Below are 57,288 nucleotides of genomic sequence, written 5' to 3' on the forward strand. Positions count from 1 at the left end.
GGGATCCGGCCACATCCACACCATCACGGGGTCGTCGAAGAACGCGTCGGCCAGGACGCGCGACAGTTCGGGGATGTCGGATCCGGTCGCAGCTCGCACGCTCACACCCATGTCCAGAGGGTACGGGCTCACCGCGGCGGCGCGCCGGAACGACTGGCCGTCGCGCCGGGTTCGGGGCCACTATGGACTCATGACCCGCCCCTCGTCCGCATGCAGTCCGCTCGAATCCGGCGCCAGGTGATGGGGCGCGTCACCGCGCGGCGCCCGGTCGTCCGCATCACCGAGCACGGAACGACACGCAGACCGGATTCGCTGGCCGTCGAAGAACCCCTCGAGATCCGGGTCGGCGGCCGTTCGCTGTCGGTAACGATGCGTACGCCGGGCGACGACATCGATCTGGTGCACGGGTTCCTGCTGACCGAGGGCGTCATCGAGAGCCGCGACGACGTGTCCGTCGTCCGCTACTGCGACGGCGTCGACGAGAGCGGAGCCAACACGTACAACGTGCTCGATGTGGTTCTGGCCGAGGGCGTCCCGGCGCCGGGTGGACCGGAACGCCGATTCGTCACCTCGTCGGCCTGCGGGGTGTGCGGCAAGGCGTCGCTGGACCAGGTCCGCACGCGGTCACGATTTCCGTTGTCCGGCAACGACTTGTCGGTGACGGCGGCCACGTTGTCGTCGATGCCGGCCACCCTGCGGTCGGGTCAGCGCATCTTCGAGTCGACGGGCGGACTGCACGCCGCGGGCCTGTTCACACCCGACGGCGCTCTCGTCGCGTTGCGGGAGGACGTCGGCAGGCACAACGCCGTCGACAAGGTGCTGGGGTGGGCGCTCACACAGGATCGGGTGCCGCTGTCGGGCAGCGTTCTGCTCGTCAGCGGGCGCGCGTCCTTCGAATTGGTGCAGAAGTCCGTGATGGCGGGGGTACCGATGCTCGGCGCGGTGTCGGCGCCGTCCTCGCTGGCCGTCGACCTGGCACTGGAATCCGGCACGACGCTCGTTGGCTTCCTCCGCGGGGAGTCGATGAACGTCTATGCCGGAGCCCAGCGCGTGAAGACCGGGGCCTGAGCGGGCCGTTCTAGACGGTGGCGTCGACGAGGAGCTTCGCGCCGGTGGCCGCCTGGACGTCCTCGACGCTGTGGCCGGGAGCGGTCTCGACGAGCCGCAGACCGTCGGGGGTGACGTCGATGACGGCGAGATCGGTGACGATCTTCTGCACGCAGCGCTTGCCGGTGTACGGCAGCGTGCACTCCTCGAGGATCTTGTGCTCACCCTTCTTGGTGACGTGATCCATCATCACGATGACCTTGCCCGCGCCGTGGACGAGATCCATCGCGCCGCCCATGCCCTTGACCATCGCGCCCGGGACCATCCAGTTGGACAGGTCGCCGTGGCTGCTGACCTGCATGGCGCCGAGAACGGCCACGTCGACGCTGCCGCCGCGGATCATCGAGAAGGAATCGGAGGAAGAGAAGAACGCGCCGCCGGGGACCACGGTGATGGTCTCCTTGCCCGCGTTGATCAGCTCGGGATCGACCTCGTCGTCGGTCGGGTACGGCCCGACCCCGAGGATGCCGTTCTCCGAGTGCAGGATGACGTCCTTGCCGGCCGGGATGTGACCGGGGATCAGGGTCGGCATGCCGATGCCGAGGTTGACGTACTGTCCGTCCTCGAGCTCGGCTGCGACCCGGGCCGCCATTTCGTCACGCGTCCAGCTCATGCCCGCACCGTCCTGTTCTCGATTCCCGTTTCCTGCTTGCCGACCTCGACCACACGCTGGACGAAGATGCCGGGGGTGTGCACCTCGGCGGGGTCGATCTCGCCGGGCTCGACGAGGTACTCGACCTGCGCGATGGTGATGCGACCGGCGCCGGCGGCGTCCGGGTTGAAGTTGCGGGCCGTCTCCCGGTACACGAGGTTGCCGAGGCGGTCGCCCTTCCACGCGTGGACCAGCGCGAAGTCGGTTCGGATGGCGCGTTCGAGGACGAAGGCCTCCCCGTCGAACTCGCGGGTCTCCTTGGGCTTGCTCGCCACCGCGATGCCGCCCTGGCCGTCGTAGCGGATCGGCAGACCGCCGTCGGCGACCTGCGTCCCGACACCGGCGGGGGTGTAGAACGCGGGGATGCCCGCTCCCCCGGCGCGCATGCGCTCGGCCAGCGTGCCCTGCGGAGTGAGCTCGACCTCGAGCTCTCCGCTGAGGTACTGCCGCGCGAATTCCTTGTTGGCGCCGACGTACGAGCTGATCGTGCGCCGGATCCGGTGCTGCTCGAGGAGCAGACCCAGACCGAAACCGTCGGTGCCGCAGTTGTTGCTGACCGTCTCGAGGTCGGTCGCACCCTGTGCGAGGAGGGCGTCGATGAGGACCGAGGGGATACCGACGAGGCCGAAGCCGCCCACCGCGAGGGACGCTCCGTCGGGGACATCGGCAACGGCCTCGGCCGCCGTTGCGAAGACTTTGTTGACCATGTGACCCAGGCTACCGCAAAATGTTCGAGTAGTGAACACGCATCCACATTGCGAACAAGTTGCGCCCCGCCTGTTGGCCCCATCACAGAACGCGACTACTATGTGCGAATAGCGGCCGACTGTTCACATCGAGAACGTGAGGATCTTTTTCCATGCTGCATCTGCCAGCCCACCACCACGCCGGGCACGAAGCGAATGCCCCGCTGCTGTTCCCCGAGTACAAGACGACTCGGCTGCGCAGCCCCAAGAACGACCTGATCCTGGTCCCGCAGCGACTCGGCGAGATCACCGGTCCGGTCTTCGGCGACGCCGACATCGCCAAGGGTGAGAACGACATGACCCACGCCAACGGCGGCGAGGCCCAGGGACAGCGCATCATCGTCCACGGCCGCGTCCTCGACAGTGCGGGCAAACCCATCCCCGACACCCTCATCGAGGTGTGGCAGGCCAACGCCGGAGGCCGCTACCGCCACAAGATGGACTCCTGGCCGGCCCCGCTCGACCCCCACTTCAACGGTGTCGCCCGCTGCCTGACCGACAAGCAGGGCCACTACGAGTTCACGACCATCAAGCCCGGCGCCTACCCGTGGGGCAACCACCACAACGCGTGGCGGCCCGCGCACATCCACTTCTCCCTGTTCGGTCAGGCGTTCACCCAGCGGTTGGTCACGCAGATGTACTTCCCGGACGATCCGTTCTTCTTCCAGGACCCGATCTACAACTCCGTGCCCGAAGCCGCCCGCGAGCGGATGATCAGCACGTTCGACTACGACCACACCCACGACAACTGGGCCGTCGGATTCAAGTTCGACATCGTCCTGCGCGGTCAGGACGCCACCCCGTTCGAGGACACGCCGTTCAACAAGACCGAGGGCCACTGATGATCGACACCCAGAACCCCGACGCCCCCCGCTACCCGGTCTTCGCCAAGAGCCAGGACGAGGTGCCGTTCGGCGTCACCCCGTCCCAGACCGTCGGCCCGTATGTCCACATCGGCCTGTACCCCACCTGGGAGAACAGCGGTAACACCGTCCCCGAGGACGCGCCGGGCCGAATCACCGTGTCCTTCAATGTCATCGACGGCGCCGGTCAGCCCATCGGCGACGCGATGATCGAAACCTGGCAGGCGGATGCAGCCGGCCGGTTCGACAGCCCGACCGATCCCCGCGGTGCCGCCGAGGCGACCCCCGCCGGATTCCGCAGCCTGGCACGCGTGTTCGCCGACGAGAGCGGCACGATCGTGGTGCACACCGTGAAGCCGGGCGCACTACCCGCCGAGGACGGTGCCGTCGAGGCCCCGCACATCAACGTCGGACTGTTCGCCCGCGGCATGCTCGAGCGGCTGTACACGCGGCTCTACTTCCCCGAGGACACGGACGCGCACGCATCGGACCCCGTGCTCTCCGCCGTCCCGGAAGCAGATCGCCCCAAGCTGATCGCGGAGAAGACGGATCGCGGATACCACCTGACGATCCACGTGCAGAACACAGAAGGACGGGAAACCCCGTTCTTCGCGCTGTAATCGGTCACAACCCAGAAAGGTGTCGCGCGTGAACTCTCCGGAACCTTCCCGGGGTGCCCTGTTCGATCCGACGTTCGGTGCCGGCGAGTTGTCGGCACTGCTCTCGGACCGGGCGTGGGTCACCGCGATGGTCGAGGTCGAGGCCGCACTGGCCCGGGCGGAGGCGAAATGCGACGTCATCCCCGCCGCGTCCGCCGACGCCGTCTCGTCGGTGTTCGCGCGCGTCGTCGCCGGGGGCTCCATGAATGTGGGTGCCCTCGGCGAGGCGGCCGCGGCGGGGGGTAATCCGGTGATCCCGCTGGTGAAACTGCTCCGCGGCGAGGTCGCGGCCGCCGACCTCGGAGTGCCCGGAAGCCACGTGCACAAGGGCGCCACGAGTCAGGACATTCTCGACACCGCCCTGATGCTGCTCTGCCGCCGGTCGGGTGCGCACATCCTGGCGTCCCTCGACGAGGCGGTGCTCTGCGCCGAGGCGCTCGCACGGGCCCAGCGCGACACCCCGATCGCCGGCCGCACACTCGGCCAGCAGGCCCTCCCCACCACGTTCGGCGTGCTCGCCGCCGGGTGGATGACGGCGTTGCACAGGGCTTCTCGCGCGCTGTTCGACGCACTGGACGGCCTGCCCGTGCAACTGGGAGGTGCGGCCGGCACGTCCGCTGCGCTCTACCCGCACGGCCTCGACGTCGCCGACGTGCTCGCCGACGAGCTCGGGCTCGCACGTCAGGACGTGCCCTGGCACACCGATCGCACCCGCATCGCACTGCTCGCGTCGGCGCTCGGAACGGCCGCGGGCGCGGTGTCCAAGATCGCCACCGACATCGTGTTCCTGTCGTCCACCGAGGTCGGCGAGGTCAGCGAAGGGTCACCCGGCGGTTCGTCGGCCATGCCGCACAAGCGCAATCCGGTCGCCGCGATCGCGGCCCGCGCCGCGGCACGCCGCACCCCGGGACTCGTCGCGACGATCCTCGGCTCGATGGATCACGAGCAGCAGCGCGCCGCGGGTGCCTGGCACGCCGAGTGGGAAACGCTCACTGACCTGCTGCGCCTCACCGGCGGAGCCGTCGCGCGCATCGCCGACTCGCTCGGCGGACTGAACGTTCACCCCGATGCGATGGCCCGCAACCTCGACATCACCGGCGGCCTGCTCCTCACGGAACGAGTCACCGGCGCCCTGTCCGCCCGCACCGACAACGCGCGCGACCTCGTCACCGCCGCGTGCGAGACCGGACACCCTCTCGACGAGGATCCGGGGCTCCTCGAATACCTGCAGGCGGACGAGATCCGCGCCCTGCTCGACCCCGCCGGATACCTCGGCCACGCCCACGACATCGTCGACCGCGCACTGGAGACAGTGGCCCGCGGCCGGGAAGGAACGCGATGACAGTCGCACTCGCACACGAAATCTCCGGACCCCGAAACGGCGCGGCGGACGCCCCCGTCGTGGTCCTGCTCGGATCGCTCGGTTCCAACCGGTCCATGTGGGACCCGCAGATCGCGGCTCTGTCCGACGAATGCCGGGTCGTCGCCGTCGATCAGCGCGGCCACGGCGAGTCGCCGGCCCCGGACGGCCCGTACTCCGTTCGCGACCTGTCCGAGGACGTCCTCGCCCTGCTCGACTCGCTCGGAGTCGACGCCGCCCACTTCGTCGGTCTGTCCATGGGCGGGGCGATCGCCCAATGGCTCGGCGCGCACACTCCGCGCCGGGTGCTGTCGCTGTCGCTGCTGTGCACCGCCGCGAAATTCGGTGAACCGCAGGCTTGGATCGAGCGCGCCGCGGCATCGCGCACCGACGGTCCGGAGTCGCTTGCGGATGCCGTTGTCGCCCGGTGGTTCAGCGAAGGGCTCGCCAAGCGCGATCCGGAATTCGTCCGGCACTACCGCGAAATGATCGCGTCGACGTCCCCCGAGGGATACGCCGCGTGCTGCGACGCCCTCGCGGACTGGGATTCCACCGCCGACCTGTCCCGCATCAGCGCACCGACGCTGGTGATCGCGGGCGAGGAGGATCCGTCCACCCCGCCGTCGGTCATGCAGATCCTCGCGGACGGCATCACCGGTGCCCGGTTCGAGGTGCTCTCCCCCGCCGCCCACGTCGCGAACCTCGAGCAGGCAGGCGCCGTCACGGCGCTGCTGCGCGAACACATCGCCGGCGGCGGGTACGCGCGCGGACGTCGCGCCGCGCACGCGCAGGGAATGTCGGTGCGCCGCTCGGTTCTCGGCGACGCGCACGTGGACCGCTCCGTGGCGGGAACCACCGACTTCACGGCACCGTTCCAGGACTTCATCACCCGCACCGCGTGGGGCGACATCTGGTCGCGCCCCGGGCTGGACCACGAGTTGCGGCGGCTGCTCACGATCGCAGTCCTCACCGCGGTCGGCAACGAGCACGAACTAGACATGCACATCCGCGCCGCCCTCCGCGCGGGTGTCGACGCCGACACCATCGGCGAGGTGCTCCTCCACACCTCCGTCTACGCCGGAGTGCCCAACAGCAATCTCGGGTTCGCACTCGGTAAACAGGCCCTCGCCGACCTGTCCTCCACCGACACCGGGGCCACGGAGGAGAATTCGCAGACATGACCGCTACCGAACCGACGGAAAAGATCCTCCCGTCCCCCGACTACGTGCAGTCGCTGGCCCGGGGCCTCGCCGTGATCCGCTGCTTCGACAACCGGAATCAGCGGCGCACGCTCAGTGACGTCGCCCGCGCCACCGACCTGACCCGCGCCACCGCACGCCGATTTCTGCTCACCCTCGTCGAGCTCGGCTACGTGGCCACGGACGGTTCCGCGTTCTGGCTCACCCCGCGGGTGCTCGAACTCGGATACAGCTACCTGTCGAGCCTGTCGCTGCCGGAGGTCGCGCAGCCGCACCTCGAGAGGCTGAGCCACAAGGTCCACGAGTCGTCGTCGGTGTCGATCCTCGACGGTGCCGACATCGTCTACGTCGCCCGTGTGCCCGTCAGCCGGATCATGACGGTGGGCATCACCATCGGCACCCGCCTCCCCGCGTACGCCACCTCGATGGGCCGGGTCCTGCTGGCGGGACTGCCCGACGACGAACTCGACGCGTACCTCGAAAAGCTCGACATCGAGCGGCTCACCGAACGCACGATCACGGCCCGCGACGACCTGAAGGCTGCGATTCTCGCGGTCCGCGCGGACGGAATCTGCGTTCTCGACCAGGAACTCGAGGCAGGCCTGCGGTCGATGGCCGCCCCGATCCGCAACGCCTCCGGGCTGACCGTCGCCGCGGTGAACATCTCCACTCCCGCCGCGCGCTACAGCCTCGAGGATCTGCATTCCGATCTCATCCCGTCGTTGCGGGTCACCGCAACCGACATCGAACAGGACCTCGCCACCGTCAATCGCTGACGCAGTGCCCGAGGAATCTTCATGAAAGGTCTTTCCATGCGTGACGTCGTAATCTGCGAGCCCCTGCGAACGCCGGTCGGGCGCTTCGGCGGAGTGTTCAAGGACATCACCCCTCAGAGCCTCGCGGCCACCGTCATCACGGCGCTCGTCGAACGCACCGGCATCGAGGGCGGCCAGATCGACGACGTCATCCTGGGCCAGGCGTCCCCGGGCGGGGAAGCCCCGGCCATCGGCCGGATCGCGGCCCTCGACGCCGGACTCGGCATCGACGTCCCCGGCATGCAGGTGGATCGCCGCTGCGGATCCGGTCTGCAAGCCGTCATCACCGCCGTGCTGCAGGTGGCGTCCGGCGGCAACGACCTCGTCCTCGCCGGCGGCGCCGAATCCATGAGCCAGGCCGAGTTCTACACCAACCCGAACATCCGCTGGGGCGTCAAGGGCGAAGGGGTGCAACTCGCGGACCGGCTCGCCCGCGCCCGCGTCACCGCCGGCGGCGCGAACTTCCCCGTGCCCGGCGGCATGATCGAGACCGCCGAGAACCTGCGCGCCGAGTTCGACATCAGCCGGGAGGACCAGGACGCGCTCGCCGTGCAGTCGCACCAGCGTGCCGTCGCCGCACAGGAATCGGGACGCTTCGCCGAGGAGATCGTCGGAGTGACGGTGCCGCAACGCAAGTCGGACCCGCTCGTCGTCGACAAGGACGAACACCCGCGCGCCGACACCACGGTGGAGTCGCTGTCGAAGCTCCGCGCCATCCGCTCCAAGATCGACTCCGCCTCCACCGTCACCGCCGGCAACGCCAGTGGGCAGAACGACGGCGCCGCCGTGTGCATCGTGACGACCGCCGAGAAGGCGAAGGAACTCGGGCTGAAGCCTCTCGCCCGCATGGCGTCCTGGGCCGTGGCCGGCGTCCCGCCGCGCACCATGGGCATCGGCCCGGTGCCCGCCACGGAGAAGGCCCTCGGTCAGCTCGGACTGTCGATGTCCGACATGGGAGTCATCGAACTGAACGAGGCCTTCGCCGCACAGACCCTCGCCGTCCTCCGCAGCTGGGACCTCGACCCCACCGACGAACGCCTCAACCCCAACGGATCCGGCATCTCCCTCGGACACCCCGTCGGTGCCACCGGCGGACGCATTCTCGCCACCCTCCTGCGGGAGATGGACCGTCGCGAATCCCGATACGGGCTCGAGACCATGTGCATCGGCGGCGGTCAGGGACTGGCTGCGGTGTTCGAGCGGGTCTGATCCAGAAACGCGGGTCTGACGCAGAAACGCGGATTGTCGTCAGGCCAGCGCACCCACGACACCCTCAGCGGTCTCGACCAGCGCGCCGGAGGCCGCGAGGGTGACCGCGGCCTCGATCTCCGGCGCGAGGTGACGATCTGTCCCCGGTCCGGGAACATGCTCACGGATCGTGTCCCGCACCGCACCCGTCGCGGGCGACGGCGCCAGCGGGGCACGCAGGTCCAGCGCACGAGCAGCCGTCAACGCCTCGATCGCCAGGACCCGGGTCAGTCCGTCGACCGCCCGGCGCAGCTTCCGGGCCGCCGACCACCCCATCGACACGTGATCCTCCTGCATCGCCGACGACGGAATCGAATCCACACTCGCCGGCGCCGCCAGCCGCTTCAGCTCCGAGACGATCGCCGCCTGGGTGTACTGGGCGATCATGTGGCCGCTGTCCACCCCCGGATCGTCGGCCAGGAACGGCGGCAGCCCGTGATTGCGGGCGACGTCGAGGAAGCGGTCGGTGCGGCGCTCGCTCATGCTCGCCACGTCCGCGACGACGATCGCCAGGAAGTCCAGCACGTACCCGACCGGCGCCCCGTGAAAATTACCGTTCGACTCCACCCGCCCGTCCAGCGTGACCACCGGATTGTCGATGGCGCTCGCCAGTTCCCACGACGCCACCCGCTCGGCGTGCGCGAGCGTGTCCCGCGCCGCCCCGGCCACCTGCGGTGCGCACCGCAACGAGTAGGCGTCCTGCACCACCGTGCAGCTGGGATCGGCGTGGCTCTGCACGATCTCCGAGCCGGTGAGCAACCGGACCATGTTCGCGGCGGCGCGGGCCTGTCCGGGGTGCGGCCGCAGCGCCTGCAGGTCCGGGGCGAACACCTTGTCGGTGCCGAGCAGCCCCTCCACGCTCATCGCCGCCGTCACGTCTGCGAGCGACAGCAGCCGACGTAGGTCGTGGCACGCCAGCACCAGCATGCCGAGCATGCCGTCGGTGCCGTTGATCAGGGCCAGCCCCTCCTTCTCCTCGAGGACGACCGGTGCGAGACCGGCGGCGGACAGCGCCTTCGCGGCCGGCATCGATTCGCCGTCCGCGTCCCGCACCGTGCCCTCACCGATCACCGCGAGCGCGACGTGCGCCAGCGGCGCCAGATCGCCGGAGCACCCGAGGCTGCCGTACTCGTGGACCACCGGAGTAATCCCCGCCGACAGGAGCGACGCGTAGACCTGCGCGACCTCCGGCCGCGCGCCGGTCCTGCCGGTGGCCAGGGTCGACAGCCGCAGCAGCATCAGAGCACGCACGACCTCGCGTTCCACCTCGGGACCGTTTCCGGCGGCATGCGAGCGCACCAGACTGCGCTGCAGCTGCGTCCGCAGCGCAGAGGGTATGTGCCGGGTGGCGAGGGCCCCGAAACCCGTCGAGATCCCGTACACGGGCTTCGGATCCTCGGCCAGCGCCTCGATGCGCCGCCGTGACTCGCTCATCGCAAGGAGCGCGTCTTCGGACAGCGTCACGGCAGCGCCTCGGCGAGCAACACTGAGCACCTGCTCCGGTGTGACAGCTCCGACGCCGACTACGACGGTCTCCTCGGCTCGTGCACAGTCGTCTCCATGACGCGCAACGGTATCGACGCTCATACTTTTTCTTCCCTTCGGAGGTGTGGATTCTGGACTCGGTCGAGCAGTCGTGTGCGCTGATCTCGATCGAGGGCGAGTTCCGCCCCGACCGCTGCCATCGCCATTGCCCCGTCCAGTACCGCTTCGTCGGCGGACGGGGACGTGCCGTGCAATGCGAACTCGGCCGTATGGTGTGCGGCATCACCGACGTCGTACCCGATGGTCGGGTGGATGGCGGGTAGCACGTGGGAGATGTTTCCCATATCCGTCGACGCGATGTGGTCGCCTGCCCGGGACAGGGCGGTCCGGCCGCGGGTGCCGATCGCCCGGGAGTATGCGCGGGTCATGAAATCGTCCTGCCGCAGTTCCGCGAAGTCCTCGCCGCAGGGTGTGATGCTGACGTCCGTGCCCGTTGCGAGGGCACCGGCTTCGAGACACGCTCGCACTCTCGCCTGCACCTGCCGGAGCTTGGTCGTCGATGTCGCTCGAATCTCCACTGCCACCCGAGCATTCGACGGAATCACGTTGCAGGCGTGCCCACCGTCGGTGACGATGATCGATACGACGAGGCCGGGCTCGAGTTGCTGACGCAGGAGTCCTACGGCGTTGTACGCCACTGCCACCGCGTCGAGCGCGTTGGCGCCCAGCCACGGGGCGGTCGCGGCGTGCGAGGACCTACCCACATATTCGGCCGTCCACTGGCTCATCGCCAGGGAGGATCCGCCCACCTCGTCTCGCCCGCCCGCGTGCACCATCATGGCGGCGGCGACATCATCGAATACGCCGGCTCGCAGCAGGATGGCCTTCCCGCCGCCCGCTTCCTCAGCAGGGGTTCCCACGAGCTTGACCCGGACATCCAGGGAGTCCGCCACCTCCGCCAACGCGATTGCCGCACCCACCGCGGCGGCGCAGTTGACGTTGTGCCCACACGCATGGCCGATCTCGGGAAGCGCGTCGTATTCGGCGCAGAAGCCGATGGTGAGAGCGCCGGTACCCTTGGTCGCGACGAAGGCCGTCGCCAGGCCCCCGACCCCTTTCGCCGTCTCGAACCCGGCACCCTCCGCGAGGTCGATGATCTTGGATACCGATCGATGTTCCTCGAACGCCAGTTCCGGCTCGTGATGGAGGCTGTGGCTCAGGGTGATCAGTGCGCTCGACCAGGTCTCCACAGAGGACTCGATCTTCGCCGCAACATCGGCTGGGACGAGCGTCCTTCGGTCCGTCATGAGAGGTCAGCTCCCTTGCGGTAGCACAGTCCGAGGCCGGCCCCCACGAGTGCGACCGCTGCACACACGCACCACAACCACACGTAGGACTGCAACGTGACGCCCGCGGAAGTGCTGGTCGCGGACAGGATTGCGCCGACAGTGGCCGCTCCGATCGCCGCACCCATCGAGAGCGCGAGTTCGTTGATCCCCGCCGCCATGGCGGTCTCGCGGTCGGGTACCGATTCGACGCACAGTGCGCGCGTCGAGGCCTGATAGCCGCCGAAACCGATGCCGAGTAGAGCGATTGCGGCGAGATACTGGGGCGCCGTCGAATGCCAGAGGAGCACACTGCCGAACGAGGCTGCGATCAGGACGCCCGAAAGGGCAAGTGTCTGCCGTTCGCCGAGCCTGCGAAGCATTGTCGCTGTGGAGAGCGAACTTGCGAGCGCGAATACGTTGAGCGCCAGTGCGACGAGCGCAATCGAACGCGGCCCGTAAGAAAGGCCGAATCCGCTGTCGTCGGGTGAGGACCCGAGAAAGACCGCGTTCGCACCGAAGAAGCCGATCGTCGAGAAGGCCAGACAGAAGGTGACCCCGGAGACGACAGCCACAGGCGGGTGGACGAGCATGCGGACATCCACCATCGGACACTTCGAGACCGAGTCGACGCCGATCCATGCGGCGAGACCGACGACACCCAGAGACATCGATCCGATCGTTTCTCCTGATGTCCATCCCCAGTCCGCACCGAGCGACAGCGCGGCCACCACGCCGGCGAGACCGAGCGAGAGCAGGGCGAAGGACAGGATCGGAATGCGGCCGCCCGACCGTGGAGCACCATCGGGGATGAGGAAGCCGGCGATCACCGCCAGGACCGCGACCGGTACCGCGACCCACAGCCCGAGTGTCGCCGACCGCTCGCTGAGCGAGCCCGAGACGACACCGCCGATGCCGACCGCCGCGGTGAGGACGCCGACCAATAGGCCGACTCCTGTGCGGCGACTCGCCGGCGCCTGGTGTCGCAGGATCCCGATCAGGAGCGGCATGAAGCCCACGACCGCACCCTGGAGAACGACACCGACCGAGATCGTCAGCACGCTCGGCGAGATCGCCATGATCAGTGACCCGGCAGCGACGAGGGCAATGGAGAGGCGGAGAAAACGGCGGTATCCGAACGAGTCGCCCAGTTTGGCGAGTAGCGGTGTCCAGATTGCGAACGCCAACTGAGACAGCAGATAGATCCTGGTCTGTCCGGATGCCGTGATCTGCAGGCTGTCGCCGAGTGAAGGCAGCAGTGGTGTGAGATAGCCCTGCGTGACGCCGCTGAGCAACTCGACGGTGGCCATCGAGCCCAGTAGTGCCCCTACCGGGAGCCGTCTGGCCCTCAGGTCCTCACCCACAACCGATATTGTTCGCATCATCGACCTCGACTTCGCTGTGCCTGGTTGTTCCAGGTTGCGCACCCGCGCTGCGACAACTCTCGGTGGCCCACCTCACTAATCTGGAAAGATGACCGGTTTCTCACAGAAGAGGACCTGCAGAATGCCGGATGTAACGCCAGAGGTAGCAACCGAGCTCGATCTCGCCATCACCGATGCCCTCCAGCTGAACCCGCGGGTCGATTGGGCAGAGCTGGCTCAGACCCTCGGGCACACACCGAAGACCCTCGCGAGAAGGTGGAAGCTACTGACCGAACGCGGTTCCGCGTGGGTTGCGGTGGTTCCCGGCCCGGCATTCGTTCGCCAGGGATGTGCCACATTCCTGGCCGTCCAGTGCAGACCTCAGGCGAAACGCGACGTAGTCCGGGCACTCGTCGGCGAATCTGCTGTGGCGACCGTGTCCAGCACGACCGGCGCTGCGGACTTCCTTCTCGACGTGTTCGTTCCCGGCATCGCAGATCTCGCTCGGCTTCTCGACGACCGGATCGAACGAATCGACGGAATCACCGCGGTGACATCGATGGTCGCGCTGACCACCTACCGGGAGGGTTCGCGGTGGCGGGTCCAAGCGCTGGACCTGGAACAGTCCACTCGCCTGGTGCCGCCGACCCCCTCCACCCGTCGGACACCGCTTTCCTCACTCGACGACCTGGACCGGGCTCTGCTTCAAGCCCTGGCGACGGACGGCCGGCAATCCTGGACCGATCTCGCCGCTCGGTGCGGGACGACCGGACCGACCGCGCGCCGCCGAGTCGAGAGAATGACGGACTCGGGTCGTGTCGCCCTGCGGTGCGAGGGAGCCCCCGAACTTCTCGGGCCCATCGTGCCGACGACTTTCATGATGACCGTTCCGCCCGGTGAGCTGAACACAGCGGGAAACCTGTTGGGCCGCATGCCCAGATGTCGTGTCGTCGAGGCCGTCACAGGAACGTCGACGATCGTCGCCACCATGTGGTTTCGCGCGGCTGCCGAGATCGCGCCGTTCGAGGCCGCACTGACCCGCGAACTCCCGTCGCTCGTGATCACCGACAGGTTCATCACCCTGCACACGCACAAGAGGGGCGGACACGTCCTCGACCCCCTCGGCCGGACCACCGGCACGATCCCGCTGACGGCCTACTGAAGGGCGCCCGAACAACCGTCACGTCGGGCAGGTCACAACCGGTGCAATTCGACGTCGCCGAGTTCCCCGTCGCGGGCGGTGGCGGTCATGTACGTGCAGTGCGGCTGCCGCCGTCGATCGGTCGGTGATCCAGGGTTCAGCAGTCGCAGACCGGATTCGGTCGTGGTGTCCCAGGGAATGTGGCTGTGCCCGAAGATCAGGACGTCGGTGTCCGGGTAGGCCGCCGACATCCGTTTCTCCCTGCCGGCGGAGGCCCCGGTCTCGTGCACGACGGTGATGCGCACCCCGGCCAGGGTCACGTCCGCCCGCTCGGGCATCAGGGCGCGCAGTTCGTCGCCGTCGTTGTTGCCCCAGCACGCCACGAGCCGCGCCGATCGCGCCTGCAACGCCTCGAACGTGGGGAGATCGACCCAGTCGCCGGCGTGGATCACCACGTCGGCGCGGTCGACCTCGTCCCACACCCGAGCCGGTAGGTCGCGCGCCCGTTTCGGGACATGGGTGTCGGCCAGCAGCAATAACCTCACGGTCACAGTCTGCGCGAATCCGCACCCTTTCTCTGCATCCGCACCCGTTTTCGCGTGCGAAAAGTGGTGCGGGTGCAGAAATAGGGTGCGGGTGCAGAAGTGGGTGGGAGTAAGCGCTTTACGCGCCCGCGAGCGCGGCGGCGTCCTCTGCCTGCAACAGCAGACCCATGTGCTCACGCATCCGCTGGGCGTCCGGCTCGAGGCCGGTGAAGATCCGGAAGGAGTCGACGGCCTGTCCGATGGTCATGCCGATTCCGCTGAGGGTCCGGGCGCCGATCTCGCGGGCGCGGGCGAGGAGTTCGGTTTCGGCGGGACGGTAGACGACGTCCGCGACCCACAGGTCGGGGCGCAGCAGTGCGGCGTCGAGTGCCATGCCGGGGTGGGCCGCCATGCCGATCGGCGTCGCGTGGATGAGGCCCTGGGCCGCACCGACCGCTGCGGGAACGGCGGAGAGGTCGCCGGCGGCGATCTCCCGGTCCGGGAACAGTTCGGCGAGCGAGTCGCGCAGATCCTTCGAGCGCGCGGCATCGGCGTCGATGATCGTGAAGTGACCGACACCCCGGGTCAGCGCGGCGTAGGCGACGGCCGCGCCGGCGCCACCGGCCCCGAGTTGCACGACGCGGTTCATGGGCGCCCCTTCGAGACCCTCGTCCATGTTCCGCGCGAATCCGGACCAGTCGGTGTTGTGGCCGATCAGGCGCCCGCCGTCGATGTGGACCGTGTTGACCGCGCCGAGCTTGCGGGCGTCGTCGGACAGGTCGTCGAGCAGCGGAATGACGGCCTGCTTGCAGGGGTGCGTGATGTTGAGCCCGTTGAACCCGAGGAGCTTGGCGGCCGCGAGAAGCTGCGGCAGTCCCTCGACGCCCATGCCCAGCGTGTCGAGGTCGAGGATCCGGTACACGTATCCGACGCCCTGCGCGCGACCCTCGGCCTCGTGGAGCGGCGGGGTCAGCGATTTCGAGATCCCGGTGCCGATCAGACCGCACAGGTACGACGGGCGAGCGGTGGGGGCATCGAGGTCACGAGAGGTCATGGCGGTCACTTCCGGGAGAGGGCTGGGAGCTAATTAACTATCTAGTGAGTTATGTCACGGTAGCATACCTCCATACCGCGCGGAAGACAGCACAGGCAGGAGTTACACCGATGACACGAAGCGAGACGACGGGCGCGACCTCCGAGGTGGAGACGGTCAAACGGACCCGTAACCCCGAGAAGACCCGGGAGAACATCCTGCGGGTGGCGATGACGGAATTCGCCGACAAGGGGCTGACCGGCGCCCGCATCGACGAGATCGCGGCGAAGACCGCCACCACGAAGCGGATGCTCTACTACTACTTCGGCGACAAGGAGGGGCTGTACCGGGCAGTCCTGCAGCGCGCCTACGAGGAGATCCGCTACGAGGAGTCCCAGCTCGACGTCGACCACCTCGAGCCGACCGAGGCGATCCGCGCGCTCGCCGAGCTGACCTTCGACCATCACGAGGCTCACCCGGACTTCATCCGTCTCGTCGCGATCGAGAACACGAATCGGGGCGCCAACCTCGTCCAGGCCGAGGGCCTCCCCGAGACGCAGGCTCCGGCGATTCGCACGCTCGAGCGGATCCTCCAGCGCGGACAGGACGCGGGCATCTTCCGCACCGACACGACGGCGCTCGACATCCACATGCTCATCAGCTCGTACTGCGTCTTCCGGGTGGCGAATCGGTACACGTTCAAGGCTCTGTTCGACTGGGATCTGACCGGCGCGGAGAACCGCCCCCACCTGCGCGCAATGATCGGCGACGTCGTCCTGGCCTACCTGCAGCAGCCCGGGAAAGTATGAACTAACTATTTCGACCATTATTGACTCGAGGCTGTGACCTGGGTTACCTTGCTTCTACGACCTACGAACACCTGCTCTTCCGAGCCGCCAGTGTTCACATTCCTCGCTCCCCAGGAGTATCGATGACCATCGACTACGGCACCGGCGTCTCCGGTCGAAACGGTGACGGCAAAGGCCGCTCCTCCGTCGACCCCAACGCTGATCCCACCAATGCGAAGAAGGCCGCGAAGGCCGCCTTCTTCGGCAGCCTGCTCGAGTACTACGACTTCTACATCTTCGCCTCGGCTGCTGCGCTGGTGTTCCCGCACGTGTTCTTCGAGGGATCGAAGAATCCGCTGCTGCTGTCGCTGGCCACCTTCGGCATCTCCTACGTCGCGCGTCCGATCGGCGCCGTGTTCGTCGGACACTTCGGCGACCGGGCCGGGCGCAAGAAGGTGATGATGTTCTGCCTGGTGCTCATGGGTGTCGTCACGTTCCTGATCGGCTGTCTGCCGTCGTCCGAGCAGGCCGGGATGGTCGGTCCGGTGCTGCTGGTGTTCCTGCGTATCTGCCAGGGCGTCTCCGCGGCCGGCGAACAGTCGGGTGCGGGCTCACTCACCCTCGAGCATTCCCCCGCCCACCGTCGCGGCTTCTTCTGCAGCTGGACGCTCACCGGCACTCAGGCCGGCTTCATCGTCGCGAGCCTCGCGTTCATCCCTGTCGCGGCGCTGCCCGACGAAGATCTCTACAGCTGGGGCTGGCGTGTCCCGTTCTGGTGCAGCCTCCTCGTCCTCGTCGTCGCCTACATCGTGCGTCGCAAGCTCGAAGAGCCCGAGATCTTCATCGCCAACAAGGAAGCGCTGGACGAGACGCCCGCCCCGCTGCCCGTCGTCGACCTCTTCCGCACGCACTGGCGTGACGTTCTCCGTGTGGTCTTCTGCGCCTTCATCGCCGTCGTCAGCACCGTGTTCTCCGTGTTCGGCCTCGCCTACGCCACCACCCCCGAGATCGGCATGAGCCGCACCACCATGCTGTGGGTCGCGATCGCCGCCAACGCGGTGGCCCTGGTCTCGCAGCCGCTGTTCGGCATGCTGTCCGACCGGATCGGCCGCAAGCCGGTGTTCATCGGTGGCGCCATCGGTTCGGCCGCCGGAATCTTCCTCTACTTCGCCGCGATCGGCACCGGCAACGTGGCCATGATCTTCCTCGCGGGCATCCTGCTGATGGGCGGCGTCTACGCCGGGACCAACGCCATCTGGCCCGCGTTCTACGCCGAGATGTTCTCGTCGCGGGTTCGCTACTCCGGAATGGCGATCGGCACGCAGCTCGGTTTCGCCCTCGCCGGATTCGCTCCGACCATCGCCCAGGCACTGCGCGGCGCCGACCCCAAGAACTGGGTGCCGGTGGCGATCTTCACCGCCGTCTGCGCACTGATCGCCGCGGCCTCCGCCTCCACGGCCAAGGAGAACTCCCGCACTCCGCTGCTCGACCTCGACAAGGAGGACGTCGCGCTCACGAAGGCGAAGGCGAACGCAAAGGTCTGATCCACTCGGAAACGAACGATGCGCCCGGCACGTGTGCCGGGCGCATCGTCGTGTCGGTGCCTAACGCCGCAGTTCGTGGGTGAGTGCTTCGAGTTCGTCGCCGCCGGCCATTTGCTGGGTGAGTTCTTCGAGGCTGATCTCGTCGAAGGTGCAGTCCAGTTTCTGCCGGCCGCGGTTGAGGAGCACGAAGTGGTCGCCGACCATGTAGGCGTGGTGCGGGTTGTGGGTGATGAACACGACCCCGAACCCTTGTTCCTTGGCGGCGGAGATGTAGCGCAGCACCATCCCGGACTGCTTGACGCCGAGGGCGGCGGTGGGCTCGTCGAGGATCAGGACGCGGGCGCCGAAGAAGATCGCCCGGGCGATCGCCACGCACTGGCGTTGCCCGCCGGACAGCGAACCGATCGGGGCGTCGACGTCGGGCAACTCGATGCCCATCTTCGACAACTCGGACATCGTGGTGGCCCGCATCCCGTTCGCATCCAGTGTCTTGAGCGGTCCCTTCCGCAGTTCCTGGCCGAGGAAGAAGTTCCGCCACACCGGCATCAGCGACACCACCGCCAGGTCCTGGTAGACGGTGGCGATGCCCTTGGACAGGGCCTCCTTCGGTGAGCCGAACGTGAGGGCCTCGCCGTCGACGAGCAACTCACCCTCACTCTGCTGGTGCAGGCCGGCGATGATCTTGATCAGGGTGGACTTGCCGGCCCCGTTGTCGCCGAGGACACCGGTGACCTCCCCGGCCCGCACCCGCAGGTTGATGTCCTGCAGGGCGATGATGTTGCCGTACTGCTTGCCGACGTGCTTGAGCTCGATCAGCGGGATCTTGTCGCCACCACCGGGTTCGGTATCGACGGGCATCTGTTCGATGGTACTCATACCGGTCACCTCTTGGCGGCGTAGTTACGGAAGGCATTGTTGGCGATGACCGCGAACAGCAGCATCGCGCCGAGGAAGAATTTGAACCAGTCCGGGTTCCAGCCGGCGTAGACGATGCCCTGGTTCGTCATGCCGAAGATGAACGCGCCGATCGCGGCGCCGATCGCGGTGCCGTACCCGCCGGTGAGCAGGCAGCCGCCGATGACCGCGGCGATGATGTAGAGGAACTCGTTGCCGATGCCCTGCCCGGACTGGACGGTGTTGAACGAGAACAGCAGGTGCATCCCGACGAACCAGGCGGCGAACCCGACGGTCATGAACAACCCGATCTTGACCTTGGTGACCGGGACGCCGATGGCGCGGGCGGAGTCCTGGTTGCCGCCGACGGCGAAGATCCAGTTCCCGATCCGGGTCTTGAACAGCACCCAGGTGGCGATCGCGGTGAACAGCAACCACCACAGCACGGTGATCCGCACCGACACCCCACCGACGACGAACGAGGACGCGAACACCTTCTTCGCCGAGTCGAACCCCTGCATGTCGGAGACGCTTTGGGTGGCGACCTGCCCGGTGATCAGTTTGGTGACCGCCAGGTTGATGCCGGTGAGCATCAGGAACGAGCTCAGCGTGATCAGGAAGCTGGGGATCTTCGTCTTCATCACCAGGTACCCGTTGAAGAACCCGACCGCCAGCGAAACGACCAGGGCCAGGGCGGCGCCGGCCCACAGGTTCAGGTGCAGGTTGTAGGCGATCATCGACGCCGCGAGGGAGCTGGTGGTGACGGCGACGCCGGCGGAGAGGTCGAATTCCCCGCCGATCATCAGCAGTGCGACCGCGCATGCCATGATCCCGATCGTCGAGGAGGCGTAGAGCACCGTGGCCAACGCTTCGGGGCTGCGGAACGGGGGTGCGACGATCATGAAGAAGACGAAGATGGCGATCGCACCGAACAGGGAACCGACCTCGGGGCGGATCAGCAGACGCTGCAGGCGTTTCTGCTCCTTCACCCGTTCGTCGTGGACGACCTTGTGACTGGCAAGGTCCAGATCTTGCTGTGTGGACATGATTTCCTCTCCGCGCCGGTGGATCTCAGCGTTGTGCGGTGCCGGCCGGTCGTGCGGCCGGGTCGATGGTGACGGTGACGGTGTGTGCATGAGATGGACCCACCGGGGTCCGGATCGTGTGCCCTGACATGTGATCGACCGCCGATCAGCGGGTGCCGGCCTTGGCGTACTCGGCGACCTTCTCGATGTTGGACTTGTCGATGAACGACGGCCCGGTCAGCGTGGGCCCGCCGCCGCCGATGACGTTGCCGTTGTTCAGGTAGAGCCACAGCGAATCGATGGCCAGGTAGCCCTGCAGGTACGGCTGCTGGTCGATGGCCCATTGCACGCTGCCGTCGGTTATGGCGTCGACAAGTGCCGCGTTGGTGTCGAACGTGTAGACCTTGGCCGGGCTGCCCGCGTTACCGACCGATTGCACGGCAGTGAGGGCGATCGGTGCGCCGAGCGCGAGCACACCGTCGATGGACGGGTCCTGCTGGAGCTTGGCGGCGATCGTCGAGTTCACCGACGGCATGTCCTCACCGTTCACGTTGAGTGTCTCGAACGTGCCGCGGAAGGTCTGCTTGGCACCGGCGCAACGGGATTCGAGCTGGATCTGGCCCTGCTGCTGGATGACGCAGATGACGTGCTTGGCGCCGTCCTCGTTCAGCCGGTTCCCCGCGGCCTGGCCGGCGATGGTCTCGTCCTGCCCGAAGTACTGGGTGACCCCCATGTCCTTCCAGGCTCCGTATCCGGCGTTGAACGCGGAGATCGGGATGCCCGCGTCCTGCGCGCTCTTGACGGCGGGCGCCATCGCCTCGGGGGTGGCGAGGGTGAGCGCGAGCCCGTCGACCTTCGAGTCGATGGCCGTCTGCACGAGGTTGGCCTGATTGGGGGCCTGCGGATCGGACGAGTACTTCAGTTCGACGTTGTCCTTGTCTGCGGCGTCCTGCGCGCCCGTTCGGATCAGGTCCCAGAAGGTGTCGCCCGGTGCCGCGTGCGTGACCATTGCGATCGTGATGCGCGGGGTGTCGGCGGTGCCCGCGCCGATCCCGGACCCGCTGCTGTCCGGTTTGCCTCCGGTGCTCGAGCACGCCGCGAGGCTCATCACCAAGGCGCTCGCGCAGGCCAGTACCGCCACGCGACGCCGGTTGGGGAAGTTCATCTGCTTTTCCTCTCGGGGGGACGAACGGCCCGGTGACGTCTTGGCCGTGTGCCTTAGATGTAATACGCGTCACACCCGAAAGTCAATAGTTTGTCTGGACATTAGGACCACATATCAAATGATCGGACATGAGTGTCCCGCAGACGGCCCGGAAATCGAGCAGATGCGTGGGCGGGTGCGGGCGCGCTCAGCGCGTGACCGCTGCCCCCGCGTCGCGCGGCAGACGCAGGGTGTCGACCACCGTGCACAGCATCAGCAGGCCCAAAAGGACGAAGGTCCAGGAATATTCGGACCCGAACCCGTGCTCGGACGACGTCGCCAACGGCGTGAACGCAGTGAGGGCGAGCGCTGCGACCGCGATCCCGAGACCGGCCGCCAGTTCCTGCACGGCGGCGTTGAGGGTGTTCGCGTGCGTGAGGTCGGCACGATCGACGTCGGAGAACGCGAGACTGTTGTACGCGGTGAATCCGACCGAGCGCAGGGCTCCGCTCACGAAGAGGACCCCCGCGATGACCGGCATCGGGGTCGACGAGCTCAGGGCGGCGAGCAGCCCGAAGCAGCCGACGGACAGCAGGGCGTTGACCAGCAGGATCGGCCTGATCCCGAAGCGCCGCATCAGCGGCGTCGTACAGGGCTTGATGGCAATGTTGCCGGCGAACAGCGCCGCGACGAGCAGACCCGCGAGGAACGGCGTCCAGCCGAAGCCGAGTTGGAACTGCAGTGGCAGCAGGAACGGCACTGCCGTGACGATGAGGCGGTAGAGCGACCCCCCGGTGACGGTGGTCCGCAGCGTCCGGACGCGCAGCACGCGGAAGTCGACGAGCGGATGGGGAGTGCGGGCGAGATGGCGCACCGAGGCCGCCAGCAGAACGACCGCGACCACTCCCCCGATCGCGACCCGCCGCCAGTCCGTGCCCGTCACGCGGATGCTCTCCAGCGCGATCAGGGCTGCCGCGATCCCCGTTCCGACCCCGAGGAGGCCCCGCCAGTCCAGCCTGCTCGTCGACCGCGAACCCGCCCCGTGAACCAGCTTCAGGGACAGCAGGATTCCGAGGACGCCGATGGGAATGTTGATGACGAAGATCCATCGCCACGAGCCGACGGTGGCGATCGCACCGCCGAGCAGGGGCGCGATGACGGGCGCTGCGAGCGCGGGCCACGTGAGCAGGGCTATCGCGCGGACGAGGTCACTCTTCGTGCTCGACCGCAGCACCGCGAGGCGCCCGACCGGCACCATCATGGCGCCGCCGACTCCCTGCAGCACCCGCATCGCGACGAGCATCGGCAACGACACGCTCGCCGCGCACCCGATGGACGCCAGCGTGAACACGGCAATGGCGGCCACGAACACGCGGCGGGTCCCGAACCGGTCGGCCACCCACCCGCTCGCGGGGATGAGAACGGCGACCGTCACCAGGTAGGCGGAGATCGCGATGTTGACGTCGACTGCGTCGACACCGAAGGACTCGGCGATCAGCGGGACGGCAGGCGCGATGATGGTGGCGTCGAGAATCTCCATGAAGAGGGCACCTGCCACCAGCAGGGCCATTCCGCGGGGGAACGACGTCGCGCGCGCGGTTCTAGCGATCGACAACGGTCGTGTCGAAGTAGTACCGCGACGCGCGGTAGCAGTGGCTGCCGAACTCGACGGCGCTTCCCGAGTCGTCGAACGCGGTCCGGCTCATCGTCAGCAGCGGTGCCCCGGTCTTCTCGTCGAGCAGCGACGCCTCCGCCTTGCTCGCCGCTTTCGCGCCGATGCGCTGCCGGGCGAGACGGATGTGCACGCCGCGAGCCCGGAGTGCGTGGTAGAGGCCGTGCGCCTCCAGCTCCTCAGGGTCCGGCGCGAGGTCCACCGGGATGTGGTTGGTCATCAGCGCCAGCGGTTCGCCGTTGGTGCTGCGGAGCCGCCGGATGGACGCGACCTCGGCGCCGGGCTGCAGGTTCAGTTCGGCGGCGACGTCTTCGGCCGGCACGGATACCTGGTAATCGAGGAGCTTGGTGGTCGGGCTCTGCCCCGCCCGCGCGAGGTCGTCGAAGAGGCTGGTGAGTTCGACCGGCCGGTGCACGGCGCTCTGCACCACCTGCGTTCCGACACCGCGTTTGCGGACGAGCAGCCCCTTGTCGACGAGCTCCTGGATGGCGCGGCGGGTGGTGGGACGGGACAGGTTGAGCCGCTTGGCGAGCGCCAGTTCGTTCTCGAAGCGGTCACCGGGAGCGAGTTCCCCGCCGATGATCGCGTTCTCGATCGTCTGCGCGAGCTGGAAATACAGCGGAACCGGGCTCGATCGGTCGAGCTCGACTGCGAGTGGTGCACCCACTGACAACTCCGATCCTCGTGCGCGGGGCGACGTCGCCGTCGCCGATCTTTCCGGCAGTGTATGCGAACACTAACACCAGATTGACTTCAAGTAATAATGTCAGGACAAAGTCTTGACAGGAGCCGGTGATGTGGAGCACAGTTTCCATCAGACCTCGGCGCCCTGCGCAGACCACCCACAACGACCTATTCGGGAGTCAGCCTTGACCACCATCCAGACGCACACCAACCGGAACGGATTGGACGTCCTCGCCATCGGGCGCTGCGGTGTGGACATCTACCCGTTGCAGACCGGAGTCGGCCTCGAACACGTCGAGACGTTCGGCAAGTTCCTCGGCGGAAGCGCGGCCAACGTCACCGTCGCCGCCGCCCGCCTCGGCTGCCGCAGCGCGCTCATCTCGGGCGTCGGCAACGACCCGTTCGGACGCTTCGTCCGCACGGCACTCACCGACCTCGGCGTCGACAACCGCTACGTCGGGATCGACACCGAGCACCCGACGCCCGTCACGTTCTGTGAGATCTTCCCGCCGGACGACTTTCCGCTGTACTTCTACCGCAAACCTGTCGCCCCGGACCTGCAGGTGACGCCGGCGGACATCGATCTCGACGCGGTCCGCGACGCGAAGCTGTACTGGTCGACGGTCACCGGGCTGTCCGAAGAGCCCAGCCGCAGCGCGCATTTCGCAGCCTGGGAGGCCCGCGGACGTCGCACCCACACCGTCCTCGATCTCGACTACCGCCCGATGTTCTGGTCCTCCCCCGCCGACGCCACCGCTCAGGTGCAGCGGGCCCTCCAGCACGTCACCGTCGCGGTCGGCAACCGTGAGGAATGCGAGATCGCGGTCGGCGAGTCCAACGCACACAAGGCCGCGGACGCCCTGCTCGATCTCGGCGTCGAACTGGCCATCGTCAAACAGGGCCCCAAAGGGGTCCTCGGGAAGACACGCACCCAGAGCATCACGGTGCCCCCGAACGACGTCCAGGTTGTCAACGGGCTCGGTGCCGGCGACAGCTTCGGCGGCACGCTGTGCCACGGCCTGCTCGCCGGGTGGCCGCTCGAGAAGATCCTGCGCTACGCCAACGCCGCGGGGGCGATCGTCGCCTCCCGGCTCGAATGCTCCACCGCGATGCCGACGGCCGACGAGGTCCGGGCGCTCGCCGATTCCACCACTTCGGAGGCTGTCAATGTCTGAAACTCTCGCTCACCGCGCAGTCTGCACGTCCTACGCCGACGTCACCGAGGTACGCGCGAACGACCCGGCCGCCATCGACCGCGCTTGGGCGACCCGGATCGCCCGGCCCACGGTCCGCGGTAACGGCCGGCTCATGATCGTCGCCGCCGACCACCCCGCCCGCGGTGCACTCTCGGTCGGCGACCGTCCGACCGCGATGAACAGTCGCACCGACCTCCTCGACCGCCTCCGCACCGCCCTGCGCAACCCCGGCGTGGACGGCGTGCTCGCCACCGCCGACATCCTCGACGATCTGGTGCTGCTCGGCGCGCTCGACGACAAGGTGGTCATCTCGTCGATGAACCGCGGCGGCCTGGCCGGCGCCAGTTTCGAACTCGACGACCGGATGACCGGCTACACCGCGGCCGGCACCGCGAAGGCCGGCATGAACGGCGGAAAGATGCTGTGCCGCATCGATCTCGACGATCCCGGCACGCTCTCCACCCTCACCGCGTGCGCCCAGGCGGTCGATGCGCTGGCCGAGGCCGGACTGATGGCCATGGTGGAACCGTTCCTGTCGCGACGGGTCGACGGCAAGGTCAAGAACGATCTCAGCGCCGACGCCGTGATCAAGTCGATCCACATCAGCCAGGGTCTGGGCTCCACGTCCGCCTACACCTGGATGAAGCTTCCGGTGGTCGACGAGATGGAACGCGTCATGGACGCGACGACGCTTCCGACGCTGCTGCTCGGCGGAGACCCGCAGACAGCCCCCGAGGAAACGTTCGCGAGCTGGGCCAAGGCCCTCGCGCTGCCGTCGGTCCGCGGCCTGATCGTCGGACGCACCCTGCTGTACCCGCGGGACGAGGACGTCGCCGCCGCGGTCGACACCGCCGTATCCCTCGTTCACTGACGCACGCCGGAGAGGCCCACGATGAACAGCAAGTACTACGTGCCGGTCGGTTCCGCGGCCACCGGACCGTTCGACCTCGAGGTCACCCCCGAATCGGCGGGCTGGACCGAATCGAGCCTTCGGGTGCTCACCCTGGCCCCCGGCGGCTCGGCCGAACTCGCGTCCGGTGACGACGAGATCATCGTCGTGCCACTGGCCGGGTCCGCGGCGGTGTCGAGCGAGGGCACCGAGTTCGCCCTCACCGGACGGCGCTCCGTGTTCGACGGACCGAGCGACTTCGCCTACGTGGGGCGGGATTCGGCCTACACGGTGACGAGCGCGACCGGTGGACGATTCGCCCTGTGCGGGGCCCGCGCGCAGCAGAAGTTCCCGTTCCGGTACGTCCCGGCAGCCGACATCTCCGTCGAACTGCGCGGCGCGGGCAACTGCAGCCGCCAGGTGCACAACTTCGGCACCGCCGATCGCTTCGAGGCCGATTCGATCATCGCGTGCGAGGTCATCACTCCCGGTGGCAACTGGTCGTCGTACCCGAGCCACAAACACGACGAGAACAGCGACGTCGAGTCGCAGCTCGAGGAGATCTACTACTTCGAGATCGCCGAAGCCAATGCCACCACAGTGGATTTCGGCGGAGCCGGATTCGGATACCATCGCGTGTACGGCACTCCCGAGCGGCCCATCGAGGTACTCGAGGAAGTGCGCTCCGGCGACGTGGTCCTCGTGCCGCACGGGTACCACGGACCGTCGATCGCCGCCCCCGGACATCACATGTACTACCTGAACGTCATGGCCGGGCCGGGCGAAGGCCGCGTCTGGAACATCTGCGACGACCCGGCCCACACCTGGCTGCGCGGCAGCTGGGAACACCAGACCGTCGATCCCCGCCTCCCCCTCCACGCACCGTCCGAAGGAGCATGACCGTGGTGTCCACCGCGCCGATGTCGGCGAGTAAGAACCCCAACGCCGAGGGCACCGTCCACCTCACGGTGGCTCAGGCGACCATCCGATTCCTCGCCAACCAGTATGTCGAGCGGGACGGCGAACGCACCAAGTTCTTCGCCGGCTGCTTCGGCATCTTCGGCCACGGCAACGTCGCCGGACTCGGCCAGGCACTGCTGCAGGCCGAGATCGACGCCGTCGAATCCGGTACCGAATCCGAACTGCCGTACGTCCTCGGGCGCAACGAGCAGGCGATGGTGCACAGCGCAGTCGCGTACGCACGCCAGAAGGATCGCCTGCAGACGTGGGTGGTGTCGGCCAGCGTCGGCCCCGGCTCGACCAACATGTTGACCGGCGCGGCGCTCGCGACCATCAACCGGCTGCCCGTCCTGCTCCTGCCTGCCGACACGTTCGCCACCCGCGCGAGCGCACCGGTGTTGCAGGAACTCGAACTGCCGTCGAGCGGTGACGTCACCGTCAACGACGCGTTCAAACCGCTGTCGCGCTACTTCGACCGCGTGTGGCGGCCGGAGCAGTTGCCTTCGGCACTGCTCGGCGCGATGCGCGTGCTGACCGACCCCGTCGAGACGGGTGCGGCCACCGTCGCCATCCCGCAGGACGTGCAGGCGGAAGCGTTCGACTGGCCGGAGTCACTGTTCGCCGAGCGCACGTGGCACCTGGCCCGGCCGCTCCCCGAGAAGTCGGTGATCGCGCGGGCCGCGGACGTGATCCGGTCGGCGAAGAAGCCGCTGATCGTCGCAGGCGGCGGCCTGATCTACTCCGGCGCCACCGAGGCACTGGCCTCGTTCGCCGAGACGACCGGCATTCCGGTCGGCCAGAGTCAGGCCGGCAAGGGCTCACTGCCCTACGACCACCCGCAGTCGGTCGGCGCGATCGGCTCGACCGGCACCACGGCGGCCAACGCTCTCGCCACCGAGGCCGACGTGATCATCGGCATCGGCACCCGCTACAGCGACTTCACCACGGCCTCGCGCACCGCGTTCAACAACCCCGACGTGCGGTTCGTCAACATCAACGTCGCGTCGATCGACTCGGTGAAGCAGGGCGGCGTCAGCGTCGTCGCAGACGCCCGCGAGGCACTGGAGGCGCTCACCGCGGCACTGGGCGACTACCATGTTTCCGACCAGTATCGCTCGCGCACAGCCGAACTCGCAGCACACTGGGAGTCCACGGTCGACTCGGTCTACAAGATCGACGACGACTCGCTCGGACTGAACCAGAATCAGGTCATCGGACTCGCCAACACCCTGTCCGATCCGCGCGACGTCGTCGTGTGCGCCGCCGGTTCCATGCCCGGCGACCTGCACAAACTGTGGCGCACCCGCGACTCCAAGGGCTATCACGTCGAATACGGCTTCTCGTGCATGGGCTACGAGATCGCCGGCGGCATCGGCGCCAAGATGGCCTGCCCCGACCGCGACGTGTTCATCATGGTCGGCGACGGCTCGTACCTGATGATGGCCACCGAACTCGTCACGGCCGTGCAGGAGAACGTCAAGGTCATCGTGGTCCTCGTGCAGAATCACGGCTTCGCGTCCATCGGATCGCTGTCGGAGTCGCTCGGCTCCCAGCGGTTCGGCACCGATTACCGCTACCGGGGCGACTCCGGCCGGCTCGACGGCGACATCCTGCCCGTCGACCTGGCGGCCAACGCCGCGAGCCTCGGCGCCGACGTGATCCGCGCGAACACGGCCGCCGAGTTCACCGACGCCGTCAAGGTGGCGAAGGCCAGCGACAACACCACCGTCATCCACGTCGAGACGGACCCGCGAATCGCGGCCCCGGACAGCGAATCCTGGTGGGACGTCCCGGTCAGCGAGACCAGCACCGTCGACTCCACCCGGACCGCCTACGAGACGTACGCGCAGTGGAAGAAGATCCAGCGCCCGTTCCTGCGCCCGTCCGGCAACTGACACCCCCCGACACACTTTCTCGAAAGGATTTCCCGATGAGCGTCATTCGCGTCGGATCCGCCCCCGACTCCTGGGGCGTCTGGTTCCCGGAAGACCCGCAGCAGACCCCGTACGGACGGTTCCTCGACGAGGTCTCGGCATCCGGTTACGAGTGGATCGAGCTGGGGCCGTACGGCTACCTGCCGACCGATCCGCAGCAGCTCCGTGACGAACTCGCGGCCCACAATCTGAAACTGTCGGCCGGCACCGTGTTCGAGCACCTCCACCAGGACGACTCCTGGGATGCCGTGTGGACCCAGATCGAGGACGTCGCGAAGCTGACCGCCGCCGTCGGCGGCAAGCACGTGGTCGTGATCCCGGAGATGTGGCGCGACCCGAGCAGCGGCGAGGTGCTCGAGGACCGCAATCTCACCGCGGAGCAGTGGAAGAAGAAGACCGGCGGCATGAACGAGCTGGGCAAGAAGATGTTCGAGAAGTACGGAGTGAAAGCGCAGTACCACCCGCACGCGGACAGCCACGTCGACACCGAGGAGAACGTGTACCGCTTCCTCGACGGCACCGACAGCGAGTACGTGAACCTGTGCCTCGACACCGGCCACATCAGCTACTGCGGCGGCGACAACCTCGCGATCATCGAGCGCGCTCCCGAGCGAATCGGCTACCTGCACCTCAAGCAGGTCGATCCCGAGGTCCGCGCCAAGGTCGAGGCCGAAGACCTGCCGTTCGGCGAGGCCGTCAAGCTCGGCGCGATGATCGAGCCGCCGCTCGGCATCCCCGACCTGCCGCCGCTGCTCGCCGCGATCGAGAAGCTCGACATCGACGTGTTCGCGATCGTCGAGCAGGATCTCTACCCCTGCGCCGTGGACGTTCCGCTGCCGATCGCCCAGCGCACCCGTAAGTACCTGGGGTCCTGCGGGATCCCGTCCGTCAAGTTCGTCTAACCGACCACGTCAGGAGCTAGTCAGCTATGTCCGGAAGCAACGACCTGCGCATCGCCGTCCTGGGTGTCGGAATGATGGGCGCCGACCACGTCGCACGCATCACCGAGCGCATCAAGGGCGCGACCGTCGCCGTCGTCAACGACTACTTCGTCGAGAAGGCCGAGCAGATCGCGGCCGGGATCCCCGGCTGCCGGGTGATCGGCGACCCGCTCGACGCGATCGCCGACCCGGGTGTCGACGCCGTCGTCCTGGCCACCCCCGGCCCGACCCACGAGAAGCAGCTCCTCGCCTGCCTCGAGCACGGCAAGCCGGTGATGTGCGAGAAGCCGCTGACCACCGACGTCGCCACGTCCCTCGAGATCGTCAAGCGCGAAGCCGAGCTCGGTAAGAAGCTGATCCAGGTCGGCTTCATGCGACGTTTCGACCACGAGTACGAGCAGCTGAAGTCGCTCATCGACGACGGCACGTTCGGGCAGGTGCTCCTCGCCCACTGCGTGCACCGCAACCCCGCCGTGCCGCCGAGCTTCGACAGCTCGATGATCGTCAAGGACTCGCTGGTCCACGAGGTGGACGTGACCCGATTCCTGTTCGACGAGGAGATCACCTCGGTACAGATTCTCCGGCCCGCCGCGAACCCCGGTGCGCCCGAGGGACTTCAGGATCCTCAGATCGCGTTCTTCACCACCGAGTCCGGTCGCCACGTGGACGTCGAGGTCTTCGTGACCACCGGTGTCGCCTACGAGGTGCGAACCGAGATCGTCGCCGAGAAAGGTTCGGCGTTCATCGGGCTCGATGTCGGGCTCGTCCGCAAGTACGGCACCGGCGCGGGCGACGGCCGCTCGGGCGCCGGAGCGTGGGGCGGGGAGATCACCCCGTCGTTCAAGGAACGCTTCGGCCAGGCCTACGACGTCGAGATCCAGCGCTGGGTGAACGCCGCCCGCACGGGTGCGGAGACCGGCCGCTACGTCGACGGACCCGGTGCGTGGGACGGCTATGCCGCCGCCGCCGTGTGCGCCGCCGGCGTGCAGTCGCTCGAGACCGGCGAGCGCGTGGCCGTCGACATGGTCGACCGTTCCTCCATTCCGGGAGCCTGATCACGATGAAGATTGCACTCGATCCCACCCCGTTCCACCACGACTACTCGCTCCTCGAACTGCCGGCCGTGGTTGCCGAGCTCGGCTTCGAACACCTGCAGCTCACCCCGCATCGCGACATGATCCCGTTCTTCAACCACCCGAAGGCCGACGACGAGCTGGTCCGGCAGTTCCGCAAGTCCTGCAGCGACGCGGGCGTCGGAATCGCCTCCGTGTTGCCGGTCCTGCGGTGGTCCGGCCCGGACGAGGACGCCCGCGAGGCGGCGGTGCGGTACTGGAAGCGCGCCATTCAGATCACCGTCGACCTCGGTGTGAACGTGATGAACACCGAGTTCAGCGGTCGCCCGGAGAAGGCCGAGGAATCGGAGCGCGCCTTCTACCGGTCGATGGAGGAACTCGTCCCCATCATCGAGCGTGAAGGCATCGACGTTCGCATCGACCCGCACCCCGACGATTTCGTGGAGAACGGTCTGGACGCCGTCCGGATGATCCGCGGCATCAACTCGAAGAACTTCGGACTGGTGTACGTCGCGTGCCACTCGTACCACATGGGCGCCGGCATGCTCGAGATCATGCGCGCGGCCGGCGACATGCTGCGGCTCGTCCACGTCGCGGACACGATGGATCACCACCGCTCCCACGGACTGCGGTACATCACCAACCCGCCCGGAAACCCGGTGCGTGTGCACCAGCACCTCAAGATCGGCGACGGCGACCTCGACTGGGACGAGTTCTTCGGCGGGCTCGGCGAACTCGGCTTCTACGACAAACCCGACACGGTGATGGTGTCCAGCGTTTTCGCCGAAGACGAGAACGCTCACGACGTCTCCCGCTACCAACTGAAGACCATGAAGGATTACATCGCGCGCACGCGGTGAAAGGACAACACATGAGCACCAACATCACTCGCGAGATCGCACACTGGTCCGACGGCAAGCCGTTTGCCGGTACCAGCGGCAACACCGCCCCGGTCACCAACCCGGCGACCGGTGCCGTCACCGGTCAGGTGGCCCTGGCCGGCGTCGAGGACGCCCGCGCCGTCATCGACGCCGCCGCCGCCGCGTTCCCCGCCTGGCGCGACACCTCCCTCGCCAAGCGCACCCAGGTGATCTTCACATTCCGGGAACTGCTCAACGCCCGCAAGGGCGAGTTGGCGGAGATCATCACCGCCGAACACGGCAAGGTCGTCTCCGACGCATTGGGTGAGGTCTCCCGCGGCCAGGAGGTCGTCGAATTCGCCTGCGGCATCGCGCACCTGCTCAAGGGCGGCATGACCGAAAACGCCTCCACCAACATCGACGTCTCCTCCCTCCGCCAGCCCGTCGGCCCGGTCGGCATCATCTCCCCGTTCAACTTCCCCGCCATGGTCCCGATGTGGTTCTTCCCCATCGCCATCGCCGCCGGCAACACCGTCGTCCTCAAGCCGTCCGAGAAGGACCCGACCGCCGCGATCTGGATGGCCGAACTCTGGGCCGAAGCCGGACTCCCCGCCGGCGTGTTCAACGTCCTCCAGGGCGACAAGACCGCCGTCGACGAACTGCTCACCCACCCCGCCATCAAGGCCATCAGCTTCGTCGGCTCCACCCCCATCGCCCAGTACGTCTACGCCACCGGCACCGCCCACGGCAAACGCGTCCAAGCCCTGGGTGGGGCGAAGAACCACGCCATCGTCCTGCCCGACGCCGACCTCGACCTCGCCGCCGACGCCATGGTCAACGCCGGCTTCGGCTCCGCCGGCGAACGCTGCATGGCCATCTCCGCCCTGGTCGCGGTCGGCGACATCGCCGACGAACTCGTGACCAAGATCAAAGAGCGCACCGACACGTTGAAGATCGGCGACGGCACCCGCGACTCCGACATGGGACCGCTGGTGACCAAGGTGCACCGCGACAAGGTCGCCTCCTACATCGACGCCGGCGAAAACGACGGGGCCACCATCGTCGTCGACGGGCGCACCGTGCAGGCAAATGGCGGTGCGGACGGGTTCTGGCTCGGCCCGACCCTGATCGACCACGTCACCACCGACATGAGTGTGTACACCGACGAAATCTTCGGACCCGTCCTCTCCGTCATCCGCGTCGACTCCTACGACGACGCCCTGGAACTGGTGAACTCCAGCCAATTCGGCAACGGCACCGCCATCTTCACCAACGACGGCGGCGCCGCCCGACGGTTCCAGAACGAGGTCGAGGTCGGCATGGTCGGCATCAACGTCCCCATCCCCGTCCCCATGGCCTACTACAGCTTCGGCGGCTGGAAGAACTCCCTCTTCGGCGACACCCACGCCCACGGCACCGAAGGCGTCCACTTCTTCACCCGCGGCAAGGTCGTCACCACCCGCTGGCTCGACCCCAGCCACGGCGGCCTCAACCTCGGATTCCCCCAGAACGCATAGGTACTGGTTCTCCGCGCCGGACCGTCCGCGGTCCGGCGCGGAGTCCGTTCGATCGAAAGGAACTTCATGAGCGACACCGCTCTCGCCCGCCGTCATCGGGTCGTGGTCATCGGATCGGGATTCGGCGGTCTCTTCGCCACCAAGGCCCTGAAACGGACGGACGTCGATGTCACTCTGATCGATCGGACGACGCACCACCTGTTCCAGCCGTTGCTGTACCAGGTGGCGACGGGAATCCTGTCCGAGGGTGAGATCGCGCCCGCGACCCGGCTCGTCCTCGAGGACCAGCAGAACGCGTCCGTCCTGATCGGCGGAGTCGAGACGATCGACGTCGCCGACCGGACCGTCACCTCCACACATCGCGGCCGCACGACGGTCACGGAGTACGACAGCCTCGTCGTCTCGGCGGGCGCCCGCCAATCCTATTTCGGCAACGACCATTTCGCCGAGCACGCACCCGGAATGAAGACGATCGACGACGCCCTCGAGCTGCGCGGCCGCATCCTGGGCGCCTTCGAAAGCGCCGAGGTGAGCACCGATCCCGCCGAGCGGGCGCGACTCCTGACGTTCGTCGTGGTCGGCGCCGGACCCACCGGAGTCGAGATGGCCGGCGAGATCGCCCAGCTCGCGCACCGCACTCTCGCCGGCGCCTACCGCACCATCGATCCCCGGGACGCACGCATCATCCTGCTCGACGCGGCCCCCACGGTGCTCCCGCCCTTCGACGAGAAACTGCGTCGTGCTGCCGCCGGCACGCTGGAGGATCTCGGAGTCGAGATCCAGCTAGGCGCGATGGTGACCGACGTCGACGACGACGGACTCACTGTCCGCGACCAGGACGGGGAGCGGCGGATCGAGGCCGCCTGCAAGATCTGGTCCGCCGGTGTCGCAGCCAGTCCGCTGGGCCGGCAACTGGCCGACCAGACCGGCGCCGCGACCGATCGTGCGGGCCGCGTCCTCGTCGAACCCGACCTCACCCTGCCCGGCCACAGTAACGTCTTCGTCGTCGGGGACATGATGAACCGCGACGGACTTCCCGGCGTCGCGCAGGTCGCGATCCAGGGCGGCCGCTACGCCGCGCAGCTGATCGCCGCGGAGGTGCGGGCCCACGGGAAAGGTCGCGACAAGCCCGAACGCGCCCCGTTCCGATACACGGACAAGGGCAGCATGGCCATGATCTCCCGCTTCCACGCGGTCGCGAAGGTCGGTCGCCTCCAATTGACCGGGCTGCTCGCCTGGCTGCTCTGGCTCCTGATCCACCTGGTCTACATCGTCGGTTTCAAGAGCCGACTCGCGACCGCTATGTCCTGGACCTGGTCGTTCCTGGGCAGGACCCGGGGTCACCTGGCGGTCACGGAGCAGCAGGTGGTCGCGAGGACGGCCATCAACCGGCTCGATGCCTGGGAGGATTCCCGGGCGGTACCCGAGGCGGCGACGGCCTCGGCACGGTGAGTACCGTCGCCTCCGTGCCTGCATCCGCTCTCACCGTCGGCATCGACGTCGGTGGTACCAGTATCCGGGCCTGCGTAGTCGACGACACCGGCGAGGTACTCGACTCCGTCCAGGCACCCACACCGCAGTCGGCGAAAGCCCTCGAGGACGCGCTCGACCGTGCCGTCCGCGAGCTCGCGTCCCGTCATCGGATCGCCGCCGTCGGTCTCGCCGTGGCCGGATTCATCAGCTCCGACCTCACCACGGTGCGATTCGCCCCGCACCTGCCGTGGAAGAACGTGCCGGTCGCGAACGATCTGAGTGACCGGCTCGGACTGCCGGTGGTCCTCGAACACGACGCGAACGCGGCGGCGTGGGCGGAGCACCGGTTCGGTGCCGCCGCCGGTGGTCGCAATGTCGTGATGGTCGCGATCGGCACCGGCATCGGTGCGGCGCTGCTCATCGACGGCACGCTCTACCGGGGCAGTTTCGGCGTCGCTCCCGAGCTGGGCCACCTCCAGGTGGTGCCGGGCGGGAGACCGTGCGCCTGCGGCAAGCGCGGGTGCTGGGAACGGTATTGCAGCGGAACCGCCCTCGTCGACACGGCCATCGAGCTCCTCGCCGCCGACCCGACGAGTTCGACGGTCCTCGCACGCGAGGTGGCGAGCGACCCGGGATCGCTCACCGGCCGCCGCATCGCGAGCGCCGCGCGGGACGGCGACCCGCTCGCCGTGCGCACCATGGAGGAGTTCGCACGGTGGCTGGGCGTCGGACTCGCCATCGTCGGTGACGTCTACGACCCCGATCTCGTCGTCGTCTCCGGTGGTGTCAGCGGTTCGGCTCCGCTGTTCCTCGACCACGCGCGGGACGTCTACGCCTCTCTCGCAACCGGTTCCGGGCACCGCCCCCTCGCCCGGATCCGCGAAACACAACTCGGCGAATCGGCCCAGCGGATCGGGGCCGCGACGATGGCAAGGGACGCGCTGCTGAACGGAGCTCCGCTCCCCGTGCGCGGTTGAGGAGTCTCTGGACTCCTCGAGCACGCACGAGCGGCGGAGCCGTCCGCAAGATTCTCCGATGTATCTGAACGAACTGCACGGGAGACGGGCCGCACAGCGCAACACACCGGCACCACCACCCGAAGGCGGCGGCGCCGGTGCCTGAGAGCCTGCGATCAATGGGTGGCGACGGTGGCGGCGCTTCCCGCAGCCGACGCGTCGGGCCTGCCTGCGCCTAGGCGGTCCTCCAACTCTTCGAGGCTGCGCCCCTTGGTTTCCGGGACGAAGCGGTAAACGAAGTACACCGAAATGATGTTGACGAGGACGAACAAGCCGAATGTTCCGGTGGATCCGAGGACGGAGTTCAGGATCGGGAAGACGAACGAGATCAGGGCGTTCGTCGTCCAGAGCACGAAGACCGCGATGCCCATGGCGAACCCGCGGATGGCCATCGGGAAGATCTCCGAGAGCAGCAACCACACGCAGGTTCCGATGAAGCACTGCACGAAGGCGACGAACACCATCATCGCGGCGAGGATGATGTAGCTGCGGCCAGTGGACGAGGGCAGCAGGAACACCAGGGACAACGCGGCCTGCGAGGATGCCACGCCGATGAAGCCGGTCAGCAGCATCGTGCGACGATTCACGAAGCCCAGCAGGATGATGCCGAGAATCGTCATGATCACCGAGGTGACACCGACCGCGATGGTGGCAACCAGGGACGCGCTGACACCCAACCCGCTCTGTTCCAGGATCGTCGGGGCGTAGTAGTTGACCGTGTTGATGCCCGTTGCCTGCTGGACGATGGCCAGACCGCAGCCGATCCAGAGGATCCGGCGCATCCAGGGATAGTCGCGCAGATAGTGGACGGCGCCACTGACCTTCGAGTTCCGGTCGCGGGCGGCGTGGAGGCTGATGCCGGCGTACTCGACTGCGGCCTCCGACTCGCTGCGGCTCAATTCGAGCGTGCTGCGGGTTTCGGCGAGCCGGCCCTTCGACGCGTACCACCGCGGCGAATCCGGGAGCGCGAGCATGCCGAGCAGCAGGAGAACCGCGGGCACCGAGGCGATGGCCAGCATGTACCGCCACACCGTCGGATCCTCGATGAGGTGATCGAGTAGCGCGTTGATCGAGAAGGCGAGCATCTGACCGGTGACGATCATCAGTTCGTTGATGGTGACCATCCGACCGCGGCGCTCGACCGGCGCCATCTCGGCCAGGTAGAGCGGGCAGGTGACGGCGGCGGCGCCCACACCGAGTCCGAGGATGATCCTGGCCAGCACCATGATCTCCACGTTGGGGGCCATCGCACACCCGAGGGCGCCGACGAGGAACAGACCCGCGCAGACGAGCAGCGTGCGCTTGCGACCGAGGGCGTCGGACAACCGGCCTCCCAGCAGTGCACCGACGGCGGCACCCGGGAAAAGCAGCGAGCTCACGACAGTGGCTTCGCCGACGGCGCTGAGGTTCAGCTCGTCCTTCATGTAGAGCAGCGCACCGGAGATCACACCGGTGTCGTAGCCGAACAGCAGACCCCCGAGCGTGGATATGACGGTGAGCTTGGTCAGGAAGCGTTTGTGACTGCGCTCGTTACGCGCAGCGCCGCCGCTTCCGCGGGCGCTGGCAGCCGAGTGGGTTGTCGACATCAGGTGTATGGCCTTTCTGGGGAATGCTCACGCATCGCGACACGGAAGATCGGTTCACGTGTGTCGATATCGCCCGAGTGCGCTCGGCTCGATGCAGCAGAGGGGCGTTCTCTCCTGGACTGAAGCGCTTCACTAACGCGCTTCAGTTACCTACTATGATGTGAATCACAGAGGGTGTCAAGGGCAGATGAGGCGATGCGTGAGAATGTCCCTGACGACGCGACCGAGGGAGATCGAGATGCTCGACGATCGAGCCACCGCGCACGACGGTGCGGAACGGCTACCCGCCGGCCTGCACCGACGCCCCACGATGGCCGATGTCGCGACGCGGGCCGGGGTGTCGCGCACCCTCGTGTCACTGATCTTCAGCAACAAACCCGGCGCCTCCGACGAGACCCGGGACCGCGTCCTCCAGGCCGCCGACGAACTCGGCTACCGACTCGACCGGGCCGCCCGCATGCTCGCCCGTGGGCGTAGCCGCACCCTCGGTGTGCTGATCGACGTCCACCAGACCTTCCAGGCCGACCTGATCGGAACCATCTACGCGGAGGCCGAGGCCGCCGGATACGAGGTCCTGCTCTCCGCGAGCGCACCCGCCCGGGACGAACACAAGGCGATCGAAGCACTCCTCAGCCACCGGTGCGAGGGCCTGATCCTGCTCGGTCCGCTGTCCGAGGCCGACTATCTACGGACACTCGCGGACCGTGCCGTCGTTGCCGTCATCGGCCGCGCACTCCCCCACACCGCCGTCGACACCGTGCGGACCGCGGACGCCAAGGGCATCCGGCAGTCCGTCGACCACCTCGTCGAACTGGGACATCGCGAGATCGTGCACGTCGACGGCGGCGCGGACCCGGGGTCACCCGAGCGTCGTCGCGCCTACCTCGCGGCGATGCGCAAGCACGACCTCTCCGACCACATTCGCGTCATTCCCGGTCAGCACACCGAGGAGGCAGGCATCGCCGCCGCGAACACCCTACTGGCCGAGGACCACCTGCCGACCGCCGTGCTCGCCGGCAACGACCGCTGCGCCATCGGCCTCATGGACGTGTTCACCCGCGCCCACGTCGACGTGCCCGGCGACATCTCGATCGTCGGGTACGACGACAGCCACCTGGCACAGTTGTCGCGGATCGACCTCACCACCGTGCGGCAGGACACGGAGGGTCTGGCGCGGCACGCCGTGCAGTTCGCCATCGGGCGACTCGAGGACGACGGCCTCGTCCCGCAGGATTTCGTGATCGACCCCCACCTGGTGGTGCGCGGCACGACCGGGCCGGCCCGGTCGTAGCCGCCTACGCGCCGGCACCCCGGTTCAGCGCAGAGGCGGCCTCACTTCGTGATGCTCCTCAGGTATTCGACGCTCCGGACGACGTCGCGCACGGGGCCTTCGTCCTCCGGTTCCGTCGCGAGGATGGTGTCCTGTTCGAGGACGTACCAGCCGTCGTAACCCTGATTCTGCAGCTGCTCGACCACCCCGGCGATATCCACGTCTCCGGTGCCCAGTGGCGTGTACATCCCCTGCGCGACGGCCTCGGTGTAGGTGAGCTCGCCCGCCCGGACCCGTCCGAGTAGCGCCGCATCGACGTCCTTCAGGTGCGCGTGGGCGATCCGCTCGGGGGCCGTCGTGACGAGGTCGAGGGGGTCGGTGCCGCCGATCAGCAGGTGTCCGGTGTCCAGGCACAGCGGGATCGACGAGCCGTCCAGGATGCGGTCCACCTCGACGCGGTTCTCGATCATCGTCCCCACGTGGGGGTGGATCACCGCCCGGAGCCCGCGGTCGGCAGCGGCCGATGACAGGCGGTCGAGGTTGCGCAACAACGTCTTCCATCCCGAGTCGTCGAGTTCCGGTCGGGAATCGTAACCGACGGCTCCCGTCACCGCCGCCAGGACCATCACCTCCGACCCCGACGCGACGAGTGAGTCGACCGCCCCGCCGACAGCAGCGACCGCGTCGTGATCCGGATCGTGGAGCAGCACCGGGACGAATCCCCCGACCGCAGTCAGGTCGTACCGGGCGAGGGTGTCCGTCAGTTCGTGCGGATCCGAGGGAAGGAATCCGTCCGGACCGAGTTCGGTGGCTGCGAGGCCGGCGTCACGCATCTCGGTGAGGACCCGGTCGGGGTCGAGCTGGTGGCCCCACCCCTCCACCTCACACACTCCCCACGAAATCGGTGCTCCTGCAAGTCGAATCGTCATCGACGTGTTTCATCCAATCGCACCGGTCGGTGCTGTTGTAGTGACAGTGTGGCCGTTTCGGCAATCCCGCTCACGGCCGCCGCCGGGTGGTCTGCGCGGCCAGACGCTCGGCGAGCACCGCCGGATCTGCGTTTTCCCGCAACGCTTCCCACACCGTGTCCACCTGAGTGGCCGGCGCGAGACTGTGCACCGGCTGATCGTGGTCGAGGTTGGTGGGGAACGGGTAGCACTCGGCCGTCGCGACGACGGCATTGCGGAGGGTGCGCTCGCTCGCCCCGGCACTCTGCCGTGCCAGCAGTGCCGGATACACGGCGTTCGCCATGGCCTCCCGGTCCAGCACCTCCATCGCCCGGCCGAACGGCGACGAGATCTGCAGCAGATTGGCCATCCGCCGGATCGCGTCCGAACGGTTGCAGCCTGCGCCGTGGTAGAGCGCCGGGTTGAAGAACACCGCGTCACCCTTCCGCAGCGGCAGCTGAACATGACTGTCGCGGAAGAACTCGACGAACTCCGGCCGGGAGAACGCCAGGTAGCCCGCCTCGAACAGTTGCGAGTACGGCAGATACAGGGTCGGTCCGCTCTCGACGGGCATGTCGCAGTGCGCCACCGCCCCCTGCAGCGTCAAGGCGGCCGACATCCGGTGCAGGTGCGCCGGATACTCGGTCAGCTCCTCCCGGGGAACGATACCCAGGTGGTAGTCCCGATGCGGCACCTGCGCGGCACCACCGGGATTGACCACGTTGACCTGCGACGTCACCTGATACAGCGGTCCCAGCCAGCTCTGACAGATCAGCGCGAGAATGTCGTTGGCGTAGTACTCGGCGAACACCTCCGGGGCGCCGAGAGCCAGCTTCTGCGCGGCATTCCAGATGCGGTCGTTGGCGCCCGCCTTGCCGAAGTGGTCACCCACCACACCACCCGACGCGTGCTGCTGCGCGATGAGGAGGTCGAATTGTTCCGTGGCGCGATCCAGCACGGCGAGGTCGCTGAAGGCGTTCTGGAACACCACGATTCCGGGGCCGTCGGTGAGCGCGCGCACGAGTTCGGTCTGCACGGCGCGGCGGGACTGCGCGTCGTCGAGGTGGGGAATCAGCGAGTCACTGCGGTACAGCAGGACGTTCTGTTCCACGGAGTGAGCGAACGGATAGTCGGCGAGGTCCGTCGAGCGGTCCACCGAGGCGCGAAACGCGTCGAGGTCGCAGTCGGAGTCGCGGATCCACTCACGCCGGCCGGTCGGCGGAGGAGTCGTGATGGTCATGGGAATAGTCTTGCTGTGATGTGAGCGGCAAACAACAGCAGAAACCCATCATTTTCACCTCAGGAGGCGGCAGTGAAGCACCGCTACAAGGTTCGTGAGACCAGCAGTCGGGATTGAGCGAGGCGACCGTCGACCGCGTCCTCCACGAACGTCCCGGAGTACGGGAATCGACGAGAGCGGAAGTGCAGCAGGCAATCCGCGATCTCGACAAACATCGCACTCAGCTCGAGCTGAGTGGGCGCAAGTTCCTCGTCGACGTCGTCATGCAGTCACCCGAGCGCTTCACCACCGCGTTCCGCGTGGCCGTCGAGGCGGAACTGCCAGCCCTCGCTCCTGCCGTCGTGCGCTCACGGTTCCAGTTCCGGGTAGCCGGCTCCACACCCGCGATGGTCGAGACGCTCGATCGGATCGGAGCCCGCGGCACAGGGCGTGATCGTCAAGGCCTCCGACTCCATCGAGGTCGTCGAGGCCATCGACCGGCTCACCGCGGCGGGGATACCGGTGGTCACCTATGCCACCGACGTGCCGGGCAGCTCACGGGCCGGCTACATCGGGATCGACAACCGGGCCGCGGGGGCGACCGCCGCCCACCTTGCCGACCAGTGGCTCGGCAACGCGTCGTCCATCGTCCTGATCACGCTGAGCAGCAATGCCTTCCGCGGCGAGGAGAAACGGGAGATGGGGTTCCGCGCCGCACTGCGGAGTTTCGGCACCGGCCACGCGGGCCGACGCCCATCTGCGTGCCGCATGCCGCTGCAGGCCCGGGCGCGCTCGGCGGCGTCGCCACCGCTGCGTCACCCATCCGGGTGGTCACCCCGTACAACCAGCCGTGACGGCGTGGATCGGCGACTCACCCGCGCCTAGCCCTGCCCCTGGGGGACGGGGACGCCGCGCGATTGGAACCAGCCCGCCGGATCGATCTTGGTTCCGTTGACCGCCCACACCTCGTAGTGCAGGTGCGGTCCGGTCGACTGACCCCGGTTGCCCATGGTGGCGATCTGGTCGCCGGCCCGGACCTGCTGCCCGACCGACACCAGCGACGTGTCGATGTGGCCGTACACGCCGGTGGTGCCGTCGTCCTGCTGGATGCGGACCCACAACCCGAATCCCGACGCCGGACCGCTCTCGATCACGGTGCCGTTGGTGACAGCCTTGATCGGGGTGCCGATGGAGTTCGCGATGTCGATGCCGTTGTGGTTCGTACCCCAACGCGCACCGAAGCCCGAGGTGAAGGTGCCGACTGCCGGGACCAGCACAGCGGGTCGGCGTGCCGCTTCCTCGGCCGCCGCCTGGCGCGCAGCCTGTTCGGCGGCCTCGCGAGCCAGGCGCTCGACCTCGGCTTTCTCGAACGCCAGCCGCTCGACCTCACGCTGGGCGGCGCGCTGGAGTTGTTCGGCGTAGTCGACGGGTACCGGGCGCGTGACCTGCAGGAACTGGGGCGGCGTCGAGAGAGACACGCCCGTCTCGGTCGACGCCTGCGCCACCTCACCGGTGGCCGCGGAGGCGATACCCCCGGATGCGAGCAGTGCAGCGGCCGCCAGCGAGGTCGCGACCAGCCGTCTGCGGGAGGTCTTCGTCGAACCGAGGCGCCGGGTGCGCCGGGCTTGCGGGACGGTGTTCGGGTGTAGAGCCAAAACCACATTCCTCTGTCGAGTTCGTGTTCGATAACGAAACGGTCACGGTTTCGACACAGGTTAGTACGGATCAGGCTGAATCCCGCGCGTCGCATTGACGCGCTCGAACGGGGTCAAGGTCTCGAACTGGATTTCTCGACCTCATCAGTCACATGCACCCCGTGAGCGCACATCGACGACAGAGGTCACGCGCCAGAAGTGTCCGAAGTCACGGAGCCCGCGGTCGTGACCGCGGGCTCCGTGACCTTCGAATCGACCGCTCAGCCGGCCGCCCGCAACTGGGCCGCCAGACGCATCGCGGAGTTCGCGTCCCCGTATCCCTCGTAACCGCCGACGCGTTGCACCACCTCGAAGAACAGGTCGGCGCCCACCGTCTGGGTGAACAGATGGAAGAACTCGCCGTGGGCATCGCGGTCGTACATGATGCCCGACCCGCTCATCCGGTCCAGGAGCTCGCGGGAGAGCCCGAAGCGGGCCTCGAGGTCGTCGTAGTAGTTCGGCGAAATCACGAGGGGCTCGAACCCGTTGGACTGCATGGTCGCGGCGGCGGTGAAAATGTCCGTGCACGAGAACGCGACGTGGCTGATGCCGCCGCGCCGAGCCGCGGCGATGTGGGAGTTGCCCGACACCGCGCCCGGAACCATGTTCAGGGAGATGCGCAGCGGACGGTCGACACCGTCGGCACCCGTCTGATCCATCGTCAGTGCCTGACTGCGCATCATTCCGACCGCGTCGGTGACGTCGAGGCCCTCGTGCGGCGCCATCGCGAACACCGAACGGAGCAGCAGCATGATGCCGTCCCAGTTGTCGGACGGCACGGCGAGCGCCACGTGATCGACCCCGGTGAAGACGGGCACCTCGTCCTGCCAGCGCGACTCCGTCGGATACAGATCGAACGCCGACTGCCACGACGCGGCGCTGCCCGGGCCGCGCAGATCCAGCGACGTCGCGTCGGTGATCTTGAGACGCACCACATCCGATTCGGGTGCGGTGTCGACACCGGGCAACAGGACCTCGTGCACCGGGACCTCGAGCGCCGCGGCGCGCTCACCCCACGCGTCGGGATCGCTCGACCGGATACCGATCTGGGTGAGCACCGGCAGGTGCGCCGGCAACCCCGGAGCGGTCCACACGGTGCCCGCGGTCGCATCGACCACGATGGTCATCCGGCCGTGCCGCCACAACTGGAGGTCGTGACTGCGGTGCCGGCCCACCAGACGGAATCCGATGTGCTGCAGTGCCTGCCGAAGGTCGGAATCCTTGCCGGGACCGGCAGCGAGCCGGAGCGACACGATGCCTTCGAGGGGTGCGCGCGGCGGCGGCTCGAACAGCGCCAGACCGCGACCGGTGTCCTCACCGTGCTCGGCCTGCACGCGTGCGACCTCCTCCTGGAGGTACAGCAGCGAGCGGTGCGCGTCGGCGGCCGTGCGCCCCGTGGACGACTGCCGGAACGTGTCGTTGAAGATCTCGAGCGACCACGGTCCGGTGTATCCGGCGGCCTGGACGTGCGCGCCGAACGTCGCGAGATCGAAGTTGCCCTGCCCCGGAAAGTTCCGGTGGTGCCGGCTCCACTGCAGGATGTCCATCGACATGCGGGGCGCGTCGGCGAGCTGGAGGAAGAAGATCTTCTCCCCCGGGATGTCGCGGATGCCGGACGGGTCGTCGCCACGGGAGAGGATGTGGAAGCTGTCGAGGCAGGTGCCGAGGGCAGGATGGTCGGCGTCCTGCACGATCTTCCACGCATGCCGGTACGTGTTGACGTGCGTGCCCCAGGCCAGCGCCTCGTACGCGATGCGGAGTCCCCGGCTGTGTGCGCGCTCGGCGAGAGTGTGGAGTTGCTCGGTCAGGCGGGCGTCGTCCCGCACCGCCTGGGGCAACGGCGAGGAGCACACCAGCAGGGTGTCGCAGCCGAGCTGCTCCATGATGTCGAACTTGCGCTCGGCTCGGATCAGGTTGCGCGCGAACGTCGTGTCGTCCACGGAATCCAGATCGCGGAACGGCTGATACAGATCGAGGGTGAGTCCGAGATCTGCTGCGCGGGAAGCCAGCTCACGCGGCGACCACGGCGAGCTCACGAAATCGGGTTCGAACACCTCGAATCCGTCGAACCCGGCTGCCGCGATCGCGGTGACCTTCTCCTCCAGCGATCCGCTCAGGGATACCGTGGCAACGCTCGTACGAACCTGTCGTCCCATGGTGCCGTCAGCCCTTGTTGCAGATGAAGTCGACGGCCAGCGCATAGCCGAGAATGCCGAGTCCGGCGATCACTCCGGTCGCGACTCCGGACACGTACGAGTGGTGCCGGAATTCCTCACGGGCGTGCACGTTGCTGATGTGCACCTCGACGAGCGGCACCTCGAGCGTCACCAGGGCGTCGCGCAGCGCCACCGACGTATGCGTGAAACCGCCGGGGTTGATCACGACGCCCGACGCCGTGGTCCGGGCCTCGTGCACCCAGTCGATCAGGTGGCCCTCGTGATTGGACTGCCGCGCGACGATCTCACGTCCGGCCTTCGCGGCAGCCGTGCGGCACAACTCCACGACGTCGTCGAGCGTCTCCCGCCCGTACACCTCGGGCTGCCGTTGCCCCAGCAGGTTCAGGTTGGGGCCGTTGAGAACAAAGATCGGTCCGGGAGCGGTCATCGCGCGCATTACCTCCATTTGTACGAACTAGTGAGTTAGTTCGCACCCAGGATACAGCGCGCTCCCGCCTAGGCGGACTTGTCTCGGCGTTCTCCCCGCTCCGGCTTACGCGGAACGATGGTCGGAAGCACGTTGTCGTTGACCGTCTCGGCGCTGACCACGACCTTCTCGACGTCGTCACGGCTCGGGATGTCGTACATGACCGGCAGGAGGACTTCCTCCATGATCGCGCGCAGTCCACGAGCACCGGTGCCGCGGAGGATCGCCTGGTCGGCGATGGCCTCGAGCGCGTCCGTGGTGAACTCCAACTCCACGCCGTCCATGTCGAACAACCGGTTGTACTGCTTGACCAGCGCGTTCTTCGGCTCGGAGAGGATCTGGACGAGCGATTCCTTGTCGAGGTTCGTCACCGACGCGACAACGGGCAGACGGCCGATGAACTCGGGGATCAGCCCGAACTTGATCAGGTCTTCCGGCATGACCTCCGCGAAGTGGTCCTGCGTGTCGATCTCCGCCTTGGACCGCACCTCGGCACCGAAACCGATGCCGCGCTTGCCCACGCGATCGGACACGATCCGCTCGAGGCCGGCGAACGCGCCCGCCACGATGAACAGGACGTTCGTCGTGTCGATCTGGATGAACTCCTGATGCGGGTGCTTGCGACCGCCCTGCGGCGGCACGCTGGCCTGCGTGCCCTCGAGAATCTTCAGCAAAGCCTGCTGCACACCCTCACCGGACACGTCCCGCGTGATCGACGGGTTCTCGCTCTTGCGGGCGATCTTGTCGACCTCGTCGATGTAGATGATGCCGGTCTCGGCGCGCTTGACGTCGTAGTCGGCGGCCTGGATCAGCTTGAGGAGGATGTTCTCGACATCCTCACCGACGTAGCCGGCTTCGGTGAGCGCCGTCGCATCGGCGATCGCGAAGGGGACGTTGAGCATCTTCGCCAGCGTCTGAGCCAGATACGTCTTGCCGCAGCCCGTGGGACCGAGCATGAGAATGTTCGACTTCGCCAGCTCGACCGTCTCGCCGCGCGCGTCACGACCCTTGTCGCCGGCCTGGATGCGCTTGTAGTGGTTGTAGACCGCAACGGCGAGAGTCCGCTTGGCGGCATCCTGGCCGATCACGTAGTTCTCGAGGAAATCCCGGATCTCGGCCGGCTTCGGCAGCTCGTCGAGCTTCACCTCGCTGGACTCGGCCAGCTCCTCTTCGATGATCTCGTTGCACAGGTCGATGCACTCGTCGCAGATGTACACCCCAGGCCCAGCAATGAGCTTCTTGACCTGCTTCTGGCTCTTACCGCAGAAAGAGCACTTGAGCAGATCCCCGCCGTCACCGATGCGTGCCATCTCGTCAGGTCCCTACTTCCTTCGTCTACGTGCAACCATCGAACCGATCCCACGCCGTGCGCGCACCGACCGAAAACGAAAGCCCGTTATGTGACCGTACCCGCAGATCGCGAGCGAGGTCGACTGGTTGTCGGTGATTCGCGCACCGATCTTCCGGGAAAGCCAGCCTTGCCGATCCCGCACCCGGCTCGCGGCAACCGCGCCGTAACGGCGTGTCGCCCGAGCCGGGGCGGCAGGAAATCACTTCTGGGCGCTGAGTTTGCGGTACTCGAGCACGTCGTCGATGATTCCGTATTCCTTGGCCTCGGCGGCCGTGAGGATCTTGTCGCGATCGGTGTCCTTGCGGATCACGTCGGCATCCTTGCCGGTGTGCTTCGCGAGGGTGGTCTCCATCAGGCGACGCATCCGCTCGATCTCGGCAGCCTGGATCTCGAGGTCGGAGACCTGACCCTGGATGCCGCCGGTGGCGGGCTGATGGATGAGGACACGAGCATTCGGCAGGGCGAGACGCTTGCCGGGGCTACCGGCCGCCAGCAGGACCGCGGCAGCCGAGGCCGCCTGGCCGAGGCACACCGTCGTGATGTCGGCGCGCACGTACTGCATGGTGTCGTAGATCGCCATCAGCGAGGTGAACGAGCCACCCGGCGAGTTGATGTACATGGTGATGTCGCGATCGGGGTCCAGCGACTCGAGAACGAGCAGCTGAGCCATCACGTCGTTGGCCGACGCGTCGTCCACCTGCACGCCGAGGAAGATGATGCGCTCCTCGAACAGCTTGTTGTACGGGTTGGACTCCTTGACGCCGTAGCTCGAGTGCTCGATGAACGACGGCAGGATGTAACGCGACTCGGGGCCTGCGGGCGCCTGGCCTCCCAGGCTGCGGGGATCGAACAGGTTGGTCATCAGTTCTCCAAAGGATGTGTGGGAGCGGTCAGTGAGGAAGCCGGGCCGCTACAGCCCGGTCCCGCCCGCCTGCGCCGCGCGGGAGACGACGTGGTCGACGAAACCGTATTCGAGAGCCTGCTTCGCGGTGAACCAGCGGTCACGATCCGAATCGGCGGTGATCTGCTCGACCGTCTGACCGGTGTGCTCGGCGATCAGCTCGGCCATTTCGCGCTTGGTGTGCGCGAACTGCTCGGCCATGATCGCGATGTCACTGGCGGTACCACCGATTCCGGCGGACGGCTGGTGCATCATGATCCGCGCGTGCGGGAGCGCGTACCGCTTGCCCTTGGCCCCGGCGGAGAGCAGGAACTGGCCCATCGACGCGGCCAGACCCATGCCGAACGTCGCGACGTCGCACTCGGCGAACTGCATCGTGTCGAAGATCGCCATCCCGGCGCTGACCGAACCGCCGGGCGAGTTGATGTAGAGGGAGATGTCCCGGCTGGGATCCTCTGCCGACAGCAGCAGGATCTGAGCGCACAGCTTGTTCGCGATGTCGTCGTCGACCTGGGTACCGAGGAAGATGATGCGCTCGCGCAGCAGGCGTTCGTACACCGAGTCGCTGAGGTTCAACCCAGCGGTGGCTGAAGTCATGGCGGGACTCTGCAAAGTCTCCAGGTGATTGGAAGTCACGGTACCTGCCTTCTCCGTAAATCGTTGATTGCTGACACAGACACTAACGAAGGAGGGCGGCACCGGAGTCCCGGTGCCGCCCTACTTCGCTCAAAGCGGAAAACAACTCACAGCCGAACGCGAGAGAAACATCCCGCGACCAGCATTATTTCTGGTCTTCGCCCTCGGCGGAATCCGACGCAGCCTCGTCCGTGGACGCAGTCTCCTCGGTGTCGGCCTCACCGTTGCCGAACAGTTCGGCGGTGTCGACAGCGGCACCCGAGGTGTCGGTGACGGTGGCCTGCTCGACGACACCGGCGAGAGCCTTGCCGCGACGCACGTCCGCGAAGACGGCGCCGAGCTGACCGGCCTGCTGGATCTGCTGGATGAACTGCTCGGGCGCCATGCCGTAGCGCTGCGCCTGGAACAGGATGCGCTCGGTGAGCTCGTCCTGGCCGACGGTGACGTCGGAGGCGTCGGCGATGGCGTCCAGCAGCAGCTGGGTCTTCACCGAGCGCTCGGCGCTCTCCTTGGCGTCCTTGTCGAACTCTTCGCGGCTCGTGCCCTGCTCCTCGAGGAGCTTGTTCAGCGCTTCCTCGTCGTGGTCGAGGCCGTGCACCGCATCGTGCAGTGCAGCGTCGACCTCGGCCTTGACGACGGCCTCGGGCAGCGGGACCTCGACGGTCTCGAGCAGGGTCTCGAGGACCTTGTCGCGGATCTGACCGGCCTGCTCCACCTTGCGGACGCGTCCGACGCGCTCACGCAGGTCGGCCTTCAGCTCGTCGAGGGTGTCGAACTCACTTGCCAGCTGAGCGAACTCGTCGTCCTCGGCAGGCAGCTCGCGCTCCTTGACGGTGCCGACGGTGACGGTGACGACAGCTTCCTTGCCCGCGTGGTCACCGGCGACGAGCGTCGAGGTGAACTCCTTGGACTCGCCGGCCTTGACGCCGACGACGGCCTCGTCGAGGCCCTCGATGAGCTGACCCGAACCGACCTCGTGCGACAGACCGCTCGCGGTGGCCTCGGGGACGGCCTCACCGTCGACGGTGGCCGCCAGGTCGATGGAGATGAAGTCTCCGTCCTCGACCGCACGCTCGACACCGGTGAGGGTGCCGAAGCGCTGACGCAGCGACAGGAGCTGCTCCTCGACGGCCTCGTCGGTGATCTCGATCGGATCGACGGTGACGCTCAGCTCGCTGTAGTCGGGCAGCGTGATCTCGGGACGGACGTCGACCTCGGCGCTGAACTCGAGGAGCTCGCCGTCCTCGATCTTCGTGATCTCGATCTCGGGCTGACCGATCGCCTTCACCGAGGCGCTGGTGACGGCCTCGGAGTAGCGGGACGGGAGTGCGTCGTTGACGACCTGCTCCAGGACTGCGCCACGACCGACACGGGCTTCGAGCAACTTGGCCGGTGCCTTGCCCGGACGGAAGCCGGGGAGACGGATCTGTTGCGCGAGGGCCTTGTAGGCCTTGTCGAAATCAGGCTTGAGCTCCTCGAAGGGCACCTCAACGTTGATACGGACTCGCGTCGGGCTGAGCTGCTCGACGGTGCTCTTCACGGACTGGCTCCTTCGTGTGGTCGTGCTTTTCTGTGCGGCAGTTACCTGCCCTGTGGTTCTGGTCGGGGTGACAGGATTTGAACCTGCGACCCTCCGCTCCCAAAGCGGATGCGCTACCAAGCTGCGCTACACCCCGGTCGAAGCCGGCTCTCGCCAACCTCGCGAGGACCCGAGGAAGAATCCTACGGCCCCCCGATTATGAAATCCAAAGCGAGGTTGGGTACAGTCACTCATCGCAGACGACATGCATGGCGATCCCAGGTAGTCGTATGCACGGGGATGTAGCTCAATGGTAGAGCCTCAGTCTTCCAAACTGATTACGCGGGTTCGATTCCCGTCATCCCCTCCACACAGGAGCGTTCCCACCCCAGGGGACGCTCCTTTTTTCACGTTCGAGGGCGGCCGCGGAGACCGCATCCACTATGACATGCGTCACATAGATGATGGACGCGGCCCCACTCGCCCTCCAGCGGACCACTCCCTCGTTCGCCGAGCGCGTAACCACGATTTCGGTCAGTACTCTGGGAGATGTCCGATTTGTCCCCTACTCGTGGATGTTGCCGCCCCGCAGCCGGCGGTCCGCGAGAACTCCGGAGGCCCACCGTGGAACTGCTACTCATTCTCGTGATCGTGGCGGCGGTCGCCTTCCTGGTGGTGAGGAGCCGCAGCAACCGCGCCGGGCAGACCGCGAATCAGCTCGAGGACGCCAAGGCGGACGCTCGCCAGGCCATCGAACGGCTCGGCGGGCAGGTGTACAGCCTCACCGGGTCCGACACCGCCTCCCAGCAGGCACTCGCCGACGCGTCCGAGCGCTACACCGCTGCCGGCTCCCAGATCGATCAGGCCACGACGCCCGTCCAGGCGCGTCTCGCCAAGCAGACGGCACTCGAGGGTCTGTACTACATCCGCGCTGCCCGGACGGCCATGGGCATGGACCCCGGCCCGGAGATTCCGTCGATCGACGGCCAGAAGTCCGCGGGCGCGGTCACCGAGGACCGCGAGGTCGAGTTCGAGGGGCGGCAGGTCGCGGCGTCGCCGAACCCGTCGTCGAAGACACCGAACTACTACCCCGGCGGCCGCGTCGCGGGACGCCCGGTACCGGCCGGCTGGTACTCGGAGCCGTGGTGGAAGCCCGCTCTCGTCGCAGGCGCGTGGGGCTTGGGCTCGATGTTCCTGTTCTCGGCGATGTTCTCCGGGATGGCCGGAGTGGGGTACGACGCGCAGGGCTTCGAGAGCGGAGCGGGCGACGCGTCCCAGGACACCGGTGACGCGGGCGCGGACGCAGGCGGGGACGGCGGTGACGCAGGCGGAGACGGCGGCGGCGACATGGGCGGGGACGCCGGTGGCGACGGCGGCGGATTCGACTTCGGCGGCGGCGGCGGAGACGGCGGCGGGTTCGACTTCGGTGGTGGGTTCGACTTCTAGCCGGCCGTCAGGAGGGCTGGCAGCGCGGACACCAGAAGAGGTTGCGGCCCTTCATGACCGAGTGGGCCACCGGGGTGCCGCAGATCCGGCACGGTGATCCCGCCCGCCGGTAGACGTACGTCCGGGGACGGTCCTTCGCGTACGCCGGATCGCCGTGATCGTCCTCGGGACGGACGACGTGCATCGTGCCGCGGCGGACCCCGACCTTCATCAGGGCGACGAGGTCGGCCCACAGCGCGTCCCACTCGTCACGGGACAGCGCGCGGCCGGGCCTGTCGGGGTCGATGCCGTGCCGGAACAGGACCTCCGCCCGGTACACGTTGCCGATGCCCGCGATCACGGCCTGATCCATCAGCAGAGCCCCGATCGGGGTCTTCGACGCCGAGATGCGTTTCCACGCCTTGTCGGGGTCGGCGTCCTTCCGCAGCGGGTCCGGGCCCAGCCGCGCCTCGATGGCGGCGACCTGTGGCGGATGGAGAACCTCGCAGGCGGTCGGACCGCGGAGGTCGGTGCCGAACTCGGCGCCGACCATCCGCATCCTGACCTGGCCGACCGGCGGTTCCATGGGGACGGCTGATTCCGTGAACGCTCCGTACAGTCCCAGGTGGACGTGCACTACGAGTCCGGACTCGTAGTGATGCCACAGGTGTTTACCCCAGGCCTCGGACGTGACCAGGACACGGCCGTCGACGAGGGCCGCGTCCTCCGCGAATCTGCCCTGCGGGCTCAGCACCCGCACCGGCGAACCGGCGAACCGGCGTTGGTGCAGCCGGGCCAGCCGGTGCAGGGTGTGACCTTCGGGCAAGGACGATCAGGCCTCGGGCAGGGCCGGGACGACGCCGGTCTTCTCGAACTCGGACAGAATGTCGATGCGGCGCTGGTGGCGCTCCTCGTTCGACCACTCGGCGGCGAGGAACGCGTCCACGATCGCGAGGGACTCCTCGAGCGAGTGCATGCGGCCGCCGAGGCCGATCAGCTGAGCGTTGTTGTGCTGGCGGGCCAGCTGCGCGGTCTCGACGCTCCACGCCAGGGCACATCGCGCACCCTTCACCTTGTTCGCGGCGATCTGCTCACCGTTGCCGCTGCCGCCCAGCACGATGCCGAGGCTGCCCTCGTCGGCTACGACACGACGGGCCGTCTCGATGCAGAAGGCGGGGTAGTCGTCGAGGGCGTCGTAGACGTGAGCGCCGCAGTCGACGGTCTCGTGGCCCGCGGCCTTCAGGTGTTCGATGATCTCGTTCTTACGTTCGAATCCGGCATGGTCGGCACCCAGGTATACGCGCATGACTGGTGATTCTGTCAGGCGTCCTCGCGAATCGTGTCAGGGGCCCGGGACGCTTATCGTGATCAGCATGTATCCCGACAACGGACAGAACTGGGGACAGCCGTATCCGGGGCATCGGCAGGCCCCCGCGCCGCACCAGTGGAGTGGCGGGACGGGATGGAATCCTCCGGTCCCGTTGCCGGGCCTCATGCCGAACGACAGGCCCGCCCGGCACTCGTGGGAGATCCCGCTGCTCGTGGCGGCGATCGTTCTCACCGTCGTCGCCTACGTCGCGGCGATCGCGGCGCTCTTCCTCGGCGTGGTGTCCACCTGGGTGCTCATCGTGCTGGTCGCGCCGATTCTCATCGCCGTCGGCCGCGGCCAACTCTACGGCTCGCAGCAGGTGAACGGGATCAAGATGACGCCCACCCAGTTCCCCGACGGGTATCGGATGGTGGCCGAAGCGGCTGCGCGGTTCGGGATGACCGAACCGCCCGACGCATACGTCGTGCTCGGGAACGGCCGGATCAACGCGTTCGCGTCCGGACACGGTTTCCGCCGCTTCGTCGTGGTGTACAGCGACCTGTTCGAGATCGGCGGCGAGGCCCGCGAGCCCGACGCGCTCGCCTTCATCATCGGCCACGAAGTCGGTCACATCGCGGCCGGTCACGCGTCCTACTGGCGGCAACTGGGACAGTTCGCCGCCAATTACATTCCCGTCGTCGGGTCGGCCCTGTTCCGATCGATGGAATACACCGCAGACAACCACGGCTACTGCGTCCGGCCCCAGGGCGCCCGCGGCGCGATGGGTGTTCTGGGCGCGGGTAAATATCTCGTGAGCATCGTCGGATTCGACGAACTCGCCGACCGGGCCACCACCGAACGCGGGTTCTTCCCGTGGTTCGTGAATCTGCTGTCGGGACATCCGGTGCTGACCTGGCGCGCCGCCGCCCTGCGGAACAGGACCCGGCACGGTCACCTGTTCGTGAAACCCGGCCAGATCTACCGCGATCCGCAGCTACTGCAGTACGCGGCCGACCCGGCCGGGCCCGTCACTCGGTGACCGTGCCCGGGACGGGGCTCAGTCGAACTGAGGGTCTTCGGTCCGGGTGCGCTTCAGCTCGAAGAAGTGCGGGTAGCCGGCCAGTGCGACCGCACCGTCCCACACCTTGCCCGCGTCCTCGCCGCGAGGAATCCGCGACAGGACCGGGCCGAAGAACGCGACACCGTTGACGTGGATGGTCGGGGTTCCCACGTCCGGTCCGACGGCGTCCATGCCTGCGGCGTGACTCTCGCGCAGTGCGGCGTCGTACTCCTCGGATTCGGCGGCCTCGGCCAGTTCGGCCGGCAGCCCGACCTCGGCGAGCGACTTGACGATCACGTCGCCGAAGTCCTTGTTGCCCTCGTTGTGGATGAGCGTGCCCATCGCCGTGTACAGCGGCAGCAGGATCTCGTCGCCGTGCTTCTGCGCGGCCGCGATCAGCACCCGCACCGGGCCCCACGCCTTGGTCATGAGTTCGCGGTATTCCTCCGGCAGATCCCGGCCCTCGTTCAGGACGGCCAGGCTCATCACGTGGAAGTTCGCGTCCAGGTCGCGCACCTGCGTGGCCTCGAGGATCCATCGCGAGGTGATCCAGCACCACGGGCACAGTGGGTCGAACCAGAAATCAGCGACGTCCCTGGCGGTCCCGGCGTTCGTCCCAGCACTCACGTGATGCTCCTTCTCGGTGATGTACACATTCCCGTCCAGTCAACACCTCCCTGCCGGGAATCCTTCCCGGAGACCCCGCTCGCGGCAGTAGGGTCGAACGTGGTCGACCGGAAGGGAGCATCCTCACATGTCCTCCACTCGCACGTTCGTCGTCGTCGGCGGCGGCCTCGCCGGAGCGAAAACGGCAGAATCATTGCGTGACAAGGATTTCGACGGATCGATCATCCTCCTGTCGGAGGAGGAGCATCTTCCCTACGAGCGACCTCCGCTGTCGAAGGAACACTTCGCAGGCAAGAAGGCTCTCGGCGACTTCACCGTCCACCACGGTGACTGGTATCGCGACCATCACGTGGACCTGCGGCTCGGCACCACCGCCACCGCCCTCGACCTCACCGCCCACACAGTGACGCTGCCGGACGGTTCCACGCTGGGCTACGACAAGCTCGCCCTGGCCACCGGTTCGCGCTCGCGCCGCCCACCGATCTCCGGGTCCGACGCCGAGGGAGTCCACTACCTCCGCACCATCGACGAATCGGACAAGCTCATCGACGCGGTCGCCGGTGGCCGACGACTCGTAGTGATCGGCGCCGGCTGGATCGGCCTCGAGGTGGGCGCCTCCGCACGGGAGAAGGGCGCCGACGTGACGGTGGTGGAAGCCGCCGAAGTTCCCCTGCTCGGCTCGCTCGGCCCCGAGATCGGCTCGGTCTTCGCCGAACTCCACCGCGAGCACGGCGTTCAACTGCACCTCGGCGCCACGGTCGAGGAGATCGTCGTCGACGACGGCAAGGCCACCGGGGTTCGGCTGGGCGACGGCACCGTCCTGCCCGCCGACGCGGTCCTCGTCGCCGTCGGCGCGGCACCCAACATCGAGATCGCGGAGCGGGCCGGACTCGACGTCGACGGCGGCGTTCTCGTCGACGCCGGGTTGCAGACCAGCGACCCCGACGTCGTCGCGGTCGGCGACATCGCCGCGCAGTGGCATCCGCAGCTCGGCACCCGAATCCGGGTCGAGCACTGGGCGAACGCGCTCAACCAGCCGGCCGTGGCCGCCGCCACCATGCTCGGGCACGAGGCCGAATACGGGAACCTGCCCTACTTCTTCACCGACCAGTTCGATCTGGGCATGGAATACGTGGGGTACGCCCCGCACGATTCGTACGACCGGGTGGTCGTGCGTGGCGATTTCGCCGCACGCGAGTTCGTGGCCTTCTGGCTCGACGCGGACAATCACGTCCTCGCCGGCATGAACGTCAACATCTGGGATGTCACCGATCAGATCAAGCAACTGGTGTCCTCGTCCGCCCCGGTCGATCCCGACCGCCTGGCCGACCCTGCAGTGCCATTGACCGACCTGTCCGGTTAACACCCCCGGCCCACTCGTGATGGGATGGCAGCATCGAGTACGAGCACCGCCGCCGATCACGAGGAGACCTCTGTGGCCCCACCGAACCTGACCCGCGAACAGGCAGCCGAACGAGCCGGACTGCTGACCGTCGACAACTACCTGATCGAACTCGACCTCACCGACGGGACAGGTCAGCCCGGAGTCGAGACGTTCTCCTCCCGCACCACCGTCACGTTCGGGGCCACCCCCGGCGCGTCCACATTCGTCGACATCGTCGCGGCCCGTGTGCATTCGGCCACGCTGAACGGCTCCCCCGTCGACGTGTCGGATTACGACGAGTCCACCGGCATCACACTCACCGATCTCGCGGAACGCAACGAACTGGTGGTCGAGGCCGACTGCGCGTACTCGCACACCGGTGAAGGGCTACACCGCTTCGTGGACCCGACCGACGACGCGGTGTACCTGTACTCGCAGTTCGAGACCGCCGACGCCAAGCGCATGTTCGCCTGCTTCGACCAGCCCGACCTGAAGGCGACGTTCGACGTGCACGTCACGTCCCCCGCCGACTGGAAGGTGATCTCCAACTCCGCGACCGTCGAGACGGTGGCGCCGGAAGCCGGCCGCCACATCTTCCGCACCACACCGAAGATGAGCACCTACCTCGTCGCGCTCATCGCCGGCCCGTACGCGGAATGGACCGACAACTACTCCGACGAGCACGGCGACATCCCCCTCGCGATCTACTGCCGCGCCTCCCTCGGGAAGCACATGGACTCCGAGCGCCTGTTCACGGAAACCAAGCAGGGCTTCGAGTTCTACCACCGCAATTTCGGCACCCCCTACGCGTTCGGGAAGTACGACCAGCTGTTCGTCCCCGAATTCAACGCGGGCGCAATGGAGAACGCCGGCGCCGTGACGTTCCTCGAGGACTACGTCTTCCGGTCCAAGGTGACGCGGGCGTCGTACGAGCGGCGGGCCGAGACCGTGCTGCACGAGATGGCGCACATGTGGTTCGGCGACCTCGTCACCATGCGCTGGTGGGACGACCTGTGGCTCAACGAGTCCTTCGCGACGTTCGCCTCCGTGCTCTGCCAGAGCGAGGCCACCGAGTACACCAACGCGTGGACCACGTTCGCCAACGTCGAGAAGTCGTGGGCGTACCGGCAGGATCAGCTGCCGTCCACCCACCCCATCGCCGCCGACATCCCCGACCTCGCCGCGGTCGAGGTGAACTTCGACGGCATCACGTACGCGAAGGGCGCCTCGGTCCTCAAGCAGCTCGTCGCATATGTCGGGCTCGACCCCTTCCTGTCCGGCCTGCGGGACTACTTCCGCGACCACGCCTTCGACAACGCCACGTTCGACGACCTCCTCGGCGCACTCGAGAAGTCCTCGGGCCGCGACCTGTCCGACTGGGGAGCCCAGTGGCTCAAGACCACCGGGCTCAACATCCTGCGCCCCGAATTCGACGTCGACGCGGACGGCAAGTTCACCCGGTTCGCCGTCCTGCAGTCCGGCGCCGCACCGGGTGCCGGCGAGCGACGAGTACACCGCATCGCCGTCGGTGTGTACGACGACCGCGACGGCAAGCTCGTGCGCACGAAGCGGGTCGAACTCGACCTCGACGCCACCGAACGCACCGACGTCACCGAACTCGTCGGTGTCGAACGCGGTCAGCTGATCCTCGTCAACGACGACGACCTCACGTATTGCTCGCTGCGGCTCGATCCCGACTCGCTCGCCACCGCCATCGACCGCATCGGCGACATCGACGAGCCCCTGCCCCGCACCCTGGTGTGGTCGGCGGCCTGGGAGATGACGCGTCAGGCCGAACTCAAGGCGCGGGACTTCGTCGCCCTCGTGCAGCGCGGCGTCGGCGCCGAAACCGAGGTCGGCGTCGTCCAGCGACTGCTGATGCAGGCCCAGACCGCGCTGCACAGCTACGCCGAACCCGAGTGGGCCAAGGAACACGGCTGGCCGGACTTCGCGAACCGGCTCCTCGAACTGGCGCGGGAAGCCGAGCCGGGTTCGGATCACCAGCTGGCGTTCGTCAACGCGCTGGCGGGGGCGCAGCTGTCGGCGTGGCACACCGAGGTTCTGCAGGAACTGCTCGACGCCGCACCCGAGACGGTCGGGCTTCCGGGGCTCGTCGTCGACACGGACCTGCGCTGGCGTCTCGTCACCGCACTCGCAGGGGCCGGTGAGATCGACTCCGAGGGCATCGAGACGCCGTTCATCGACGCCGAAGCCGAACGCGACCCCACCGCGGCAGGTGCCCGCAACGCCGCCGCGGCGGCCACCGTCCGCCCGCAGGCCGCGGTGAAGGAACAGGCGTGGAACCTGGTGGTCGGCGACGATTCCGTGCCGAACATCACCGCCCGCTCGATCATCGGCGCCTTCGCCGGTCACGGACAGTCCGAGATCCTCGCACCGTACGTGGCCCGCTACTTCGCGGACATTCCCGCGGTGTGGGAGCGGCGTTCGAGCGAGGTCGCGCAGACCGTCGTCGTGGGTCTGTATCCGTCGTGGTCGATCAGCGAGGAATCCGTGGCGGCAGCCGACGCATTCCTGGCCGGCGACCATCCGCCGGCCCTGCGCCGCCTGGTGGTCGAGGGCCGCGCC

51 protein-coding genes, 2 tRNA genes and 1 pseudogene (2 of these 54 running past the window's edge) are annotated in these 57,288 nt (G+C 67.5%); 27 read left to right on the forward strand and 27 right to left on the reverse strand.

Annotated elements, in window-relative coordinates; all coding sequences use genetic code 11:
- On the reverse strand, positions 1-111 hold the 5' portion of the coding sequence (locus CJ177_RS38300) for a GNAT family N-acetyltransferase (protein WP_095870196.1). 513 nt of this gene lie to the left of the window's left edge; 111 of the gene's 624 nt are visible here — the first part of the coding sequence; it begins with the start codon at positions 109-111; its stop codon lies beyond the left edge, outside the window.
- A gap of 129 nt (positions 112-240) precedes the next feature.
- Between CJ177_RS38300 and fdhD the strand changes: the two genes are divergently transcribed.
- Positions 241-1,068 carry a formate dehydrogenase accessory sulfurtransferase FdhD gene (gene fdhD, locus CJ177_RS38305; protein ID WP_025432947.1) on the forward strand — a complete coding sequence of 276 codons (828 nt, stop codon included), beginning with the start codon at positions 241-243 and terminating at the stop codon, positions 1,066-1,068.
- A gap of 10 nt (positions 1,069-1,078) precedes the next feature.
- Here the strand turns inward: fdhD and CJ177_RS38310 are convergent, their stop codons facing one another.
- Positions 1,079-1,720: a 3-oxoacid CoA-transferase subunit B gene (locus CJ177_RS38310; RefSeq protein ID WP_005570063.1), complete on the reverse strand. Its 642-nt coding sequence runs from the start codon at positions 1,718-1,720 to the stop codon at positions 1,079-1,081.
- Positions 1,717-2,466 carry a CoA transferase subunit A gene (locus CJ177_RS38315; protein ID WP_005248111.1) on the reverse strand — a complete coding sequence of 250 codons (750 nt, stop codon included), beginning with the start codon at positions 2,464-2,466 and terminating at the stop codon, positions 1,717-1,719. The genes CJ177_RS38310 and CJ177_RS38315 overlap by 4 nt, the downstream gene beginning before the upstream one ends.
- Positions 2,467-2,618: 152 nt before the next feature.
- Between CJ177_RS38315 and pcaH the strand changes: the two genes are divergently transcribed.
- The 6 genes from pcaH to CJ177_RS38345 are packed head-to-tail and all read left to right on the forward strand — an operon-like array spanning position 2,619 to position 8,610.
- Complete coding sequence (gene pcaH, locus CJ177_RS38320; protein WP_025432948.1) at positions 2,619-3,347, forward strand: protocatechuate 3,4-dioxygenase subunit beta; 729 nt, start codon at positions 2,619-2,621, stop codon at positions 3,345-3,347.
- Positions 3,347-3,988, forward strand: coding sequence for a protocatechuate 3,4-dioxygenase subunit alpha (gene pcaG, locus CJ177_RS38325; protein ID WP_005248114.1), 642 nt, complete (start codon positions 3,347-3,349; stop codon positions 3,986-3,988). The genes pcaH and pcaG overlap by 1 nt, the downstream gene beginning before the upstream one ends.
- A gap of 28 nt (positions 3,989-4,016) precedes the next feature.
- Positions 4,017-5,369, forward strand: a complete 1,353-nt coding sequence (gene pcaB, locus CJ177_RS38330; RefSeq protein ID WP_095870197.1) for a 3-carboxy-cis,cis-muconate cycloisomerase — start codon at positions 4,017-4,019, stop codon at positions 5,367-5,369.
- Positions 5,366-6,568: a 3-oxoadipate enol-lactonase gene (pcaD, locus tag CJ177_RS38335; protein ID WP_061045320.1), complete on the forward strand. Its 1,203-nt coding sequence runs from the start codon at positions 5,366-5,368 to the stop codon at positions 6,566-6,568. The genes pcaB and pcaD overlap by 4 nt, the downstream gene beginning before the upstream one ends.
- A complete protein-coding gene (locus tag CJ177_RS38340) occupies positions 6,565-7,362 on the forward strand; it encodes an IclR family transcriptional regulator (RefSeq protein WP_061045321.1) in 798 nt (265 codons plus the stop codon). Before pcaD ends, CJ177_RS38340 begins: the two co-directional genes overlap by 4 nt.
- Before the next feature lie 36 nt (positions 7,363-7,398).
- A complete protein-coding gene (locus tag CJ177_RS38345) occupies positions 7,399-8,610 on the forward strand; it encodes an acetyl-CoA C-acetyltransferase (protein ID WP_005248121.1) in 1,212 nt (403 codons plus the stop codon).
- Between the two features lie 39 nt (positions 8,611-8,649).
- Here CJ177_RS38345 and hutH read toward each other — a convergent pair whose 3' ends face one another.
- From hutH to CJ177_RS38360, 3 genes are read right to left on the reverse strand one after another with little or no spacing between them, the layout of a single operon-like run.
- A complete protein-coding gene (hutH, locus tag CJ177_RS38350) occupies positions 8,650-10,236 on the reverse strand; it encodes a histidine ammonia-lyase (protein WP_095870198.1) in 1,587 nt (528 codons plus the stop codon).
- Positions 10,233-11,441, reverse strand: coding sequence for an amidohydrolase (locus CJ177_RS38355; RefSeq protein ID WP_082764712.1), 1,209 nt, complete (start codon positions 11,439-11,441; stop codon positions 10,233-10,235). The genes hutH and CJ177_RS38355 overlap by 4 nt, the downstream gene beginning before the upstream one ends.
- Complete coding sequence (locus CJ177_RS38360; protein ID WP_179443390.1) at positions 11,438-12,823, reverse strand: MFS transporter; 1,386 nt, start codon at positions 12,821-12,823, stop codon at positions 11,438-11,440. Before CJ177_RS38360 ends, CJ177_RS38355 begins: the two co-directional genes overlap by 4 nt.
- Before the next feature lie 142 nt (positions 12,824-12,965).
- Here CJ177_RS38360 and CJ177_RS38365 point away from each other — a divergent pair, with 142 nt between their 5' ends.
- A complete protein-coding gene (locus CJ177_RS38365) occupies positions 12,966-13,985 on the forward strand; it encodes an Lrp/AsnC family transcriptional regulator (RefSeq protein ID WP_179443391.1) in 1,020 nt (339 codons plus the stop codon).
- Between the two features lie 32 nt (positions 13,986-14,017).
- On the opposite strand, the gene CJ177_RS38370 is transcribed toward CJ177_RS38365, so the two are convergent.
- The gene (locus CJ177_RS38370) at positions 14,018-14,509 is read right to left on the reverse strand and encodes a metallophosphoesterase (RefSeq protein WP_095870234.1); all 492 of its coding nucleotides are present in this window, start codon (positions 14,507-14,509) and stop codon (positions 14,018-14,020) included.
- A 118-nt stretch (positions 14,510-14,627) separates the two neighbouring features.
- Positions 14,628-15,542: a shikimate dehydrogenase gene (locus CJ177_RS38375; protein ID WP_025432953.1), complete on the reverse strand. Its 915-nt coding sequence runs from the start codon at positions 15,540-15,542 to the stop codon at positions 14,628-14,630.
- Between the two features lie 110 nt (positions 15,543-15,652).
- Here CJ177_RS38375 and CJ177_RS38380 point away from each other — a divergent pair, with 110 nt between their 5' ends.
- A complete protein-coding gene (locus CJ177_RS38380) occupies positions 15,653-16,330 on the forward strand; it encodes a TetR family transcriptional regulator (protein ID WP_061697174.1) in 678 nt (225 codons plus the stop codon).
- A 122-nt stretch (positions 16,331-16,452) separates the two neighbouring features.
- Complete coding sequence (locus CJ177_RS38385; RefSeq protein ID WP_005248135.1) at positions 16,453-17,853, forward strand: MFS transporter; 1,401 nt, start codon at positions 16,453-16,455, stop codon at positions 17,851-17,853.
- 60 nt (positions 17,854-17,913) lie between these two features.
- Here CJ177_RS38385 and CJ177_RS38390 read toward each other — a convergent pair whose 3' ends face one another.
- The 5 genes from CJ177_RS38390 to CJ177_RS38410 form a co-directional block, all read right to left on the reverse strand.
- On the reverse strand, positions 17,914-18,729 hold the full coding sequence (locus tag CJ177_RS38390; RefSeq protein ID WP_005243514.1) for an ATP-binding cassette domain-containing protein: 816 nt from the start codon (positions 18,727-18,729) through the stop codon (positions 17,914-17,916).
- A gap of 5 nt (positions 18,730-18,734) precedes the next feature.
- Positions 18,735-19,793 (reverse strand): ABC transporter permease, encoded by a 1,059-nt coding sequence (locus tag CJ177_RS38395; protein ID WP_025432954.1) that lies wholly within the window; start codon positions 19,791-19,793, stop codon positions 18,735-18,737.
- A 145-nt stretch (positions 19,794-19,938) separates the two neighbouring features.
- Positions 19,939-20,937 carry a substrate-binding domain-containing protein gene (locus CJ177_RS38400; protein ID WP_005248139.1) on the reverse strand — a complete coding sequence of 333 codons (999 nt, stop codon included), beginning with the start codon at positions 20,935-20,937 and terminating at the stop codon, positions 19,939-19,941.
- Between the two features lie 187 nt (positions 20,938-21,124).
- The gene (locus CJ177_RS38405; RefSeq protein WP_005248141.1) at positions 21,125-22,486 is read right to left on the reverse strand and encodes an MFS transporter; all 1,362 of its coding nucleotides are present in this window, start codon (positions 22,484-22,486) and stop codon (positions 21,125-21,127) included.
- A 31-nt stretch (positions 22,487-22,517) separates the two neighbouring features.
- Complete coding sequence (locus tag CJ177_RS38410; RefSeq protein ID WP_005248143.1) at positions 22,518-23,255, reverse strand: GntR family transcriptional regulator; 738 nt, start codon at positions 23,253-23,255, stop codon at positions 22,518-22,520.
- 202 nt (positions 23,256-23,457) lie between these two features.
- Between CJ177_RS38410 and iolC the strand changes: the two genes are divergently transcribed.
- The 10 genes from iolC (at position 23,458) to CJ177_RS38460 (ending at position 35,092) form a co-directional block, all read left to right on the forward strand.
- Positions 23,458-24,447 (forward strand): 5-dehydro-2-deoxygluconokinase, encoded by a 990-nt coding sequence (gene iolC, locus CJ177_RS38415; RefSeq protein WP_005248145.1) that lies wholly within the window; start codon positions 23,458-23,460, stop codon positions 24,445-24,447.
- Positions 24,440-25,339: a hypothetical protein gene (locus CJ177_RS38420; protein WP_005248147.1), complete on the forward strand. Its 900-nt coding sequence runs from the start codon at positions 24,440-24,442 to the stop codon at positions 25,337-25,339. The genes iolC and CJ177_RS38420 overlap by 8 nt, the downstream gene beginning before the upstream one ends.
- Positions 25,340-25,360: 21 nt before the next feature.
- Positions 25,361-26,257 carry a 5-deoxy-glucuronate isomerase gene (iolB, locus tag CJ177_RS38425; protein WP_095870200.1) on the forward strand — a complete coding sequence of 299 codons (897 nt, stop codon included), beginning with the start codon at positions 25,361-25,363 and terminating at the stop codon, positions 26,255-26,257.
- Between the two features lie 2 nt (positions 26,258-26,259).
- Positions 26,260-28,212: a 3D-(3,5/4)-trihydroxycyclohexane-1,2-dione acylhydrolase (decyclizing) gene (gene iolD, locus CJ177_RS38430; protein WP_095870235.1), complete on the forward strand. Its 1,953-nt coding sequence runs from the start codon at positions 26,260-26,262 to the stop codon at positions 28,210-28,212.
- Positions 28,213-28,247: 35 nt separating this feature from the next.
- The gene (locus CJ177_RS38435; protein WP_005248152.1) at positions 28,248-29,153 is read left to right on the forward strand and encodes a sugar phosphate isomerase/epimerase; all 906 of its coding nucleotides are present in this window, start codon (positions 28,248-28,250) and stop codon (positions 29,151-29,153) included.
- A gap of 26 nt (positions 29,154-29,179) precedes the next feature.
- The gene (locus CJ177_RS38440; protein WP_095870201.1) at positions 29,180-30,247 is read left to right on the forward strand and encodes a Gfo/Idh/MocA family protein; all 1,068 of its coding nucleotides are present in this window, start codon (positions 29,180-29,182) and stop codon (positions 30,245-30,247) included.
- A gap of 5 nt (positions 30,248-30,252) precedes the next feature.
- Positions 30,253-31,125, forward strand: a complete 873-nt coding sequence (locus CJ177_RS38445) for a sugar phosphate isomerase/epimerase family protein (RefSeq protein ID WP_061043234.1) — start codon at positions 30,253-30,255, stop codon at positions 31,123-31,125.
- 11 nt (positions 31,126-31,136) lie between these two features.
- The gene (locus tag CJ177_RS38450; protein WP_095870202.1) at positions 31,137-32,642 is read left to right on the forward strand and encodes a CoA-acylating methylmalonate-semialdehyde dehydrogenase; all 1,506 of its coding nucleotides are present in this window, start codon (positions 31,137-31,139) and stop codon (positions 32,640-32,642) included.
- A 66-nt stretch (positions 32,643-32,708) separates the two neighbouring features.
- Complete coding sequence (locus CJ177_RS38455; RefSeq protein ID WP_095870203.1) at positions 32,709-34,094, forward strand: NAD(P)/FAD-dependent oxidoreductase; 1,386 nt, start codon at positions 32,709-32,711, stop codon at positions 34,092-34,094.
- A complete protein-coding gene (locus CJ177_RS38460) occupies positions 34,091-35,092 on the forward strand; it encodes an ROK family protein (protein WP_025432958.1) in 1,002 nt (333 codons plus the stop codon). Before CJ177_RS38455 ends, CJ177_RS38460 begins: the two co-directional genes overlap by 4 nt.
- 155 nt (positions 35,093-35,247) lie before the next feature.
- On the opposite strand, the gene CJ177_RS38465 is transcribed toward CJ177_RS38460, so the two are convergent.
- On the reverse strand, positions 35,248-36,717 hold the full coding sequence (locus tag CJ177_RS38465; protein ID WP_005248163.1) for a sugar porter family MFS transporter: 1,470 nt from the start codon (positions 36,715-36,717) through the stop codon (positions 35,248-35,250).
- Positions 36,718-36,955: 238 nt separating this feature from the next.
- On the opposite strand from CJ177_RS38465, the gene CJ177_RS38470 reads away from it, so the two are divergent.
- Positions 36,956-38,008 carry a LacI family DNA-binding transcriptional regulator gene (locus tag CJ177_RS38470; RefSeq protein WP_005248165.1) on the forward strand — a complete coding sequence of 351 codons (1,053 nt, stop codon included), beginning with the start codon at positions 36,956-36,958 and terminating at the stop codon, positions 38,006-38,008.
- 41 nt (positions 38,009-38,049) lie between these two features.
- Here CJ177_RS38470 and CJ177_RS38475 read toward each other — a convergent pair whose 3' ends face one another.
- Positions 38,050-38,916: a sugar phosphate isomerase/epimerase gene (locus tag CJ177_RS38475; protein ID WP_061045794.1), complete on the reverse strand. Its 867-nt coding sequence runs from the start codon at positions 38,914-38,916 to the stop codon at positions 38,050-38,052.
- A gap of 70 nt (positions 38,917-38,986) precedes the next feature.
- Positions 38,987-40,174 carry a phytanoyl-CoA dioxygenase family protein gene (locus tag CJ177_RS38480; RefSeq protein ID WP_095870204.1) on the reverse strand — a complete coding sequence of 396 codons (1,188 nt, stop codon included), beginning with the start codon at positions 40,172-40,174 and terminating at the stop codon, positions 38,987-38,989.
- 72 nt (positions 40,175-40,246) lie between these two features.
- Between CJ177_RS38480 and CJ177_RS38485 the strand changes: the two are divergent.
- Positions 40,247-40,885, forward strand: a pseudogene (locus CJ177_RS38485) (LacI family DNA-binding transcriptional regulator); the annotation flags it as partial.
- Between the two features lie 149 nt (positions 40,886-41,034).
- Here the strand turns inward: CJ177_RS38485 and CJ177_RS38490 are convergent.
- The 8 genes from CJ177_RS38490 to CJ177_RS38530 form a co-directional block, all read right to left on the reverse strand.
- Complete coding sequence (locus CJ177_RS38490; RefSeq protein WP_025432959.1) at positions 41,035-41,808, reverse strand: M23 family metallopeptidase; 774 nt, start codon at positions 41,806-41,808, stop codon at positions 41,035-41,037.
- Between the two features lie 260 nt (positions 41,809-42,068).
- On the reverse strand, positions 42,069-44,003 hold the full coding sequence (locus tag CJ177_RS38495; RefSeq protein ID WP_095870205.1) for a bifunctional sugar phosphate isomerase/epimerase/4-hydroxyphenylpyruvate dioxygenase family protein: 1,935 nt from the start codon (positions 44,001-44,003) through the stop codon (positions 42,069-42,071).
- Between the two features lie 7 nt (positions 44,004-44,010).
- Positions 44,011-44,451, reverse strand: a complete 441-nt coding sequence (aroQ, locus tag CJ177_RS38500) for a type II 3-dehydroquinate dehydratase (RefSeq protein WP_005248177.1) — start codon at positions 44,449-44,451, stop codon at positions 44,011-44,013.
- A gap of 68 nt (positions 44,452-44,519) precedes the next feature.
- Positions 44,520-45,800, reverse strand: coding sequence for an ATP-dependent Clp protease ATP-binding subunit ClpX (clpX, locus tag CJ177_RS38505; RefSeq protein WP_005248181.1), 1,281 nt, complete (start codon positions 45,798-45,800; stop codon positions 44,520-44,522).
- Positions 45,801-46,040: 240 nt separating this feature from the next.
- Positions 46,041-46,703, reverse strand: coding sequence for an ATP-dependent Clp protease proteolytic subunit (locus CJ177_RS38515; protein ID WP_005264334.1), 663 nt, complete (start codon positions 46,701-46,703; stop codon positions 46,041-46,043).
- 48 nt (positions 46,704-46,751) lie between these two features.
- Positions 46,752-47,339, reverse strand: coding sequence for an ATP-dependent Clp protease proteolytic subunit (locus CJ177_RS38520; RefSeq protein WP_025432961.1), 588 nt, complete (start codon positions 47,337-47,339; stop codon positions 46,752-46,754).
- A gap of 184 nt (positions 47,340-47,523) precedes the next feature.
- Positions 47,524-48,918 (reverse strand): trigger factor, encoded by a 1,395-nt coding sequence (gene tig, locus CJ177_RS38525; RefSeq protein ID WP_005248188.1) that lies wholly within the window; start codon positions 48,916-48,918, stop codon positions 47,524-47,526.
- 59 nt (positions 48,919-48,977) lie between these two features.
- Positions 48,978-49,054, reverse strand: a tRNA-Pro gene (locus CJ177_RS38530).
- Between the two features lie 139 nt (positions 49,055-49,193).
- On the opposite strand from CJ177_RS38530, the gene CJ177_RS38535 reads away from it, so the two are divergent.
- Positions 49,194-49,267 (forward strand) — tRNA-Gly (locus tag CJ177_RS38535).
- A 254-nt stretch (positions 49,268-49,521) separates the two neighbouring features.
- Positions 49,522-50,343: a hypothetical protein gene (locus tag CJ177_RS38540; protein WP_061045791.1), complete on the forward strand. Its 822-nt coding sequence runs from the start codon at positions 49,522-49,524 to the stop codon at positions 50,341-50,343.
- A gap of 7 nt (positions 50,344-50,350) precedes the next feature.
- Here CJ177_RS38540 and CJ177_RS38545 read toward each other — a convergent pair whose 3' ends face one another.
- Positions 50,351-51,148, reverse strand: coding sequence for an Fpg/Nei family DNA glycosylase (locus tag CJ177_RS38545; protein ID WP_005248191.1), 798 nt, complete (start codon positions 51,146-51,148; stop codon positions 50,351-50,353).
- Positions 51,149-51,154: 6 nt separating this feature from the next.
- Positions 51,155-51,628: a ribose-5-phosphate isomerase gene (locus CJ177_RS38550; protein WP_061045790.1), complete on the reverse strand. Its 474-nt coding sequence runs from the start codon at positions 51,626-51,628 to the stop codon at positions 51,155-51,157.
- A gap of 67 nt (positions 51,629-51,695) precedes the next feature.
- Here CJ177_RS38550 and CJ177_RS38555 point away from each other — a divergent pair, with 67 nt between their 5' ends.
- Positions 51,696-52,670: a M48 family metallopeptidase gene (locus tag CJ177_RS38555; RefSeq protein WP_037181426.1), complete on the forward strand. Its 975-nt coding sequence runs from the start codon at positions 51,696-51,698 to the stop codon at positions 52,668-52,670.
- Between the two features lie 18 nt (positions 52,671-52,688).
- On the opposite strand, the gene CJ177_RS38560 is transcribed toward CJ177_RS38555, so the two are convergent.
- A complete protein-coding gene (locus tag CJ177_RS38560) occupies positions 52,689-53,345 on the reverse strand; it encodes a DsbA family protein (RefSeq protein WP_025432963.1) in 657 nt (218 codons plus the stop codon).
- Between the two features lie 100 nt (positions 53,346-53,445).
- On the opposite strand from CJ177_RS38560, the gene CJ177_RS38565 reads away from it, so the two are divergent.
- Complete coding sequence (locus CJ177_RS38565) at positions 53,446-54,681, forward strand: NAD(P)/FAD-dependent oxidoreductase (protein ID WP_005248199.1); 1,236 nt, start codon at positions 53,446-53,448, stop codon at positions 54,679-54,681.
- 72 nt (positions 54,682-54,753) lie between these two features.
- Positions 54,754-57,288, forward strand: partial view of an aminopeptidase N gene (gene pepN / locus CJ177_RS38570; RefSeq protein WP_095870236.1) — the 5' portion only. Its footprint extends 45 nt past the window's final position; the window shows 2,535 of its 2,580 coding nt (coding positions 1-2,535); its start codon is at positions 54,754-54,756; its stop codon lies beyond the right edge, outside the window.

The organism is Rhodococcus sp. ACPA1, assembly GCF_002300195.1.
Classification (GTDB): domain Bacteria; phylum Actinomycetota; class Actinomycetes; order Mycobacteriales; family Mycobacteriaceae; genus Rhodococcus_F; species Rhodococcus_F opacus.

What these genes read in the sequence shown, in the direction of transcription:
- CJ177_RS38315 (WP_005248111.1), bottom strand. Translation starts at nt 2,466, where the DNA reads ATGGTCAACAAAGTCTTCGCAACGGCGGCCGAGGCCGTTGCCGATGTC.
- CJ177_RS38465 (WP_005248163.1), bottom strand. Translation starts at nt 36,717, where the DNA reads ATGTCGACAACCCACTCGGCTGCCAGCGCCCGCGGAAGCGGCGGCGCT.
- pcaG (WP_005248114.1), top strand. Translation starts at nt 3,347, where the DNA reads ATGATCGACACCCAGAACCCCGACGCCCCCCGCTACCCGGTCTTCGCC.
- pcaH (WP_025432948.1), top strand. Translation starts at nt 2,619, where the DNA reads ATGCTGCATCTGCCAGCCCACCACCACGCCGGGCACGAAGCGAATGCC.
- CJ177_RS38565 (WP_005248199.1), top strand. Translation starts at nt 53,446, where the DNA reads ATGTCCTCCACTCGCACGTTCGTCGTCGTCGGCGGCGGCCTCGCCGGA.
- CJ177_RS38495 (WP_095870205.1), bottom strand. Translation starts at nt 44,003, where the DNA reads ATGGGACGACAGGTTCGTACGAGCGTTGCCACGGTATCCCTGAGCGGA.
- CJ177_RS38435 (WP_005248152.1), top strand. Translation starts at nt 28,248, where the DNA reads ATGAGCGTCATTCGCGTCGGATCCGCCCCCGACTCCTGGGGCGTCTGG.
- CJ177_RS38400 (WP_005248139.1), bottom strand. Translation starts at nt 20,937, where the DNA reads ATGAACTTCCCCAACCGGCGTCGCGTGGCGGTACTGGCCTGCGCGAGC.
- CJ177_RS38555 (WP_037181426.1), top strand. Translation starts at nt 51,696, where the DNA reads ATGTATCCCGACAACGGACAGAACTGGGGACAGCCGTATCCGGGGCAT.
- CJ177_RS38550 (WP_061045790.1), bottom strand. Translation starts at nt 51,628, where the DNA reads ATGCGCGTATACCTGGGTGCCGACCATGCCGGATTCGAACGTAAGAAC.
- CJ177_RS38480 (WP_095870204.1), bottom strand. Translation starts at nt 40,174, where the DNA reads ATGACCATCACGACTCCTCCGCCGACCGGCCGGCGTGAGTGGATCCGC.
- CJ177_RS38365 (WP_179443391.1), top strand. Translation starts at nt 12,966, where the DNA reads ATGCCGGATGTAACGCCAGAGGTAGCAACCGAGCTCGATCTCGCCATC.
- CJ177_RS38455 (WP_095870203.1), top strand. Translation starts at nt 32,709, where the DNA reads ATGAGCGACACCGCTCTCGCCCGCCGTCATCGGGTCGTGGTCATCGGA.
- CJ177_RS38450 (WP_095870202.1), top strand. Translation starts at nt 31,137, where the DNA reads ATGAGCACCAACATCACTCGCGAGATCGCACACTGGTCCGACGGCAAG.
- CJ177_RS38445 (WP_061043234.1), top strand. Translation starts at nt 30,253, where the DNA reads ATGAAGATTGCACTCGATCCCACCCCGTTCCACCACGACTACTCGCTC.
- CJ177_RS38515 (WP_005264334.1), bottom strand. Translation starts at nt 46,703, where the DNA reads ATGACCAACCTGTTCGATCCCCGCAGCCTGGGAGGCCAGGCGCCCGCA.
- CJ177_RS38385 (WP_005248135.1), top strand. Translation starts at nt 16,453, where the DNA reads ATGACCATCGACTACGGCACCGGCGTCTCCGGTCGAAACGGTGACGGC.
- iolB (WP_095870200.1), top strand. Translation starts at nt 25,361, where the DNA reads ATGAACAGCAAGTACTACGTGCCGGTCGGTTCCGCGGCCACCGGACCG.
- clpX (WP_005248181.1), bottom strand. Translation starts at nt 45,800, where the DNA reads ATGGCACGCATCGGTGACGGCGGGGATCTGCTCAAGTGCTCTTTCTGC.
- hutH (WP_095870198.1), bottom strand. Translation starts at nt 10,236, where the DNA reads ATGAGCGTCGATACCGTTGCGCGTCATGGAGACGACTGTGCACGAGCC.
- CJ177_RS38340 (WP_061045321.1), top strand. Translation starts at nt 6,565, where the DNA reads ATGACCGCTACCGAACCGACGGAAAAGATCCTCCCGTCCCCCGACTAC.
- fdhD (WP_025432947.1), top strand. Translation starts at nt 241, where the DNA reads ATGGGGCGCGTCACCGCGCGGCGCCCGGTCGTCCGCATCACCGAGCAC.
- pcaD (WP_061045320.1), top strand. Translation starts at nt 5,366, where the DNA reads ATGACAGTCGCACTCGCACACGAAATCTCCGGACCCCGAAACGGCGCG.
- CJ177_RS38380 (WP_061697174.1), top strand. Translation starts at nt 15,653, where the DNA reads ATGACACGAAGCGAGACGACGGGCGCGACCTCCGAGGTGGAGACGGTC.
- CJ177_RS38310 (WP_005570063.1), bottom strand. Translation starts at nt 1,720, where the DNA reads ATGAGCTGGACGCGTGACGAAATGGCGGCCCGGGTCGCAGCCGAGCTC.
- CJ177_RS38345 (WP_005248121.1), top strand. Translation starts at nt 7,399, where the DNA reads ATGCGTGACGTCGTAATCTGCGAGCCCCTGCGAACGCCGGTCGGGCGC.
- CJ177_RS38390 (WP_005243514.1), bottom strand. Translation starts at nt 18,729, where the DNA reads ATGAGTACCATCGAACAGATGCCCGTCGATACCGAACCCGGTGGTGGC.
- CJ177_RS38420 (WP_005248147.1), top strand. Translation starts at nt 24,440, where the DNA reads ATGTCTGAAACTCTCGCTCACCGCGCAGTCTGCACGTCCTACGCCGAC.
- CJ177_RS38470 (WP_005248165.1), top strand. Translation starts at nt 36,956, where the DNA reads ATGCTCGACGATCGAGCCACCGCGCACGACGGTGCGGAACGGCTACCC.
- CJ177_RS38355 (WP_082764712.1), bottom strand. Translation starts at nt 11,441, where the DNA reads ATGACGGACCGAAGGACGCTCGTCCCAGCCGATGTTGCGGCGAAGATC.
- CJ177_RS38395 (WP_025432954.1), bottom strand. Translation starts at nt 19,793, where the DNA reads ATGTCCACACAGCAAGATCTGGACCTTGCCAGTCACAAGGTCGTCCAC.
- CJ177_RS38375 (WP_025432953.1), bottom strand. Translation starts at nt 15,542, where the DNA reads ATGACCTCTCGTGACCTCGATGCCCCCACCGCTCGCCCGTCGTACCTG.
- CJ177_RS38475 (WP_061045794.1), bottom strand. Translation starts at nt 38,916, where the DNA reads ATGACGATTCGACTTGCAGGAGCACCGATTTCGTGGGGAGTGTGTGAG.
- aroQ (WP_005248177.1), bottom strand. Translation starts at nt 44,451, where the DNA reads ATGACCGCTCCCGGACCGATCTTTGTTCTCAACGGCCCCAACCTGAAC.
- CJ177_RS38520 (WP_025432961.1), bottom strand. Translation starts at nt 47,339, where the DNA reads ATGACTTCAGCCACCGCTGGGTTGAACCTCAGCGACTCGGTGTACGAA.
- CJ177_RS38440 (WP_095870201.1), top strand. Translation starts at nt 29,180, where the DNA reads ATGTCCGGAAGCAACGACCTGCGCATCGCCGTCCTGGGTGTCGGAATG.
- CJ177_RS38405 (WP_005248141.1), bottom strand. Translation starts at nt 22,486, where the DNA reads ATGGCCCTGCTGGTGGCAGGTGCCCTCTTCATGGAGATTCTCGACGCC.